This is a genomic window from Spongiactinospora sp. TRM90649 (assembly GCF_029382225.1).
Taxonomy (GTDB): Bacteria; Actinomycetota; Actinomycetes; order Streptosporangiales; family Streptosporangiaceae; genus Spongiactinospora.
In genome coordinates this window covers 1-57051 of the sequence record NZ_JARLTC010000048.1, presented here as the reverse complement: position 1 = coordinate 57051, position 57051 = coordinate 1, and the positions used below count along the sequence as shown (strand labels likewise).

Annotated in this window: 51 protein-coding genes, 2 tRNA genes, 1 pseudogene and 1 riboswitch (1 of these 55 only partly in view); of the genes and pseudogenes, 28 read left to right on the top strand and 26 right to left on the bottom strand. The window is 70.6% G+C overall.

Annotated elements, in window-relative coordinates:
- Positions 1-758: the 5' portion of a mechanosensitive ion channel family protein gene (locus P3X83_RS39750; RefSeq protein WP_277310572.1), read on the bottom strand. Its footprint begins 259 nt before the window's first position; only the first 758 of its 1017 coding nucleotides appear in the window; the start codon lies at positions 756-758; its stop codon lies beyond the left edge, outside the window.
- Between the two features lie 384 nt (positions 759-1142).
- Positions 1143-1427 carry a hypothetical protein gene (locus P3X83_RS39745; protein ID WP_277310571.1) on the bottom strand — a complete coding sequence of 95 codons (285 nt, stop codon included), beginning with the start codon at positions 1425-1427 and terminating at the stop codon, positions 1143-1145.
- A gap of 352 nt (positions 1428-1779) precedes the next feature.
- Here P3X83_RS39745 and P3X83_RS39740 point away from each other — a divergent pair, with 352 nt between their 5' ends.
- The 3 genes from P3X83_RS39740 (at position 1780) to P3X83_RS39730 (ending at position 6165) form a co-directional block, all read left to right on the top strand.
- Positions 1780-3399 carry an XRE family transcriptional regulator gene (locus P3X83_RS39740; RefSeq protein WP_277310570.1) on the top strand — a complete coding sequence of 540 codons (1620 nt, stop codon included), beginning with the start codon at positions 1780-1782 and terminating at the stop codon, positions 3397-3399.
- 48 nt (positions 3400-3447) lie between these two features.
- Complete coding sequence (locus P3X83_RS39735; protein ID WP_277310569.1) at positions 3448-3978, top strand: GNAT family N-acetyltransferase; 531 nt, start codon at positions 3448-3450, stop codon at positions 3976-3978.
- Between the two features lie 159 nt (positions 3979-4137).
- On the top strand, positions 4138-6165 hold the full coding sequence (locus P3X83_RS39730) for a tetratricopeptide repeat protein (RefSeq protein ID WP_277310568.1): 2028 nt from the start codon (positions 4138-4140) through the stop codon (positions 6163-6165).
- A gap of 12 nt (positions 6166-6177) precedes the next feature.
- Here the strand turns inward: P3X83_RS39730 and P3X83_RS39725 are convergent, their stop codons facing one another.
- Together P3X83_RS39725 and P3X83_RS39720 are read right to left on the bottom strand one after the other, a co-directional pair.
- The gene (locus P3X83_RS39725; RefSeq protein WP_277310567.1) at positions 6178-6810 is read right to left on the bottom strand and encodes a DUF47 family protein; all 633 of its coding nucleotides are present in this window, start codon (positions 6808-6810) and stop codon (positions 6178-6180) included.
- A gap of 25 nt (positions 6811-6835) precedes the next feature.
- Positions 6836-7771, bottom strand: a complete 936-nt coding sequence (locus P3X83_RS39720) for an inorganic phosphate transporter (protein ID WP_277310566.1) — start codon at positions 7769-7771, stop codon at positions 6836-6838.
- Positions 7772-7909: 138 nt separating this feature from the next.
- Here P3X83_RS39720 and purU point away from each other — a divergent pair, with 138 nt between their 5' ends.
- Positions 7910-8758 carry a formyltetrahydrofolate deformylase gene (gene purU / locus P3X83_RS39715; protein ID WP_277310565.1) on the top strand — a complete coding sequence of 283 codons (849 nt, stop codon included), beginning with the start codon at positions 7910-7912 and terminating at the stop codon, positions 8756-8758.
- Between the two features lie 166 nt (positions 8759-8924).
- Complete coding sequence (locus P3X83_RS39710) at positions 8925-9734, top strand: class I SAM-dependent methyltransferase (protein ID WP_277310564.1); 810 nt, start codon at positions 8925-8927, stop codon at positions 9732-9734.
- Between the two features lie 43 nt (positions 9735-9777).
- Here P3X83_RS39710 and P3X83_RS39705 read toward each other — a convergent pair whose 3' ends face one another.
- A complete protein-coding gene (locus P3X83_RS39705) occupies positions 9778-11847 on the bottom strand; it encodes a prolyl oligopeptidase family serine peptidase (protein WP_277310563.1) in 2070 nt (689 codons plus the stop codon).
- 342 nt (positions 11848-12189) lie between these two features.
- Here P3X83_RS39705 and P3X83_RS39700 point away from each other — a divergent pair, with 342 nt between their 5' ends.
- The 4 genes and pseudogenes from P3X83_RS39700 to P3X83_RS39685 all read left to right on the top strand — a co-directional run bounded on the left by P3X83_RS39700 (position 12190) and on the right by P3X83_RS39685 (position 13485).
- On the top strand, positions 12190-12699 hold the full coding sequence (locus P3X83_RS39700; protein ID WP_277310581.1) for an HNH endonuclease: 510 nt from the start codon (positions 12190-12192) through the stop codon (positions 12697-12699).
- A 73-nt stretch (positions 12700-12772) separates the two neighbouring features.
- A pseudogene (locus tag P3X83_RS39695) lies at positions 12773-12949 on the top strand (4-hydroxythreonine-4-phosphate dehydrogenase PdxA); the annotation flags it as partial.
- The gene (locus P3X83_RS39690) at positions 12935-13252 is read left to right on the top strand and encodes a hypothetical protein (protein WP_277310580.1); all 318 of its coding nucleotides are present in this window, start codon (positions 12935-12937) and stop codon (positions 13250-13252) included. The pseudogene P3X83_RS39695 and the gene P3X83_RS39690, both read left to right, overlap by 15 nt.
- A 20-nt stretch (positions 13253-13272) precedes the next feature.
- Positions 13273-13485, top strand: coding sequence for a zinc ribbon domain-containing protein (locus P3X83_RS39685; RefSeq protein WP_277310562.1), 213 nt, complete (start codon positions 13273-13275; stop codon positions 13483-13485).
- A 126-nt stretch (positions 13486-13611) separates the two neighbouring features.
- Here P3X83_RS39685 and P3X83_RS39680 read toward each other — a convergent pair whose 3' ends face one another.
- The 3 genes from P3X83_RS39680 to P3X83_RS39670 form a co-directional block, all read right to left on the bottom strand.
- Positions 13612-14103, bottom strand: a complete 492-nt coding sequence (locus tag P3X83_RS39680) for a WYL domain-containing protein (RefSeq protein WP_277310561.1) — start codon at positions 14101-14103, stop codon at positions 13612-13614.
- 95 nt (positions 14104-14198) lie between these two features.
- The gene (gene ilvD / locus P3X83_RS39675; RefSeq protein ID WP_277310560.1) at positions 14199-16037 is read right to left on the bottom strand and encodes a dihydroxy-acid dehydratase; all 1839 of its coding nucleotides are present in this window, start codon (positions 16035-16037) and stop codon (positions 14199-14201) included.
- A 152-nt stretch (positions 16038-16189) separates the two neighbouring features.
- Entirely contained in the window at positions 16190-16879 is a 690-nt protein-coding gene (locus P3X83_RS39670) for a nuclease-related domain-containing protein (protein WP_277310559.1), read from the bottom strand.
- A gap of 351 nt (positions 16880-17230) precedes the next feature.
- Here P3X83_RS39670 and P3X83_RS39665 point away from each other — a divergent pair, with 351 nt between their 5' ends.
- Together P3X83_RS39665 and P3X83_RS39660 are read left to right on the top strand one after the other, a co-directional pair.
- Entirely contained in the window at positions 17231-17545 is a 315-nt protein-coding gene (locus P3X83_RS39665; RefSeq protein WP_277310558.1) for a hypothetical protein, read from the top strand.
- Positions 17546-17550: 5 nt separating this feature from the next.
- Entirely contained in the window at positions 17551-17913 is a 363-nt protein-coding gene (locus P3X83_RS39660; protein WP_277310557.1) for a DUF5130 family protein, read from the top strand.
- 6 nt (positions 17914-17919) lie between these two features.
- Here P3X83_RS39660 and P3X83_RS39655 read toward each other — a convergent pair whose 3' ends face one another.
- Positions 17920-19671 (bottom strand): protein kinase, encoded by a 1752-nt coding sequence (locus tag P3X83_RS39655; protein ID WP_277310556.1) that lies wholly within the window; start codon positions 19669-19671, stop codon positions 17920-17922.
- Positions 19672-19887: 216 nt separating this feature from the next.
- On the opposite strand from P3X83_RS39655, the gene P3X83_RS39650 reads away from it, so the two are divergent.
- Positions 19888-20619 carry a winged helix-turn-helix domain-containing protein gene (locus P3X83_RS39650; protein ID WP_277310555.1) on the top strand — a complete coding sequence of 244 codons (732 nt, stop codon included), beginning with the start codon at positions 19888-19890 and terminating at the stop codon, positions 20617-20619.
- A gap of 24 nt (positions 20620-20643) precedes the next feature.
- Here P3X83_RS39650 and P3X83_RS39645 read toward each other — a convergent pair whose 3' ends face one another.
- From P3X83_RS39645 to pepN, 3 genes are all read right to left on the bottom strand, one after another.
- Positions 20644-21612, bottom strand: coding sequence for a hypothetical protein (locus P3X83_RS39645; RefSeq protein ID WP_277310554.1), 969 nt, complete (start codon positions 21610-21612; stop codon positions 20644-20646).
- A 41-nt stretch (positions 21613-21653) separates the two neighbouring features.
- The gene (locus tag P3X83_RS39640; protein ID WP_277310579.1) at positions 21654-23042 is read right to left on the bottom strand and encodes a protein kinase; all 1389 of its coding nucleotides are present in this window, start codon (positions 23040-23042) and stop codon (positions 21654-21656) included.
- 183 nt (positions 23043-23225) lie between these two features.
- Positions 23226-25802: an aminopeptidase N gene (pepN, locus tag P3X83_RS39635; RefSeq protein WP_277310553.1), complete on the bottom strand. Its 2577-nt coding sequence runs from the start codon at positions 25800-25802 to the stop codon at positions 23226-23228.
- 296 nt (positions 25803-26098) lie between these two features.
- Between pepN and P3X83_RS39630 the strand changes: the two genes are divergently transcribed.
- The 3 genes from P3X83_RS39630 to P3X83_RS39620 all read left to right on the top strand — a co-directional run bounded on the left by P3X83_RS39630 (position 26099) and on the right by P3X83_RS39620 (position 28625).
- Positions 26099-26623: a disulfide bond formation protein DsbA gene (locus P3X83_RS39630; protein WP_346742787.1), complete on the top strand. Its 525-nt coding sequence runs from the start codon at positions 26099-26101 to the stop codon at positions 26621-26623.
- Between the two features lie 69 nt (positions 26624-26692).
- The gene (locus tag P3X83_RS39625; protein WP_277310551.1) at positions 26693-28099 is read left to right on the top strand and encodes an aldehyde dehydrogenase family protein; all 1407 of its coding nucleotides are present in this window, start codon (positions 26693-26695) and stop codon (positions 28097-28099) included.
- Positions 28100-28172: 73 nt separating this feature from the next.
- Positions 28173-28625, top strand: a complete 453-nt coding sequence (locus P3X83_RS39620; RefSeq protein ID WP_277310550.1) for a hypothetical protein — start codon at positions 28173-28175, stop codon at positions 28623-28625.
- A 5-nt stretch (positions 28626-28630) separates the two neighbouring features.
- On the opposite strand, the gene def is transcribed toward P3X83_RS39620, so the two are convergent.
- A complete protein-coding gene (gene def / locus P3X83_RS39615) occupies positions 28631-29119 on the bottom strand; it encodes a peptide deformylase (RefSeq protein ID WP_277310549.1) in 489 nt (162 codons plus the stop codon).
- Positions 29120-29213: 94 nt separating this feature from the next.
- Between def and P3X83_RS39610 the strand changes: the two genes are divergently transcribed.
- Positions 29214-29684, top strand: a complete 471-nt coding sequence (locus tag P3X83_RS39610) for a ribose-5-phosphate isomerase (RefSeq protein ID WP_277310548.1) — start codon at positions 29214-29216, stop codon at positions 29682-29684.
- Positions 29685-29712: 28 nt separating this feature from the next.
- Here the strand turns inward: P3X83_RS39610 and P3X83_RS39605 are convergent, their stop codons facing one another.
- Both P3X83_RS39605 and P3X83_RS39600 read right to left on the bottom strand, forming a co-directional pair.
- A complete protein-coding gene (locus tag P3X83_RS39605) occupies positions 29713-29886 on the bottom strand; it encodes a hypothetical protein (RefSeq protein ID WP_277310547.1) in 174 nt (57 codons plus the stop codon).
- 44 nt (positions 29887-29930) lie between these two features.
- Positions 29931-31160, bottom strand: coding sequence for a GNAT family N-acetyltransferase (locus P3X83_RS39600; RefSeq protein ID WP_277310546.1), 1230 nt, complete (start codon positions 31158-31160; stop codon positions 29931-29933).
- Between the two features lie 187 nt (positions 31161-31347).
- Between P3X83_RS39600 and P3X83_RS39595 the strand changes: the two genes are divergently transcribed.
- The 3 genes from P3X83_RS39595 (at position 31348) to P3X83_RS39585 (ending at position 34426) form a co-directional block, all read left to right on the top strand.
- Positions 31348-32463 (top strand): PP2C family protein-serine/threonine phosphatase, encoded by a 1116-nt coding sequence (locus P3X83_RS39595; RefSeq protein WP_277310545.1) that lies wholly within the window; start codon positions 31348-31350, stop codon positions 32461-32463.
- A 96-nt stretch (positions 32464-32559) separates the two neighbouring features.
- On the top strand, positions 32560-33870 hold the full coding sequence (locus tag P3X83_RS39590) for a site-2 protease family protein (protein ID WP_277310544.1): 1311 nt from the start codon (positions 32560-32562) through the stop codon (positions 33868-33870).
- A gap of 43 nt (positions 33871-33913) precedes the next feature.
- Positions 33914-34426, top strand: coding sequence for a MarR family winged helix-turn-helix transcriptional regulator (locus P3X83_RS39585; protein WP_277310543.1), 513 nt, complete (start codon positions 33914-33916; stop codon positions 34424-34426).
- A 20-nt stretch (positions 34427-34446) separates the two neighbouring features.
- On the opposite strand, the gene P3X83_RS39580 is transcribed toward P3X83_RS39585, so the two are convergent.
- The 10 genes from P3X83_RS39580 to P3X83_RS39535 all read right to left on the bottom strand — a co-directional run bounded on the left by P3X83_RS39580 (position 34447) and on the right by P3X83_RS39535 (position 45923).
- Positions 34447-35427: a hypothetical protein gene (locus P3X83_RS39580; RefSeq protein ID WP_277310542.1), complete on the bottom strand. Its 981-nt coding sequence runs from the start codon at positions 35425-35427 to the stop codon at positions 34447-34449.
- A gap of 3 nt (positions 35428-35430) precedes the next feature.
- A riboswitch (cyclic di-AMP (ydaO/yuaA leader) is annotated at positions 35431-35577 on the bottom strand.
- 71 nt (positions 35578-35648) lie between these two features.
- Complete coding sequence (gene galT / locus P3X83_RS39575; protein WP_277310541.1) at positions 35649-36728, bottom strand: galactose-1-phosphate uridylyltransferase; 1080 nt, start codon at positions 36726-36728, stop codon at positions 35649-35651.
- The gene (locus P3X83_RS39570; RefSeq protein WP_277310540.1) at positions 36725-37531 is read right to left on the bottom strand and encodes a DeoR/GlpR family DNA-binding transcription regulator; all 807 of its coding nucleotides are present in this window, start codon (positions 37529-37531) and stop codon (positions 36725-36727) included. The genes galT and P3X83_RS39570 overlap by 4 nt, the downstream gene beginning before the upstream one ends.
- Positions 37532-37850: 319 nt before the next feature.
- Positions 37851-39329 (bottom strand): MFS transporter, encoded by a 1479-nt coding sequence (locus P3X83_RS39565; protein ID WP_277310539.1) that lies wholly within the window; start codon positions 39327-39329, stop codon positions 37851-37853.
- A 94-nt stretch (positions 39330-39423) separates the two neighbouring features.
- Positions 39424-40788 carry an NAD(P)/FAD-dependent oxidoreductase gene (locus P3X83_RS39560; protein WP_277310538.1) on the bottom strand — a complete coding sequence of 455 codons (1365 nt, stop codon included), beginning with the start codon at positions 40786-40788 and terminating at the stop codon, positions 39424-39426.
- Positions 40789-40824: 36 nt separating this feature from the next.
- Complete coding sequence (locus P3X83_RS39555) at positions 40825-42543, bottom strand: SpoIIE family protein phosphatase (RefSeq protein WP_277310537.1); 1719 nt, start codon at positions 42541-42543, stop codon at positions 40825-40827.
- The gene (locus tag P3X83_RS39550; protein WP_277310536.1) at positions 42540-42854 is read right to left on the bottom strand and encodes a hypothetical protein; all 315 of its coding nucleotides are present in this window, start codon (positions 42852-42854) and stop codon (positions 42540-42542) included. Before P3X83_RS39550 ends, P3X83_RS39555 begins: the two co-directional genes overlap by 4 nt.
- A gap of 473 nt (positions 42855-43327) precedes the next feature.
- Complete coding sequence (locus tag P3X83_RS39545) at positions 43328-44683, bottom strand: TrpB-like pyridoxal phosphate-dependent enzyme (protein WP_277310535.1); 1356 nt, start codon at positions 44681-44683, stop codon at positions 43328-43330.
- 124 nt (positions 44684-44807) lie between these two features.
- Positions 44808-45698 (bottom strand): LLM class flavin-dependent oxidoreductase, encoded by an 891-nt coding sequence (locus P3X83_RS39540; RefSeq protein WP_277310534.1) that lies wholly within the window; start codon positions 45696-45698, stop codon positions 44808-44810.
- A gap of 151 nt (positions 45699-45849) precedes the next feature.
- Positions 45850-45923, bottom strand: a tRNA-Gly gene (locus P3X83_RS39535).
- Positions 45924-46012: 89 nt separating this feature from the next.
- Between P3X83_RS39535 and P3X83_RS39530 the strand changes: the two genes are divergently transcribed.
- Positions 46013-46086, top strand: a tRNA-Pro gene (locus P3X83_RS39530).
- A 64-nt stretch (positions 46087-46150) separates the two neighbouring features.
- Here the strand turns inward: P3X83_RS39530 and P3X83_RS39525 are convergent.
- Positions 46151-46642 carry an ATP-binding protein gene (locus tag P3X83_RS39525; protein ID WP_277310533.1) on the bottom strand — a complete coding sequence of 164 codons (492 nt, stop codon included), beginning with the start codon at positions 46640-46642 and terminating at the stop codon, positions 46151-46153.
- A 280-nt stretch (positions 46643-46922) separates the two neighbouring features.
- On the opposite strand from P3X83_RS39525, the gene P3X83_RS39520 reads away from it, so the two are divergent.
- The 8 genes from P3X83_RS39520 to P3X83_RS39485 all read left to right on the top strand — a co-directional run bounded on the left by P3X83_RS39520 (position 46923) and on the right by P3X83_RS39485 (position 56647).
- The gene (locus tag P3X83_RS39520; protein WP_277310532.1) at positions 46923-47789 is read left to right on the top strand and encodes a helix-turn-helix transcriptional regulator; all 867 of its coding nucleotides are present in this window, start codon (positions 46923-46925) and stop codon (positions 47787-47789) included.
- Positions 47790-48084: 295 nt separating this feature from the next.
- Entirely contained in the window at positions 48085-49497 is a 1413-nt protein-coding gene (gene tig / locus P3X83_RS39515) for a trigger factor (protein ID WP_277310531.1), read from the top strand.
- 429 nt (positions 49498-49926) lie between these two features.
- Positions 49927-50520: a cation:proton antiporter gene (locus P3X83_RS39510; RefSeq protein WP_346742788.1), complete on the top strand. Its 594-nt coding sequence runs from the start codon at positions 49927-49929 to the stop codon at positions 50518-50520.
- Positions 50521-50539: 19 nt separating this feature from the next.
- Positions 50540-51049 carry a cation:proton antiporter gene (locus P3X83_RS39505; protein ID WP_277310530.1) on the top strand — a complete coding sequence of 170 codons (510 nt, stop codon included), beginning with the start codon at positions 50540-50542 and terminating at the stop codon, positions 51047-51049.
- 194 nt (positions 51050-51243) lie between these two features.
- Positions 51244-51888 (top strand): ATP-dependent Clp protease proteolytic subunit, encoded by a 645-nt coding sequence (locus P3X83_RS39500; protein WP_277310529.1) that lies wholly within the window; start codon positions 51244-51246, stop codon positions 51886-51888.
- A gap of 11 nt (positions 51889-51899) precedes the next feature.
- Positions 51900-52544: an ATP-dependent Clp protease proteolytic subunit gene (locus P3X83_RS39495; RefSeq protein ID WP_277310528.1), complete on the top strand. Its 645-nt coding sequence runs from the start codon at positions 51900-51902 to the stop codon at positions 52542-52544.
- 192 nt (positions 52545-52736) lie between these two features.
- On the top strand, positions 52737-54020 hold the full coding sequence (gene clpX, locus P3X83_RS39490; protein ID WP_277310527.1) for an ATP-dependent Clp protease ATP-binding subunit ClpX: 1284 nt from the start codon (positions 52737-52739) through the stop codon (positions 54018-54020).
- Between the two features lie 29 nt (positions 54021-54049).
- On the top strand, positions 54050-56647 hold the full coding sequence (locus P3X83_RS39485; RefSeq protein ID WP_277310526.1) for a valine--tRNA ligase: 2598 nt from the start codon (positions 54050-54052) through the stop codon (positions 56645-56647).
- Positions 56648-57051 lie beyond the last annotated feature (404 nt).

Genomic DNA, 57051 nt, shown 5'->3' with positions numbered 1-57051 from the left:
TAGGCGACGGGGACATCGAGTGAGGCGCGTGACCAGCCCTGGGACTCGTTGCCGATCCGGGTGATGGTGCCGTTGCGGACGTACCAGACGCGGCCGTCCACGTCGCGCAGCCGGGTGACCCGCAGCGTGACGGCCTCGACGGTGCCGACGGCGGGCCCGACGTCTATCACGTCGCCCACGCCGTACTGGTCTTCGAGCAGCATGAACATGCCGGCGATGAAGTCCTTCACCAGCTCCTGGGCGCCGAACCCGACGGCGACGCCGAGGATGCCGACGCTGGTCAGCAGGGGCGCGAGTTCCACGCCGAACTGGGAGAGGATCATGAGCACCGCGGTGCCGATGATCACTATGTTGGCGATGTGGCTGAGCACCGAGCCGAGGGTGTCGGCCCGTTGCCGTCGGCGCTCGTTGAGCAGCAGGGCGCCGTCGTCGAGCGCCGCGCCGCCGCGCTGGCGCAGCCGCTCGGGGATCACGCCCTCGGCGGCCCTGCGGGTCGCGCGGATGATCAGCTTGCGTACCAGGTTGCGCAGTACGATGGCCGCGATCATGGTCAAGATGATGATGACGAGCCAGGTGGCCAGTGGCGCGATGTTCTCGGGCAGGAAGCTCCGGAACAGCGGGCAGAGCACATCACCACCGGATCCGCCGGAGCACACCCTCGCGACCGTGTTGGTGAGGTCGGAGATCGAGGGCAGGTCGGGAGCGGGCGCGGGTTTGGCAGGCGCGAGCGGCAGCACGTTGAACACGAGCGGCAACACGTGTGGGATCCCCCCGGATCGGTTCGGCCGGCAATCGGGCGAGTCGAAGGACTCCCCCAATAGTGCCGACCGAACCGGCCGCCGTCACATCACGCCGGGGAAGACGGGCATACCCGGTCCGGGCCGCGGAGGGCGGGCCGGGCGCTCCGGTGGCGGACGGCTCGGCACGAACACGCACCCGGAGCGTGTTCCGTGCCGTTACCGGGAGGGGCCCCCGATGGCCCTCCGGACCTGCCGGAGGACGTTTTGTCGCGCCTTACCATCACCTGCGCTCAATCTGACAGATTTGATTCGTTGTGATTCCGGGTCGATTTCGTGATCAACGGAAAGCCGCGATGGGCGCGCGGCGGCCGTGGCCGCGCCCCGCGGCCGCCGCGCGTCCGGTCATTCCCCCACCGCGGCGAGGACTCTCGCGACCTTGGTCGCCGCTCCCGCCGGGTCGTCGGCGCGGTGCATCAGCTCGCCCCAGGACCACCAGTAGTACCAGTCGAGCTGGTCGGGCACGGTCACCTGCCTGCACGTGACGTTCTCCGCGAGACTGGTCGCGGCCGGGTTGATCACCCGGACGAACGCACGGCCCGCCGGGGTGCGCACCACCCGGGCGAGCAGTCCGTGGGCGTCGAGTTCGCTCACCAGTCGCTCAAGGCGCCCGAAGTCGTCCTCGGCCACTTCGTCCCCTCCTCGTGTGTCGCCCGCCGGCACCGGTGTGACGGGTCGTTCGCGGGCGCCGGTCGTTGCCGCCGAAGTTCTGGTCGGCCCAACATGACTCAGGACACCGATGTGGTCAACGAGGCTCTGACCACTCCGAGTAGAGGCATTGTCACAAGTGGGTTGAAAGAAACCGTCCGGCGGGAGACGATCCTTAGCCGACGCTCAATTTCCGGGCGTTTTCAAGTTCTCATTAGTGGTCCATCATTCTCCTAGGCGCGGTGTGCAACCTGTGAGCTACGCTGCGTCAGCGAGTGGGGACGGTCATGACAGAGGCCAGCCCGCCCAGCTGGCCGTCGGGAGAGGGGCCGGAATGTCCGGCAGGCAGCACAGGGAGACCGAGTTAGCTCGGCGTATCCGGGCCAAAGGCCTGGCCGTCGGCCGTATCGCGGCTCAGATCGCCGAAGAGATCCATGAAACCTGCTCAACACAGTTCGGCACCACCCGAGTCAAGAGCCACCGGCTGGCGCACGGAATCGCGCTCGCCGACGTCATAGAACAGGTACGCGCGCTGTTCGAACGCGACGGCAAGCCGCCGCCCGGCATCGGCGAGACGCTCCTGTCCGCCTACGAGAGCGGCCTGAAGCGCCCGGGCCCCGAGTACCTGCACTACCTGTGCTCCGTCTACCGGGTCGAGCCGGCGGCGCTCGGCTACGACGGGCCGTGCATCTGCGGCCACACCCACAAGGGCCCGCTTCCCGGCCGGGGCGAGCCGCACGAGGGCAGGTCCACGCACGCGGGGCCGTCCGGCGGGCGCGAGCAGTGGGCCCCGCCGACGTCCGCGGGCTCGTCCGGTCCGGGCGGCGACGAGGACGAGCACGTGCTGCGCCGTACGCTCCTGGCGCTGCTGCGCGGCAAGGACGGCATGGGCGGCCTCGACGCCCCCGTGCACGGCGCGGTGGAGAACATCCGCAGGAGGCTCGACGAGACCCTGGTGTCGGCCACGGTCTCGCCCGCGATGCTCGACCAGTGGGAGGAGGCCACCGCCGGGTTCGGCCGCCAGTACATGAACACCCCGCCGCTGCGCCTGCTGTGCGACGTCATGCTGGAGTTCAGCGCGGTGCGCAAGGCGATGGACAAGCGCCAGCCCATCGATCTGCAGGAGCGCCTGTGCCGGATGGCCGCCCAGCTCGCCGGGCTGAGCGGCATGATCATGATAAATCTCGGCGACCACCGGCTGGCCCGCTCCTTCTTCCGGACGGGCCGCACCGCCGCCGACGAGACCGGCGACCGCGCGCTGCGCGCCTGGGTCTGCGCCAGGGAGGCACTGGTCCCGCTCTACTACGGCGACCCGCGCGAGGCGCTGAACCTCGCCAAGAAGAGCCGTGACCTCGCGGGGCAGACCCCCTGCGCCGCGCAGGCCATGGCTCCGGTCGTGGAGGCCCGCGCGCTGGCGGCCCTGTCGGGCGGCGGCAAGAAAGACGTGGTCGATCAGGTCAAGCGGGCGCTGCAACGGGCCAGGGCGGCCTTCTCCCAGATGACGCCCGGTGAGCAGGACGACTCGGCGTTCGGGTACACCGAGAGGCAGCTCTACTTCCACCAGGGCGACGCCCTGGTCAAGCTCGGCCAGGCGATGGAGGCCGACATGGTGCTGGAACAGGCGCTCGCCAAGTACGGCCCCAGCGAGTGGCTCGACCCGTTGCTGATCCGTTTCGACCGGGCCAAGTGCAAGGTCCTGGAGGGTGACTGCGACGAGGCGATGAACATCGGCTTCAAGATCCTCCGAGACCTTGAGGAGAACTATCGCACCGACATCGTGATGAAGCGCGCGCATGAACTCGCCAAGATGGTGGAGGCCAAGTCGCCGCAACACCCCATGCTGACGCCGTACCTCGATCTCGTCCGCGCTCTGACCAACGACGCGCAGGCGCACAGGAGCGCGGTCGCGCAGTCCGGCCGTGGGCACGAGGAGCCGGGCAGACCGATCACGTAGCCAATCCGGGCAGGTCATCGTCCGGATTGCGGCATCCGGAGGGTGCATATGACTCTGTTGATCCGCCGGTACCGAGGGTCCGATCTCGACGCCGTGTGTTCGTTACATCGGCTCTGCCTGGCCCAGGTGGGGCTGACGTCCGGTGACGGCGTCTACTACGAGGATGATTTCCCCCATATCGAGGAGCTTTATCTGGCCGGCCGGGGCGAGTTCCTGGTCGGCGAGCTCCTCCAGGACGACAGGCGGCGCGTCGTGGCCATGGGCGCGCTGCGCCGGGTCGACGACCGGGTCGCCGAGATGTGCCGGCTGCGGGTCCATCCCGAGACGCAGCGGCGCGGGTACGGCGAGCGCGTGGTCGCCGTCCTGGAGCACCGGGCGGCCGAGCTGGGCTACGCCACGGTGCGCTGTGACACGACGCTGAACCAGCGGGCCGCGATGGCCCTGTACGCCAAGCGCGGCTGGCAGGAGATCGCCCGAACCGAGGTCGGCGCCCTGGTCGTCGTCTACTTCCAGAAACCCCTGATCAACACCCCTGACCGATATGTGGCATATATCCAGACTAGGGGTGGGAGAGTTTAATAAATAAGGACGGATGTGGTCATAACCCTTGTGAAACCACGGATCGGCCGAATAATTGGACCGGCAACCGTGCGACGCGAGGGGAAGCATGAAGAAAATCATTGTGCGCAAGCCTGCCTTGGCCAAGCTCAGCGGCAGCTCCAGCGTCATCCACAAAGGGTGATCGACCACTCCTGCCATGTCTGGCTCCAGGGGGAGCGTTCCGGTGACCGGGCGGCACTGCTCGCGTCCTGGGGACCGCTCCCTCTGGTGACAGCGGCGCTGGACGCCCACCGCCGGACCCGAGGGCCCTACACCTTCGGGGGCGCGCTGCTCGGCGCGCTGGTCCCGGGCGTCCTGCGCCGGTCACCCGGTCTGGTCGCCGCGCACGACATCGAGATCCGGGCCGCCGCGCCCGGCCTGCGCGACCTGGTGACGCCCCGCTGGGAGACCTGTGACGCCCGGCAGAGCGACGACGAGCGCATCCTGGTCCCCGCGCCCCGCCGCACGCTGCGGATCGCGAACGGGATCACCGAGTTCCTGAGCGAAGGCGTGGAACCGGGAGGCGTGCTCGTCGTCGAGAACGCCCACCACGCCGACGCCACCGACCGGGAGCTGCTCGCCGTCCTGGTGCGCAGGCTGCCTCCCGAGCGCCTCACCGTCGTGATCTGCTCGGCCGAACCGCCGCCCGCGACCTTCTCCGGCGCCCGCGCGCACGCGGAGCCTCAGCCGCTCTCTGGAGACGTGTCGGCGGCCCGGTACGTCGAGTCCGACTGCACCACCGACGATCCCCGCCTGGCCGCCGCCTACCGGGCGCTGCCGCCTGGCGCCAGGGCCGCCCTGCACGAGCGCCGCGCGGCGGAGCTGCTGGGGCTCGGCGACCCCGCGCCGCTGCTCGGCGCGATCCCGTTCCACCTGGAGCACGGCTCCGACCCGGGCGGCTCCGGAGTGGAGGCGCTGTGGGCGGCGGTGGACCACTGCGTGCGCGAGGGCTTCCTCGACGCCGTGGTGGAGACCGGCCTGCGCGGCCTCGCGCTGGCCGAGGCGGGCGGAGACCTGTGGTGGCGGTTCCTGCAGCGCACCGCGACCGCCATGGCCGGGCTGCGCCGTCACGACGAGGCCCGTGACCTGTGGAACCTGGCCAGGCGCACCAGCGTGGAGCCCGCCGTGCACGCCGCCGCGGCGTACGGCACCGCGATGCTCGACGCGCGCCATCCCGACCCCGCCGCCCGCGACCTGGGCCGCGCGATGGGCTGGATCAACCAGGCCATCGCGATCTCCACGCTGCTGCCCGACCCGGAGGAGCGCGCTTTCAAGCTCGGCTTCGACCGCAACGGGCGGGCCCTGGTGGAGCTGCGCCACGGCCGCCTGCCGCAGGCGCTCGACCTGGTCGAGTCCGCGATGGAGCTGGCCGACCGGGACCTGCCGCCCGGCAGGCACCGCACCCACCGGATGGTGCTGCTGGCCAACCGCGCGCAGTTGCTGACCGCCCTCGGGCGCGGCAAGGAGGCGCTGGACGACTACAACGCCGCGGTCACCTTGGATCCGGCCTTCCCCGACCACTATCTCGACCGGGGCAACCTGCGCTTCCGCCAGGGCATGCTGGACGGCGCGCTGGACGACTATGAGACCGCCATGCGGCTCAGCCCGCCGCTTCCCGAGGCGTACTACAACCGCGCTCAGGTGCGCCTGGCCTGCGACGAGCGGGAGGCCGCGCTGGCCGACCTGGACCACGTGCTGGAGCTCGATCCCGGCTATCTCGACGCGCACATCAACCGGGCCGGGGTGCTGGCCGTCGAGGGGCGCGAGGCCGAGGCGCGGGCCGACGTGGAGGCCGGGCTGGCCATCGACCCGCGCAACGCGCACCTGCACTGCGTGCTCGGCCAGCTCGAATGCGGCGCCGGACGGCACGCCGAGGCGCTGAGCGCGTTCGGCGAAGCGCTCGCGGCCGACCCCGAGCTGGGCGCGGCGTGGGCCAACCGGGCCATCGCCCGCTTCGAGTCCGGTGACCCGGAGGGCGCCGTCGCGGACCTGACCAGGGCGCTGGCCCTGGAAAGGAGCGCCGAGCTGCACTACAACCGGGCCCTGGCGCTGCGGGCCCTGGGCAGGGAGGACGAGGCGCTCGACGACCTGCACCTGGCGCTGGACCTCGACCCGGACGACCCCGAGATCCACGCGGCCCTGGCCGTCACCTCCGGCCGGGCGTAACCTCCCGACCGCTCACCGTTTCATGGCGCCGTCGGCGATCGCGTCGGCGGCGTCGCCGATGGCCATGCCGACGATCTCCAGCCGCCGGACCAGCTCGCGTTCCTTCATCGCCTCAGAGGTCAGCTCCTCGGAGAAGATCCGGGCGATCTCGTACTGGTACATGCGGCGGATGTTGCCGCCGATCTTCTTGGCCTCCAGGGCGTCGTGGCCGACCGCCGAGGAGCGGTCGGCGAGGTCGCGAACCGACTCCTCGAGCACCTCGATGCCGACCACCACCTGGTCCAGCATCGGCGCGAACCGGCGCTGCCCCTTGATCCGGTACAGGTACGACTCCCGGACGAAGTCGCGCAGGGAGTCGAGCACGTCGTCGATGGAGCGGGACAGCCGGAACAGGTCCTCGCGGTCGATCGGCGTGACCAGCGCCCCGGACAGCTCGCCGATCAGCGCGGCCCGGAACGTGTCGCCCCGGTGCTCGATCTCGCGCATCCGCTCGTGCGCCTCGGTCCGGCCGACCTCGCCGCCGATCATGGCCATGGCCAGCCAGGCGCCCTGCTTGGTGGCCTCAAGCTGGCCGATCAGCGCGTCGGTGAGCGCGCTGTCCATCCGGCCGCGCATCAGATCCAGCATCCGCCGCAGGCGCTTCACCCGCCCGCCTCCTCACGGTCTCCACTCACGCGATCACACCCTTGACCAGGAGCGCCGAGGCCGCGGCGAGGAGCGCGCTGGCCGGGAGGGTCAGCGCCCAGGCCATGACGATCTTCGTGGCCGGGTGCCAGCGCACCCGGTGCGTGCTCTCGGCGACGCCCGCGCCGATCAGGCCGCCGGCGATGGCCTGGGTCATGCTGACCGGCGCTCCCGCCGCCGCGCAGCCGATCACCGCGGGCCCGCTGGCCAGCTCGGCCGAGACGCCGTGCAGCGGGCGTGAGGCCAGGATCTCCCTGCTCAGCGTGCGTCCGGCGCGCGGCAGGCCGTACACCGTGCCCAGGCCGAACAGCACCGCGATCAGCGCGCAGACGCCGACCGGCGCACCCGCGAACCCGAGGGCGACGATGAACACCGCCAGCATCTTCTGGCCGTCGTTGGCCGCGTAGGCCAGGCACTGCACGGCGAACCCGGCGCGGTGCCAGCGCGGGAGGGTGGCGCCGTCGGCGAGCCGTACGAGCAGGTGGCTGACCAGTACGGCCAGCAGCCCGCCCACGAACGGCGCGGCGAGCGCGACCGCCAGCACGAACGCCACCTGGCCCGCCGCCACCGGCAGCCCCCAGCCCAGTCCGGCGCCGGTCACCCCGCCCACCACCGCCAGCGTCAGGCTGGTGGGCATCCCCCGGCCGCTGAGCACCGTCACCACGATCAGCGAGGCGAGCACCGCGACGGCCATCGCGGCCTGCCCGCCGGGGCCGCGCATCGGCGCGAGACGCGTGGTGAAGGTCTGCGCCACCTGCGAGGTCAGCAATGGCACGACGGCGACCGCGATCATCAGCATCAGGATCCCGACCACCGGGCGCACACTGGGGATCTTCAGTCCGGTTCCGAGCAGCGCGCCGCCGTCGTTGATACCGGAGACGACCGCGAACACGCAGGCGAGCGCCACCAGTGCGATGGTCATGGTCCTCCGAACCGGTCAAATCACTTATGCCGCTACCTCTACCCAAGATCCCGCAATTTCGTCCTGTGGCCCCGCAGGTCATGACGCATGGCCTGCCCCGGCCCCGTAAACTCTGCCCGTATCTGGAGGGAGCGGAAGATGACCGCGGAGTACGTGCTGACCCTGTCGTGCCCGGACCGCCCTGGCGTGGTCGCGGCCGTGTCGGGGCTGCTCGCCGGGCATGGGTGCAACATCACCGAGAGCCAGCAGTACGGCGACCGCGTCGCCGACCGGTTCTTCATGCGCGTGCAGTTCGTGTCGGACCTCGGCGACGACGCGCTGCGCACGGCCTTCGCCGCGCTCGCCCCCGAGTTCGCGATGGAACTGCGGCTGCGCGCACTCGACGTCAAACCGCGGGCGCTGGTCATGGTCAGCAGGCTTGGGCACTGCCTCAACGACCTGCTCTACCGGGTGCGGTCCGGGCTGCTCGACATCGAGATCGTCGCCGTCGTCTCCAACCACCCCGACCTGCGGCCCCTCACCCAGTCGTACGGCATCGACTACCACCACCTGCCGGTCACCGCGGAGACCAAGCCGCGCCAGGAGGCCGAGGTGCTCACGCTGGTCGAGCACTACCAGGCCGACATGGTGGTGCTGGCCAGGTACATGCAGGTGCTGTCGGAGGATCTCTGCGCCAAGCTCGCCGGGCAGGTGATCAACATCCACCACTCGTTCCTGCCGTCCTTCAAGGGCGCCAAGCCGTACCACCAGGCCTACTCGCGCGGGGTCAAGCTGATCGGCGCGACCGCGCACTACGTCACGCCCGACCTCGACGAGGGCCCGATCATCGAGCAGGAGGTGGCCAGGGTGAACCACACCCACTCCCCGGAAGACCTGGCCGCCATCGGCCGCGACCTGGAGTGCCAGGCATTGGCCAAGGCGGTGCGCTGGCACGCCGAGCAGCGCATCCTGCTGGACGGCCACAAGACGGTCATCTTCCCGCGCTGACCGCGCGCGCTCGCCCCGGCGGTGGTTCGGCCTGCGGCCGGTGGTTCGGCGTGCCCAGCGGTCATTGGGCCCCGCCATTTCTGGGTAAAGGCGATTAGAAATACTATTTCGTGGCTCCAACTCCATAGCGTGCCCTTAAAACGCGACGTTCACCACGGGAGACAATGTGCCGTGCGACGAGAGCGCGTCCCGCCAGTCGTGCTGGTGGGAGCCGGAGGGCGGTTTCTTCGGCGAGTTGTACATGGAGGCCGACGATTCCCTGCGGACCTTCTTCGAAGGCGAGACCGGGCTCGGCGACCGTACCGAGGCGGAGGCCGAAGGGGTGCTGAGCCTGTGCGGCCTGGCCGCCGGCTCGCGGGTGCTGGACTGCCCGTCCGGGTACGGACGGCACAGCGTCGCGCTGGCTGGGCGCGGCCTCGACGTCACCGGAGTCGACATCAACCCCCTCTTCCTCGCCGACGCTCGTGAGCGCGCCAAGGAGACGGGCGCGAGCGTCCGGTTCGTCGAGGGCGACATGCGCAAACTGCCGGGCCTGGACCCGATGGACGCAGTGATCAACATGTTCTACTCCTTCGGGTTCTTCACCCAGAAGGAGGACCTTGAGGTACTGCGCGGCTTCCACCGCGTGCTGCGGCCCGGCGGCCGGTTCCTGATGCACACCATGGTGACGATCCCGGCCCTGCGCGACGGCCGGGTGCCCGCCGAGGAGCGGCGCGGGCTGAGCAGCGGGCGCAACCTGATCTCCCGGCGCCGGCTGGACCCCGACTCATCGCGCGAGCACGGCGAATGGGTGGTGGTGGACCGCGACGGCACGGAGTTCCCGCTCGCGCCGTACGACATGCGGATCTACACCGACCGCGAGTTCGCCGACCTGTGCCGCGCCGCCGGGTTCGGCGCGGCCCGCTGCTACGGCGACTGGGACGGCACGCCCTACCAGGACTCCTCGCCCTACCTGATCGTGGTCGCGACCAAGTAGGCCAGGTAGACCAGGCAGGGCGAGCCGGCCCGGTGCCGGTTGGTCAGCGCACCAGGCCGGTGTGCCGGGCCATGAAGGCGAGCTGGTCGGCGGAGAGGTCGACCGACTTGCTGATCGCCCGCGCGCCGTGCCCGACCTCGGTCTCGTTGCGCAGCAGGATGGGGCGCTCGGGCGCACCCTGGGCGTGCTGCAGGGCCGCGCACATCTTCCAGGCGTGCATCGGGTGCACCCGGGTGTCGGAGGCGAACACCGAGAACAGCGTGGCCGGGTAGGCGACCCCCTCGCGCACGTGGTGGTAGGGGGAGTAGGACCATAGCCAGGCGAACTCCTCGGGGTCGTCGGCCGAGCCGTACTCGACGTTCCAGGTGGCGCCCAGGCCGAACCGCTCGTAGCGGATCATGTCCAGCAGCGGCGCGGAACAGGCCACCGCGGCGTAGAGCTCGGGCCGCTGGGTGAGGGCCGCGCCGACCAGCAGGCCGCCGTTGGAGCCCCCGGAGATGCCGAGCATCTCCGGGGTGGTGACGCCGGTGGCGATCAGGTGCTCGGCCGCCGCGTGCAGGTCGTCGAAGACGCGCTGCTTGCCGCCGAGCATGCCGGCCCGGTGCCACTCCTCGCCCTGCTCGCCGCCGCCGCGTAGCTGCGCGATGGCGTAGACGCCGCCGGCCTCGACCCAGGTGAGGATGGAGGCGGAGTAGCCGGGCGTCATGGAGATGCCGAAGCCGCCGTAGCCGTACAGGACCGTGGGACGCGGGCCGTCGCCCGCGTCGGGGCGGGAGATCACCAGCATGTGCACGGAGGTGCCGTCGGCCGAGGTGTAGACGACCTGCTCGGTGGTGACGGCCGGGACGTTCACCGCGCCGGGGGAGGACGCCCACAGGGTGGTCTCGCCGGTGCGCGCGTCATAGCGCTGGATGGTCGGCGGCGTGGTGTTGTCGGTGTAGCCGAACCACGCCTCGTGGCCGCCGTCGGGGCGCTCCACGATGCCCCCGATCGTGCCCAGCCCGGGCAGCGGCACCTCGCCGGTTCGCGCCCCGGTGGCCAGGTCGTGGACGGTGATCTCGCTGATCGCGTGGCGGGTCCATCCGGCCAGCAGGACGGGGGAGGCGAGGTCGTCGAGGATCGCGAAGTCGGACAGCACCGCCTCGGCGTCTTCGGGGATCAGGTCGTGCCAGTGCTCGTGTGTCGGCTTGGCCGGGTCGGTGACGCAGACCCGGCCCCTCGGGGCGTCGCGGTCGGTGAAGACGTAGAGCCGCCCGTCGCGGCCGAAGTGCAGCGCGGTCTGGGCGTCGACCCCCTCCTGGACGGTGTCCAGCTCGGGGCGCTCCGGCGGGGACGCCGAGAGGTCGGCCACCCACAGGTCGTTGCGCGGGGCGGTGCCCCGGGACGCCGAGATCGTCAGCCACCGGCCATCGCGCGAGACGGCGACGCCGTAGTAGTTGGTCTTCTCCAGGCCGTCACCGAAGATCAGCACGTCGTCTTCGCTGGAGGTGCCCACGCGGTGCAGGTAGACGCGCCGGTGGTACTGCTCCTCGCCGGGCGGCACCTCCGTGGAGGGAAGCCTGCGCACGTAGTAGAACGCCTCGCCGCCCGGCAGCCACGCCACCGGGGAGTAGCGGCAGCGGTCGATCGGGCCCTCGATGCGGTCGCCGAACGCGACGTCCATCACGTAGAGGGCCGACTCCTCGTCGCCGCCGACCGAGATCTGGTAGGCGAGCAGGCGGCCCTCCTTGTCCGGCTGCCAGGAGTCGAGGGTGGTGAGGCCGGAGGGGTCGAGCCGCATCGGGTCGATCAGCGCCCGCTCGGAGCCGTCGGCGTCGATCGTGTAGAGCACGGAGTGCTCCTGCTCGGGGGTGCGCCGCATGAAGAAACGCCGGTCTCCGCGCCAGACGGGCGCGCCCACCGAACCCGAGCGCAGCAACTCGGCGATCCGTTCACGGAACTCGGGCCGCCTGTCAATGCTCGCGGTGAACAGCGCGCCCTGCGCCTCCAGCCATTCCTTGGTCGCCGGATCGTCGGGATCCTCCAGCCACCGGTAGGGGTCGGGGACCGTGACTCCGTGCAGCTCATCTGCGTGGTCGTCGCGGCGGGCGGGCGGGTACGGCGTGGAGGTCATGGCTGGAACACTACATTCCCGCGCGGACAGAAGCCGTTGACGGCGGGCCTTCCCCAGAACGTCTGCTTCACCCGCTTTGTGGCCGGAGTAAAGCGGGGTCCGGGCGGGGATAAAACCGATCAGGTGTCTCTCCTGTCATTCGCGCCTGGTGTTATGGGGTGGCGGGGGAGCCTGCTGAAACGCCAGACTGGGTGGAGGACGGTGCCGTGGTGACCATCCGCTGGGCCGTCCGGCGGAGGTCCATGTGACGGAAGTAACCGGGCCCCAAGAGAGCGGGCCACAACGCGGGTCGTGCTTGCGCGCGGCCCTCGACATGCCGCGCACGGCGAGAAGGGCCCGCTGATGCGCCAGGTCCTGCTGTTGAACGCCACCTTCGAGCCCCTGACCACCCTCTCGCTGCACCGCGCCGTGGTGCTGGTGTTGCGCGAGAAGGCGGACGTCGTCCACCGTGACGGGCGCGGCGCGGTGCTGCGCTCGGCGAGCCGTACGGTCGACGTCCCTTCGGTGATCAGGCTCAAGAGATATGTCCGTATCCCCTACCGGTCACGCATCCCCCTGACGCGCGCGGCGCTGATGCGCCGCGACGATTTCCGCTGCGCGTACTGCGGGCAGCGGGCCGAGACCATTGACCACGTCATCCCCCGCTCACGGGGCGGCACGCACACCTGGGAGAACTGCGTGGCGTCCTGTATGACGTGCAACCACCGCAAGGCCGACAAGATGCTGGAGGAACTGGGGTGGAACCTGCGGGTCGCCCCGGTGGTGCCACGCGGCGCCCACTGGCGGCTGATCGGCGCCAAGCTGATCGGAGACCCGCAGTGGGCGCCCTACCTGACCGAGAACGCCGCCTGACACGCGGCCACCGAGGTCCCGGGTAAGAGCCGGTAAGAGCGGTACCCGAACACCGGCCCCTTCGAAGGGGCCGGTGTTCGTGCTTTCCGGGTGCCCGTCCCACGTGACCGATCTGCGCGAGTCGCGCGACCAGTGGAACTTGACGGTCAAGGCGCTCGGGTGCGTCGGCGGAGTGAACATCAGAGTGGGACTTCCGGTCATCCGCACTTCGGTAGATCATGGGACTGCTTTCGACATCGCGGGAACGGGCGAGGCGGAGCGGCTGCTCCAGCACGTGTCCATCGACACGGCGTTCATCAGCGCCGACGCCGTCCATCCGGTCCGGGGGCTGCTGGAGGTGGACACCGACCAGATAGCGCTGAAGGAGGCGGTGGTGCGGTCGTCCAGGCGGGTGGTGGTGCTGGCCGACTCCTCCAAGATCGTCGAACACGTGCCCGCCGGATACTGGCTGCCGTGGCCCACCGACTGCGAGCTGGTCGTCGAGGACACCGGCGACGGCGGGCGGCTGGGGCCTTTGCGGCATAACGTCCGGACTGTGGTGTCCGCTCCCTGAGCTGCGGTAGCATCCAGGTCATGCCGCGTTATGACTATCGGTGCCGTGCCTGCGGGAGCACCTTCGAGCTGTCCCGGCCGATGGCTCAGGCGAGTGACCCCGCCCAGTGCCCTGACGGCCACGACGACACGGTGAAGCTGCTGTCCACCGTCGCCATGACGGGTGGCAGCGCCGCCCCGGCCGCCCCGCGCGCCTCCGGCGGGGGTTGCTGTGGGGGCGGCTGCTGCGGCTGACGCCGCGCGGCACCCCTGAGATCTCCTCCACGGCGGTCACCTTGCGTGGCGACCGCCGCATTTCGGGCATTCCATAGCCCGCTTCGGGCGCGGCGGATGTTCACCGGCCGCGCCCGGCTCGTCGGGTCAGGCGGCCTTGCGGGCGCGGCGCTGGAAGGGCAGGAAGCGCTCTGCCAGATGCGGTCGCGCGGGGGCGTTGGTGGGTTCGACGGCGATGATCCGGTCGAAGCGGAAGGCGCGGATGGCCCGCTTGAGCCGGCACATGCCGACCAGGTACCAGTAGTCGCGGTGGACCAGGCACGTCACCGGATCCACCTCGCGGACGCTGAGGCGGTCGCCCGCGTCGCGGTAGTGCAGCCGGATGACGCGGCGGCCGGTGATCGCCTCGGCGATGAGCTTGGCTCTGGCAGCGGTGTCGGCGGACAGCGGGGTCGTCAGGGTGGCGAGGGTGGCGGCGACGACGTCGTCGTCGAGGTCGAGATGGTCGAACGCGTGGCGCAGGCCACGCCGTGCGGTCACCGACTGCGGCCCGGCACCCAGGTGCGCGAGCGAGAGGGCGAGCGCGGCTATCTCGGCGGCGTTGAGCGTGCGAGAAGGGGCCTCCATGACGTTAGTCATACCCCGATTTTACCTGCGGCTACCGACATTTCTCGAACACATCGTCGCGTCGGACCGCCCTCGGCCCGCCCCCGAAAGGACGGGCCGGCCGGGGCTCACTTGGAGAGCTGCGAGAGGTCGCGGGAGGCCCCGGTGGAGGCGGAGGTGGTGAGCGCGGCGTACGCCTGCAGGGCGGCGCTGACCGTCCGCTGGCGGTTCGCCGGGCGGTAGCCCTGCCGCTCGGTCAGCAGGCGCTCACGGCGCGCGGCGAGGACGCCCTCGGCGACCTTCAGCTCCATCGAGCGCCCGGGGATGTCGATGTCGATGATGTCGCCGTCTTCGACCAGCGCGATCACGCCGCCCTCGGCCGCCTCCGGGGAGGCGTGGCCGATCGAGAGGCCGGAGGTGCCGCCGGAGAAGCGCCCGTCGGTCACCAGCGCGCACGCCTTGCCCAGGCCCTTGCCCTTCAGGAAGGAGGTCGGGTAGAGCATCTCCTGCATGCCGGGGCCGCCCTTGGGGCCCTCGTAGCGGATGACCACGACGTCGCCAGGCTTGACGCGGTCGTTGAGGATGCCCTCGACGGCGTCCTCCTGCGACTCGAACACCACGGCCGGGCCGGAGAACCGCCAGATGGACTCGTCGACCCCGGCGGTCTTCACCACCGCGCCGTCGAGCGACAGGTTGCCGTACAGGACGGCCAGGCCGCCGTCACGCGAGTAGGCGTGCCCGAGCTCGCGCACGCACCCCTGCTCGCGGTCGAGGTCGAGGGAGTCCCAGCGGGCGCTCTGCGAGTACGGCTTGACCGTGCGGACGTTGCCGGGCCCCGCGTGCCACAGCTCGACGGCCTCGGGGCGCACCGTGGGGGACACCGGGTCCCATTCGGCGATGTAGTCGGCCAGAGTCGCGCTGTGGATGGTCGGCACGTCGCGGTGCAGCAGGCCCGCGCGGTCGAGTTCGCCCAGGATCGCGGGGATGCCGCCCGCCCGGTGGACGTCTTCCACGTGGTACTTCGCCGTGGCCGGGGCGACCTTGCACAGGCAGGGCACCCGCAGCGACAGCTCGTTGATCTCCTTCAGGCCGAAGTCGACCCCGGCCTCCCTGGCCGCCGCCAGCAGGTGCAGGATCGTGTTGGTGGAGCCGCCCATGGCCACGTCGAGGGCCATCGCGTTCTCGAACGCGTCGCGCGTGGCGATGGACAGAGGGAGCACGGACTCGTCGTCCTGCTCGTAGTAGCGGCGGGTGATGTCGACCACCGTACGGCCGGCCTGCTCGAACAGCGCCCGCCGGGCGGTGTGGGTGGCCAGCGTGGTGCCGTTGCCGGGCAGCGCCAGCCCGATCGCCTCGGCCAGGCAGTTCATCGAGTTGGCGGTGAACATGCCGCTGCACGAGCCGCACGTCGGGCAGGCGCTCTCCTCCATCTGGAGCAGCTCTTCGTCGGACACCGAGTCGTCGGCGGCGGCGATCATCGGGTCGATCAGGTCGAGCTTGCGGCCGGGCGTCTTGCCCGCCTCCATCGGCCCGCCGGAGACGAACACGGTCGGGATGTTGAGCCGCAGCGCGGCCAGCAGCATGCCCGGCGTGATCTTGTCGCAGTTGGACACGCAGACCAGGGCGTCGGCGCAGTGCGCGTTGACCATGTACTCGACCGCGTCGGCGATCAGCTCGCGGCTGGGCAGCGAGTAGAGCATGCCGCCGTGGCCCATGGCGATGCCGTCGTCGACCGCGATGGTGTTGAACTCGCGAGGGATGGCGCCCGCCTCCCGGACGGCCCCGGCCACCACGTCGCCGACCTCGCGCAGGTGGACATGGCCGGGGACGAACTGCGTGAAGCTGTTGGCGACGGCGACGATGGGCTTGCCGAAGTCGCTCCCCGCTACGCCGGTCGCCCGGAGTAGGGCCCGGGCACCGGCCATGTTCCTGCCGTGTGTGACCGTTCGCGACCTGAGCGGAGGCATGACGCATCTCCCATCGAAGACGAACCTGAAGACAGGCGAGTCTTCAAATGGTACGGCGTACGCCCGGTAAATGAGACGTCAAGTCCACACACCGGACACTGACCCGACGTGCCCACGTGGCGGGCGCGCGGGTATGTGGAACCGCTCTCGCGTCAGCTCTCGGCGTAGCGCGCGGGCAGTACCTGCTCGGCCGCCTCGTAGATCCTGTTGATCTCTTCGTCGGTGAGGGAGTGCTCCCGCTTGGTGATCCACCTGCGGACCCGGCTGCCCTCGAACACGTCGACGTCGCGGATCGTCAGGATCTTCCATGGGATGGCCGGGCCGTAGATCGCCAGCGAGGGCACGACGACCAGCTCGCGTTCGAGCTTCTCGCCGATCAGCTGGCTGGCCTGGGCCGCCTCCCACGCCGCCTCGACGAGGCGCGGCTTCTGGGTGAAGGGACCGTGGAACAGCCGCTTGCCGGACTGGACCCGAACCGGCAGGCGCTTGTCCCACTTCTCGGAGTCGACCGCGTACACCCCGGTAGGGCCGATCACCAGGTGATCGATCTGCGCTTCGCTGTCCGGGATGGCGCGGGCGTGCAGTGTGCGGTAGCCGCTCCGCTCCAGCTTCTTGAGCTGGGCCTCCGTACGGCGCTCGGCGACGGAGGGACGTCGCCAGGCGGGCACGGAAGAGGCGGACCGCGCGCGGTAGACGGTGTCGGCGATCGCCGCGACCACCGCACCGGTGACTCCCGCGCGCCAGTCCGACAACAGGATGCCGAAGAGGATGCCGCCGAGCAGGGCGATCAGCACCCGCCGGCGCAGCGGCCGGTACTTCGGATCCTGGAGCAGGCTCCGCAAGGACGCACGTTCGAGTGGAGCGAACGTCGAGGGAGGCGCGGTGGGGCGAGCCGACGATTGAGCCGGCCGGTCACTCACCCAAATTGGTGACTGAGTGTGACCGTCTTCTGGAACTTGGCCGAGATCCACGTAACTCACCGTAGCCGAGTCGCTGAGAGGTTGCCTAGTCTTCCCTGGTTCACACTTTTGTGGCTGCCTTCACCCGCTTCGCTAGGCCGGAAACCGGGTATCTATCCCTTTCCTCTCTAGACAACTCCGGAACCGGCGCATGCTCCGCCCAGGTGCCGACGGCCCACAGATTCGTGATCCTAACGCGTGGACGCGCCTTCTTCAGAGGGATACGTTCAACCTGTGGACAGCGCGATCGAGGTGCTTGGCACACTCATCGGTATTTCAGCAGGTCTGTTCATTCTGATCACCATCGTGGTGCTGATGCCGGGAAGAGCGGCGGCCGCCAGGTCGAGCCCCCCGGCGCATCCCGGCGTGGTGTGGTTCGGCGGGCCCGGACACGGCAGGCCCGGCCACGGCGAGCACGGCGTGACCGATTCCGGCCTGGTGCTCCTGGATCACCGCCCCGGCTGGATCGGCGCCCCCGAGTCGGACTGGCCCGCGCTGGCCGAGACCTCCGAGCCCGGCCGCAACGGCGGCGCCTCGGCGGGGTGGTGAGGGCCGTGCGCGCGCTCTCCACTCTCCAGGCGGACGACATCCGCGTGGCCGTACAGCAGGCCGAACGCCGCTCCGGGCTCAGGTTCGCCGTCTACCTCGGCCCCGCGCCCGCCGGGGGCCGCCACTACGCCGAGCGCCTGCACGCCGCCCTGGGCGACGACGCCCCCCGCGCCGTGCTGGTCTTCGTCGATCCCGGCGCCCACGCGCTGGAGATCGTGACCGGCGAGCGCGTCCGGCGCAGGCTGACCGACGCCCGGTGCCGCATGGTCGCGATGTCCATGGCCACCGCGTTCAGCGGCGGCGACCTCGTGGGCGGGGTGGTCTACGGCATCGCCGCGCTGGCCCAGCAGGCCGCGTCGCCGGGGTGAGGGCGATCAGCGCGGCGCGTAGTCGCGCATGTACCGGCCGACCTTGTCGACGTAGTCGCGCCACCGCTTGGGCACGCCCCCGTCACGGTGCATGGGGTCCACGCCGCTGCGGTAGAGGGCCGCGAGGTTGAGCGCGGGATCGCCCGGGATGTCGACGATCCGCGGGCCGAGCCCGCACAGGAAGCGGCCCATGGCCGTGATCGACAGCTCCGGGGTGATCGGCGGGGTCGGCTGCGGGCTCTTCAGGCCGCCGGGCTGCCAGTGCCACAGGACGCTGGGGGTCCAGCGGGCGATGCCGTACTCGTCGACGGAGGGGTCGGACAGGGCGGCGTCGAAGTCGGACTCCGCCTTCAGCATGGCCGCGATCAGCGTCGGGCTCAGGCCGCGCAGCTCGCAGCGCGTGCCCGCCCCGACGATCAGGGCGCGGTACTCCTTGGGGATGTCGGAGTCGAGACGCAGCAGGCGGCCGGTCGGGTCGCCGAACGGCGGTACGGCGCCGGTCTCGACCTCGGTCGCGGTGTCGGTGCCGGCCGAGCGCGTCGCCGGGCCGTTCCTGAGGGCGCCGTCGCGCGCGCCGTCGAACACGGCCAGCGTGATCGCGATCATCGCCATCGTTCCCAGGGCCGCCCCTGCCCAGGCCAGCCGCCGCCGTACGATCGCTGAACGCCGGGTGCCGTCGGGGAGCGGCGTGGCTTCGCCGTCCGGCTCCGGGCCGTCTCCGGTCTCCCGCTCGCCGTCAGGTAAGCGCCCGGCGCCCTCCGGAGCCGCCGGAGCGACGTCGCCGGGCCGTAGCACGGCGAGGACCTCCTGGTCGCTCCCGGTGCCATGAGCCGGATCCCGCGTGCCGTCGTCCTCCGGGACCTCGCCTCGGGGCTCCGGCCCGCCGTCGCTCGCGTCGCCGCTCGGGCGCGGAGGGGCCGGGGGAGCGACATCGCCGGGCTCGACGGCGAGGGCGGCCTCCGGGATCGCCGCACGGGTCGCGGTGAGCAGGGCGGCGGCGTAGGCGGCCGCGTCGGGCCAGCGGCCCTCGCGGTCGGGTTCCAGCGCCCGCATCACCACTTCGTCGATCTCGGGCGGCACCTCGGGCCGCAGCCCGCTCGGCGGCACCCGGCGCTCTGGCCGGTCGGGGACCGTGCCGGTGAGCATGTGGTAGGTCAGCGCGCCCAGGCCATGCACGTCGGCGCGGGCGTCTGGTGCCCCGTCGAAGTGGAGTTGCTCGGGGGCCTGGTAGCCGGGCGAGCCCGCCGGGAGCGTGAGCCCGGACAGGTGGTCGGTGGAGCGCGCGATGCCGAGGTCGGCCACCATGACCCGTTCGCCGCCCTCGGGGCGCGTGCAGAACAGCACGTTGGACGGCTTCAGGTCGCGGTGGACCACCCCGATGCTGTGCAGCACCGCCACGCCCTGCGAGATCCGCTGGATCGTCCGGAGGGTCTCGGCCACGGCGGGCCGCCGATCGGCCAGGCGGTCGCCCAGGGTGCCCCGGTCGGCGTAGGTCATCACGAAGTACGGCCTGCCGTCGGCCAGCTCGCCGATGTCGAAGACCTGGACCAGCCAGTGCGAGTCGGCCCTGCGCAGCAGCCTGGCCTCCTGCAGGAACCGCTCGCGCACGTCGGAGCGGCGCGCCCAGTTGTCGGCGAGGATCTTGACGGCCACCGGAGAGCGGAGTTCGTCGTCGTAGGCGAGATAGACGGAGGCGAACCCGCCGACCCCGATGATCTGCTCGATCCGGTAGCGACCCGCATGGGAGGGTGCCGTCATTCGGCTCATCATCGCCGATGATCGAGGTTTCTTCCACCCGACCTGGGATCTACCAGGTTACGGAATCGCCGCAGGACACGCAGGATCGGAGGAAGGCGGTCGCATATACGGCGAGATGTCATGACTTGACGCACTCGGTGGCCCCGCCGCTCGCCGGAGCGACCGCACCGCGCGCGTCTCGACCACCAACGCCACGACGAGTAGGGTCCCGCACCGATGCACAGCACGATCCTGATCCAGATGGCCGCCTCGCCGACGGCCGACCGGCCGTACTCGCTGGAGCTCGGCCCCGGCGAGCGCGCCCACTTCGGGCGCGGGACGCCCGGCTCCCCGGTGGACATCCCGCTCGACGACCCGGCGGTGTCGCGCCGGGCGGGGGAGATCACCGCCGTCGGCGACTACTGGCTGCTGTCCAACCTCAACACCGCGAAGACCTACGTGGTGGACAACCCGGAGGGCGGCGGCGAGTTCGTCAAGGTGCCCCCCGGGCGGATGGGCGCGCCGATCCCGTTCGAGTTCTCCAGGGTGAGCCTGCCCGCGGTGGACGGCACCGTCTCGTTCCTGGTGTTCGCGCCCCAGCACCGGCACGCCTTGCCGGGAAGCGCCGACCGGAGCGGCGCGGCCACGCAGGTCGCCTACCCGCTCGACCAGAACGCCAAGTACTTCCGGATCCTGGTGGCGCTGTGCGAGCCCAGGCTGCGCGACCCGGCGTCCTCGCGCATCCCGACCATCCCCGAGATCATGGACCGGCTGCCCGGCCTGGGGCTGAGCCGTACCGCGATCGGGTTCCACATCGGCTACCTGGCGGAGAAGAAGCTCCACGTCAAAAGGCCGCAGGACGGCGACGGCAAGGCCGACTGGCAGCGGCACGCGCTGGTGTCCCTGGCGCTCAGGTTCGACCTGGTGACCAGCGAGCACCTGGCGCTGCTGCCCGTGCCCGGCCGCTGAGGCCACCGGACCGAACCGCCGGGCTCAGCCGCCGATCCTCTCGACCAGGTGGCCGCCGATGTCGCGGAGCAGCCGCGAGGACTCCACGGGGGCCTCGGCGACGGCGGAGAAGAGCGCGGGCAGCCCGGGCAGGATGAACCCGTCGTCGCGGGTGGCGGCGTGCCCGATCGGGTTCTTGTCCAGTACGGCCCGGCTGCGCTCCCACGCGTCGAGGACCTCCTCGGGGGAGGGAACGCCGAAACCGTGCCCGACCGGGGCCGCGTGGCGCAGCCGGACCAGCGGGGTGTCGGCGAACGCCAGCGCGACCTTGGCACGCAGCGTCAGCCCGGCGCGGGCGGGCTCGGACACCCAGTCCATCGCGGTGCACGGGTTGCGGCACCTGGCCACACAGGTGGCCAGCGCCCCCGCCACCTGGCTGTGCTGGCGGTCGAAGTAGGCCCGCCAGCCCTCGCCGGGTTCCTCCGCGACCCGGAGGGTCCGGTTGGCCGCCGACTGCTCGGATCTGGTGTGGTCGCACTCGCGGTCGCCGATCGCGCCGAACCTGCTGCCCCGCGCGGTCAGGCCCTCCGGCCACATGGCCGGGTCGCCCGCGTGGCCGAGCACCGGCTCGCACGCCAGCAGCGGCAGGTATTCGGCGGCGATGTGGAGCGCCGCCGTCATCGGGCTCAGCTCGCGCCGGTGCCAGCGCACCTCGATCACCTCAAGGAGCAGGCCGTAGGCGGGCCGCAGCGAGGCCAGCGCCCCACGCGGCTGCTCGCGCGGGGTCTGCGGCATGTGGCAGGCCCGCGCCTGCCGGCGCAGCTCGGCGGGCACGGCACGCGCCCGCGAGGCGAAGTCCTCCGCGTCGAGCGACAGCAGCCGCTGCCCGAACTCACACACCTCGGCGACCTCCTCGCCATCCTCACCCCCCAGGACCAGGGGGGCGAGCGCCCCCAGATCGGCGAAGGCATGGCGTCCGGCCAGTTCGACCAGCAGATCACGTGCGGAGTACACAGGAAAACGATCTCATGTGCGCGGAGCGCGGACGCACGGCGCTACGGCTGCTGCCGGTCGGGCGGCGGGTTCTCCTGGGTGGGCAGGGTGCTCGGCTGCGGGTCGGGCCCCTCGCCGGGGTCGGGGACATCGGTCGGGCTGGGCGCCGGATCGGTGGGCTCGCCCGTCGGCTCGCCGGTGGGCTCACCGGTCGGCGGCGGCTCGCTGGGCGAGGGCGTGGCGGACGGCTCGTACGGCATCGACGGGGTGGGGTCGAACCTGGGCCGGGGCTCCCTGATCACCCTGGAGCGCCGCTCGGTGGGCTCGCGCGGCACGTAACTGGGCGCGGTGCTCTGGGGCGTGGCCGGGGCGACCGGTTCGACCGTGCGCTCGACGGGGACGACCGGCTCGGCGACGGGCCGCTGGATCCACACCATCGCGCCCAGCGACAGGGTGGCGAGCACCGCGGCGCCGGCGCTGGCGAACATGGTCACCGCCCGCTTGCGGCGGCGTGCGCCCACGTCCGAGCGCCCCGAGAGGTCGGCGGAGGCGAGGGTCGCGGGCTCCGTGCCGGTCGCCCGCGGCGCGATCGCCGGGGCGGGCGCGGGCAGCGGGGTCGCCGACGGGTCGCCCCCGGCACGGCGGGCGGCGGCGGCCATCGCCGAGGCGGACGGCCAGCGCGCCGCCGGATCTTTGCTCATCGCGCGCATCACGACCTGCCCCTGCGCGGCGGGGATCTCGGCGGGCAGCGGCGCCGGCTCGGCGTTCATGTGCTTCAGCAGGATTTGGACGGCCGTTTCACCCTCGAACGGCAGCCGCCCGGTCAGGCACTGGTAGCCGACCACGCCGAGCGCGTAGACGTCGGCGGCCGGGGTGATCTCGCCGCCCGACGCCTGCTCAGGCGCGCAGTAGCCGACCGACCCCAGGACCATTCCCCGGGTGGTGAGCTGGTGTCCCGACGCGGAGCGGGCGATGCCGAAGTCGGTCAGCGCCAGCCGGCCGTCGGGGCGCACCATCAGGTTGCCCGGCTTGACGTCGCGGTGCACGATGCCCTGCTCGTGGGCGGCGGCGAGTGCCTCGCCCGCCTCGGCCACCATCCGCATCGCGGTCTCGGCCGGGACCGCTCCACGCCGCAGCAGCCGGTCGAGGGACTCGCCCTCGACGTACTCCATGACCAGGTAGCTGACGTCGCTGCCGTCGGGCAGCGGGCAGGAGCCGTAGTCGTAGACGTCGACCACGCCGGGGTGGTGGAGGGTGGCCATGGCCCTGGCCTCGGCCAGGAAACGGGCCTCGAAACCGGGGTCCTCCATCAGCGCGGGCAGCAGGACCTTGACGGCCACCGTACGGCCGAGCACCACGTCCCGCGCCCGCCAGACCTCGCCCATGCCGCCGCCGCCGATGCGGCTTTCGAGCTGGTACCGGTCGTCGAGTCGAGTCTCCGGTCCGAGCACGGCCAAACCCCCGGATGTTAGTGCCCCCAAAGGATCCTGTCAGCGAGGAACCCCGACAAATGTCAAGTCACGAGGCTATCAGGAGTTGGATGATCACGAACGGTTAACCTTTTCGGTCCTTCCGCTGACCGGAAACCCCGGGTGACCGGCCCGCCGGGACGGGCCGGTCACCGGAATCCGTGCCTACTCGCCCGAGGCCGCGGCCAGGTCGCGCGCGCGGGCGCGCAGCGCGCGGCTGATGCCGTCGGCCCCCTCGAGCAGCAGGCGGCGCAGCGCGTGCGGGGGGTTCTCCGCGGCGATGTACTCGTTGACGCGCTCCACCGTGCTCTGCTCGATCAGCAGCGCGGGGAAGCAGCCGACGACGAAGTTCTGCGCCGTGTCGGAGGTCCAGGACTTCCAGATCCGGCCCGCCTCGGCCAGGTGACGCTCGGCGTAGGGGACCAGCAGGGCGACGTGGTGCGGGTCCATGAAGCCGACGATCGTGGAACGCAGCAGCGCGCCGCTCAGCTCGCCGCCGACGAGCCGCTCCCAGCAGGCCGCCTTGGCCTCGGCCGTCGGGATCGAGGCGCGGCACAGCGCCGCCGAGCGCTCGCCGGTGGCGGTGGCGTCGCGCCGCAGCTCGGCCTCGATGTCGGCCTCGCCGAGGACGCCGCCGGAGACCAGCGCGTGGATGAGGGTCCAGCGCAGGTCGGCGTCCACGGTCAGGCCGTCGGGCACGGACCGGCCGTCGAGGATGTCGCGCAGGTATTCCAGCTCGCCGTCGGAGGTGGCCACCGCGCTGAACGCGTTGACGTAGGCGAGCTGGTGGTCGGAGCGCGGCTCGGCCGTGGCGATCAGCTCGCGCAGCCGGGAGGCCAGCTCGTCGAGCCCGGCCACCCGCCACGCCGGGTCGGCGTACTGCTGGACGGCCAGCCGCGCCTGCCGCAGCACCGTCTGCGCGACCGTGATGTCCTTGATCGAGGTCACCCCGGAGCACACCAGCTTGACGTAGTCGCGGGCCGCCATCTCGGCGTCTCGCGTCATGTCCCACGCCGCCGACCAGCACAAGGCCCTGGGCAGGGAGTCGGCGATGCAGGAGATGCCGCCCTCTACCAGCGTGCGAAGCGACCCCTCGTCAAGACGGATCTTGGCGTAGGTCAGGTCGTCGTCGTTCAGCAGGACCAGGTCGGGCCGGCGCACGCCGACCAGCTCGGGCACCTGCGTGCGCGCGCCGACGACGTCGAGCTCGACCCGCTTGGTGCGGCGCAGCACGCCGTTGGTGAGGGAGTACAGGCCGATCGCCACACGGTGCGAGCGGAGCGTCGGGTGCGCCGAGGGCGCCTCCTGCATCACCGCGAACTCGGTGAAGCGGTCCTCGGCGTCGGTCTGGAAGTCGGGGCGCAGCGTGTTGACCCAGGTGGTCTCCAGCCATTCCTTGGACCACGAGGTGAGGTCGCGGCCGGAGGTGCGCTCCAGCGCCGACAGCAGGTCGGCCAGGGTGGTGTTGCCCCAGGCGTGCTCGTTGAAGTAGTCGCGTACCCCGGCGAGGAAGTTGTCCAGGCCGACGTAGGCGACGAGCTGCTTGAGGACCGACGCGCCCTTGGCGTAGGTGATGCCGTCGAAGTTGACCTCCACCGCCTGCATGTCCACGATGTCGGCGGCGATGGGGTGCGTGGAGGGAAGCTGGTCCTGCCGGTAGGCCCACGACTTCTCCACGTTGGCGAAGGTGGTCCACGCGCCCTGCCCCCACCGGGTGGCCTCGGCCTGGCACAGCACCGACATGTAGGTGGCGAACGACTCGTTCAGCCACAGGTCGTCCCACCAGCGCATGGTGACCAGGTCGCCGAACCACATGTGCGCCATCTCGTGCAGGATCGTCTCGGCGCGGCGCTCCACCATGGCGTCGGTGACGCGCGAGCGGAAGACGTAGTCCTCCAGGAAGGTCACGCAGCCGGCGTTCTCCATCGCGCCCGCGTTGAACTCGGGCACGAAGAGCTGGTCGTACTTGCCGAAGGGGTAGCGCAGGCCGAAGACCCGGTGGAAGAAGTCGAAGCCCTGCTTGGTGACCTCGAAGATGTTCTCCGGGTCGAGGTGCTCGGCGATCGAGGAACGGCAGTAGATGCCGAGCGGGATGCCGTCGTGCTCGTCGGTCACCTTGTAGTACGGCCCGGCGACCAGCGCGGTGATGTAGGTGGACATCACCGGGGTGGGCGGGAAGTGCCAGCGCTTGGCGGCCTGGAGCGTGCCGTGGCGCCCCTGGTGCTCGGGGAGTTCCTCGGCGGCGTCGGCGGCGGCGTTGGACACGACCTCCCAGTCGCCGGGGGCGAGCACGGTCAGCTCGAAGGTCGCCTTGAGATCGGGCTGGTCGAAACAGGCGTACATCCGGTGGGCGTCCGCCGTCTCGAACTGCGTGTGCAGGTAGACCTTGTGGTCGACCGGGTCTACGAATCGGTGCAGGCCCTCGCCGGTGCGCATGTAGGCGCAGTCGGCGTCGATGATCAGCTCATTCTCGTCGGCCAGAGCGTCGAGCGGGAACCTGCCGGTCTCGGCGTCGTAGGCCGAGACGTCGAGGTCACGGCCGTTCAGCGAGACCCGGCGGACGTGCGCACCTGCGAGGTCGACGAAGGTGGCGGCGCCGGGCCGCACTGCCGTGAACCTGACCGTGGTGACGCTTTCGAACTGCTCCTCGCCCTCCGTGAGGTCCAGCGCGACCGTGTAGGAATGGACCTTCAGCAGCCGGGCACGCTCCCGGGCCTCTTCGCGGGTGAGATTGCCTGCCACATGTACTCCTCTTGACACACCTTGACGCAGCGTCATCACACGGTATTCGCCCGCTCCTGACGGACGGATGCTCTGAATCCTGCCACGCCGGGTGGGGGAATGTCGCACCTGGAAGATCGGGTTATGTCAGGTTGACATGGCCCATCGCGATCAGGGAGCCGACCATGACAGAGCGTAGTTCTGGACGAGTCCCGGTAAGTCTGTGGTTCGACCCGCTTTGTCCCTGGGCATGGCTCACTTCCAGGTGGTTGCTGGAGGTCGAGCGGGTCCGCCCGGTCGAGCCGCGGTTCCACCTCATGAGCCTCTCCGTGCTCAACGAGAACAAGAACGAGAACCTCACCGCGGAACGCCGGGCGCGTCTCGCCGGCGGGATGGCCCCGGTCCGCGTGCTCGCCGCCGCGGCCGCCCGGTACGGCGAAGCGGTGCTCGCCCCGCTCTACACCGAGATCGGCACCCGCTTGCACAACCAGGGCGGCCTGAAGGACCGTTCCCAGGTCCCCGCCATCCTGCGCGACTCGCTCACCGCGGCGGGCTTCGATCCCGTCCTCACCGAGGCGGCCGGGTCCACCGAGTTCGACGCGGAGATCCGCCGTTCCCACGGCGAGGGCATCGGACTGGTCGGCGAGGAGGTCGGCACCCCGGTCATCGCCGTCGGCACGGGCGGCGACGGCGACCGGATCGCCTTCTTCGGGCCGGTCGTCACCCCCGCGCCCAAGGGCGAGGCGGCCGGGCGGCTGTGGGACGGCCTGCTCCTGGTGGCCGGCACCGACGGCTTCTTCGAGGTCAAACGCACACGTACCCGGCGCCCCACCTTCGACTGACGCGCCCACCACCGACCCTCTAGCGGCATTCGCTCGCCAACCACCGGCGGGCACGCAAGGATGGGGGGCATGCGTCACCAGTATGTGAACGGAGTGTGGTCGCCGTCCGCCTCCGGCGAGTGGATCGACGTCGTGAACCCCGCCACGGAGGAACCCTTCGAGAGGGTCCCCGCGGGTTCGCCTGACGACGTGGAATCCGCGGTGGCGGCGGCCCGTGCCGCGTTCACCGGCTGGGCGGACACCGCGCCCGGTGAGCGGGGCAAGATCCTCGCCACCGCGGCCGAGCTGATCCGGGCGCGCTCCGACCGCATCGCGCGCACGATCACCACCGACATGGGCGCGCCCTACGCCATGGCGCTGAAGGTCCAGACGCTGATGCCGGCCGGGGTGCTGGCCTCCTACGCCCAGCTCGCCGAGACCTACGACTTCGACGGCGAGCCGGTCGGCAACTCGCGGGTCGTGCGCGAGCCCGCGGGCGTCGTCGGCGCGATCACACCGTGGAACTACCCGCTGCACCAGATCGTGTGCAAGGTCGCGCCCGCCCTGGCGGCCGGGTGCACCGTCGTGCTCAAGCCCAGCGAGATCGCGCCCATGGCGGCCTACGCGTTCGCCGAGATCCTGCACGAGGCGGGGCTGCCGCCCGGCGTCTTCAACATGGTCTGCGGCAGGGGCCCGGTGGTCGGCGAGGCGGTCGCCGCCCATCCCGGCGTCGACATGGTGTCCTTCACCGGTTCTACCCGCGCCGGGCGCAGGGTGGCCGCGCTGGCCGCCGAGACGGTCAAACGGGTCGCCCTGGAGCTGGGCGGCAAGTCGGCGACGCTGATCCTCCCCGACGCCGACCTCGCCGCGGCGGTCAAGGTCGGCGTGGCCGGGGCGTTCATCAACTCCGGGCAGACGTGCTCCGCGCTCACCCGCATGATCGTCCACCGCGACAGCTACGACGAGGTCGTGGGCATGGCCGTCGAGGCGGCGGCCAGGCAGACCGTGGGCGACCCGCTCGACGAGGGCACCCGGCTCGGGCCGCTGGTCTCGGCCACCCAGCGGGAGCGGGTGATCCGCTACATCAACCGGGGCGAGGAGGAGGGCGCGCGGCTGGTCGCCGGGGGCACCGAGCGGCCCTTCGACGTCGGCTACCACGTGCTGCCCACGGTCTTCGCGGGCGTCGCGCCCGGCATGACGATCGAGCAGGAGGAGATCTTCGGGCCGGTCCTGTCGATCATTCCGTACACGCGGGTGGACGAGGCGGTCGAGATCGCCAACGGCACGCCGTACGGGCTGTCCGGCGCGGTCTGGGCGGGCTCGCGTGAGCGCGCGGTCGAGGTCGCGCGGCGGCTGCGCACCGGCCAGGTGGCGATCAACGGCGGCCGGTTCAACCCGATGGCGCCGTTCGGCGGCTACAAGCACTCCGGGATCGGCCGCGAGCTGGGCACCTACGGCCTTGAGGAATACCTGGAGCTCAAGGCGCTGCACCTGTAGCTGGAACCCCCGGCATTGCCGAAGGGCCCGGCTTGGGGGAGTCTGAGGTCAGGGCGGCGAAAGGCGGTGCGGGGTGCGTCGGATCAGCGCCTTCGATGTGGTGGTCGCGGTGGGCGGGCTGGTGCTGGTCCTGCTGGCCGCGCAGAACGTCGGTCCGGCGGTGGCCGCGGCGCGCGGCGACGGCGTCTACGGCGGCTTCACCGCCCTCCGCCTGGAGTGCGTCAACCACGCGGGGCACGAGCAGTGCACCTGGCTCGGCGACTTCCGATCCGACGACGGCACGGTGCGCCGTGACGGCATCGCCTTCTACGGCTCCGACCGCACCATGTTCGAGCGGGGCGAGCCGACGCGCGCCTTCGACACCGGCCGCCCCGGCCACGTCTACGGGCCGGGCGGGTCGAACGAGTGGGCCGTGGTCGCGCTGCTGCTGCTCGCCGGGGCCGGGCTGACGGCCTGGCCGCTGTTCCGCCACCGCCGCCGTGCCCGCCGAGATGCCCGCCCCGTGCCCGAGCCGCAGGACGCCTGAGCGGCTCAGGGGGTCTTGAGCAGCACCGCGCGGGCGGCGTCCTTGGGCAGGCGGTCCACGTAGAGCATGCCGTCGAGGTGGTCGGTCTCGTGCTGGAAGCAGCGGGCGAGCGAGCCCCTGGCCTTGATCCGCACCGGACGGCCGAGCCGGTCGAGGCCGGTCACCGTGACGCCGGAGGTGCGCGGGGTCTTGGCGTAGAGCGGCGTCCGCGTCTCGCGGTCGGGCACCGACAGGCAGCCCTCGTCGTCTACCATCGGCTCCGGATCGTCCACGGTGAGGCTGGGATTGATCACATGCCCCTTCCGCCGGGCGATGTCGTAGACGAACACGCGGCGTGACACGCCGATCTGCGGCCCGGCCAGCCCGACGCCGTCCACCGCGTACATCGCGGCGAACATCTCGTCGATGAGGCGGCGCAGGTCGCGGTCGAAGTCGGTGACCGGCTCGGCGGGAGTGCGCAGGACCGGGTCGCCGATCGTCCGGATGTCACGCATCGAGGCTCTCCTGTAAGGGACGAAGGGGGTTTGTGTCTCTTACTCTAGCTGTGCCGGGGTCCGTTCCGGCGGCCGAACCTGCGACACTGGGTCGGTGCGTGTCTACATCGCTGCCGACCATGCCGGCTATGAACTGAAGAACCACCTGGCCTCCTGGCTGAAGGAGCACGGCGACGAGGTGACCGACTGCGGCCCGTTCGTCTACGACGCCGAGGACGACTACCCCGCGTTCGTGCTGCGCGCGGCCGAGGGGGTGGCCGGAGACCCCGGCAGCCTGGGCATCGTCATCGGCGGTTCGGGCAACGGCGAGCAGATCGCGGCCAACAAGGTGCGCGGCATCCGGGCGGCGCTGGCCTGGAGCGAGCAGACCGCCGAGCTGGCCCGCGAGCACAACGACGCCAACGTGATCAGCCTGGGCGCGCGGATGCACACCCAGGAGGAGGCGACCCGGTTCGTCGAGGTCTTCCTCGGCACCGCCTACTCCGGCGCCACGCGGCACAGCAGGCGCATCGCCCAGCTCGACGCCTACGAGACCATCGGGCAGCTTCCCTCGCTGCCCTCCTGATCCCGGCCGCCGCGCTCGTGACCGCGGCCTAGCGCGCGCCGGGCGCCTCCCGGGGCGCCTGGCCGCGGCGCGGCTCGCGCCGCGGCATCTCATCGCGCAGCGGGCGCCGGTCGGCGTGCTCCTGCTGCTCCTTGGTCGGGCGGGACACATCGCGCGCCCGCATCGCGGTCACGGCGGTGATCTGCAAGCTCTGCAGGGCCATCCTCGAACTCTAGAACACCGCCCCGCGCGTGTCAGCGCACCGGATCAGAAGACCAGCCCGCACCAGGGACGCGGTTCCCAGGACATCGCCGTCGACAGCCGTGCCAGCGCCCCCCGAGTCAGCTCGGCGGCCCCTCCCGCCGCCGCGAGCGGGGTCAGCGGACGCCCGCCCAGGTAGGCCGCCGCCAGCGAATCGGCGGGCAGCGCCACGTCGGCCGGGTCGGTGGTGCGCTCGCACACCGATCCTGAAGGATCGGCCGACAGCCGCCAGCGGCCCTCGTTCCACGGGCACACCGGATCGGTCAGCTCGATCACCGTGTCCACCTCGGTGGCGTATCGCCGTGACGCCAGCGCCTGCCCGGCGTCCACCAGCCGTAGCCACAGGTCGTCGGAGTAGATCGCGCCCAACTGGCGGGGATCGGCGACGAGGTGGAGCAGCGGGTCGTCCACTGGACGGTTGCCCGCCACGACGGTGGCCACCAGGTCGCGGTCCAGCACCTGCCGCCAGATCAGCGCGTAGGCGGCCGGGTCGAGGGCGGCCAGGTCTTCCAGCCGCAGCACGCCGTCCGGCACGTCGTGCTCGGTCGCGCCCCGGCGAATGCGGAACATGGCGTAGCCGCGCGGCCCCGCGTCGTCCTCCACCAGGACGCAGCGCAGCGAGCCGTAGCCGCCGGCGGACCGGTCGTCATGGAACAGCAGGTCCCAGCGGAACGTGTCGCGGCGGTACATGCCGGGCCGGGCGGGCCACGCCGCGTCGTGGACCTTCTCCATGTCGGCCCTGGCCGCGGCGGGCGTGGCGATGCGCACCCGCAGGGCGGGGTCGCGCGGGGCCGAGTCGCGGAAGGCGGATCGGTTCGTGGGGATGCGGAGGGCGAGGCGGTCGGCCGCCCGGCCGTAACCGTAGCGCCCGTAGATGGGGGCCTCGGACGCGTACAGCGCGGCGATCGGCTCGCCGCGTTCGCGCACGCCGGCGAGCTGGGCGCGCATCAGCCCGCGCAGCACGCCCCGTCGGCGGTGACTCGGCAGGACGGCCACGCCGGTGACACCGGCGGCGGAGAGCGTCGCGCCGGGCACCGCCATGCTGAAGGCCAGGGAGATCGCGCCGCCGATCAGGACGTCGTCGTCGTAGGCGCCCAGCGACCTGTCGAAGTCGACCGAGGCCCGCAACCGCTGGAGGTGTTCCTCCGGCATGTCGCTGACGAACGCCTCCTGCGCGATCATGGCCCATTCCTGCCACTCCGCCGCGCCGATGGGGCGGATGGTGAAAGCGTTCATGTTCGACCTTGTATCACAGGGGTCCGTCACCGTCGCGTGCCGGGGATCCCCGCCCACGCCGGGGATCCCGCGCTCGCGCACCACTTCCTACCTGGGGGAACGTCTCGGTCGAAAAAGGTTCAATGATCAAGGTCTTGGTCAAGTGGGCTGCCCAAGAGGGGCCGCGCCCGATACAGTCGAGCGCATCATGAGTTCCCGTCCGGCGCCGCTGATCCCTCCCCGGCTCCGCGCGATCCTGGTCCGCGTGCCGTTTCTGGTACGCATCGTACGTTTCGTACGCCGCGGGCCCCTGGCCCGTGACCGCAACCTGCTCATCAGCCTGAGCGTGCTCGCGCTGGTGATCGGCGGCTTGGCCGCGCGCGTGTCCGCGGAGTGGTTCTCTCCCGCACTGCTCATCCTGATCACCCTGGTCGGGGGCCTGCAGTTACGGCTGCGCAGCCTCGCCGTCCTCATCGGCGCCGTCGTGGTCGCGCTCGGCTACGTCGCGTTGGTCCGCGGGCAGGGGCACGTCGGCTTCGGCCTGCTGGTCACGATGGTGTGCACCACGGCGCTGGCCGCGATGATGTCCCGCACCCGGGGCAAGCTCGGCGTGCAGGGGCTGCGCGGCGACGCGATGCTGCTCGAACTGCGCGACCGGCTGAAGAGCCAGAGCGAGCTGCCCGCGCTGCCGCGCGACTGGGGCGCCAAGGTGGTGCTCAAGCAGGCCGGCGGGTCGTCCTTCGGCGGCGACTTCGTGGTGTCCATGCGCGAGGCCGACCGGCTGGAGCTGTCCCTGGTGGACGTCTCCGGCAAGGGGGTCGACGCGGGCACCCGGGCGCTGCTGCTGTCGGGGGCGTTCGGCGGGCTGCTCGGCTCGGTGCCGGAGTTCCTGCCCGCGTGCAACACCTATCTGCACCGTCAGCGCGAGGGTGAGGGTTTCGTCACCGCCGTGCACCTGCGGCTCGACCTCTCCACGGGCGCGTACGTGATCACCTCCGCCGGGCACCCGCCGGTGGTCAAGTTCGAGGCCGGCACCGGGGCCTGGAAGGTCGCGGGCGCCAAGGGCGTGGTCCTCGGCGTGGTGCCCGACCTGCACTGCGAGGCCGACAGCGGGGTGCTGCGCAAGGGCGACGCCCTGCTCCTCTACACCGATGGTCTCATCGAGCAGCCGGGCCGCGACATCGACGCCGGGCTCGACCGGCTGCTGGGCGAGGCCGAGCGGCTGCTGGCCACGGGATACCGGGAGGGGGCGCGCGCCTTGGTCAACGCGATGTCCTCAGGTCACAACGACGACTGCGCGCTGGTCCTCATCTGGCGGCCGTGACGCTTGGTACGAACCGGGCTGGTCCGCTCAGGATTGGGCTAGCCTGTGGAGGGCACTCGTCTCATACCGAATATCGCTCGCGGCACCGGGGGTTTCATGGAGCTCTGGCTGAACATCGCCGGAATCCTCATCTTCCTCGTCGGACTGATGGTCTCCATCGCCCTGCACGAGATCGGGCACCTGGTGCCCGCGAAGCGCTTCGGCGTGCGGGTGCCGCAGTACATGGTGGGCTTCGGCGCCACCATGTGGTCGCGGCGCAAGGGTGAGACCGAGTACGGCATCAAGTGGATCCCGATGGGCGGCTACGTCCGCATGATCGGCATGCTCCCGCCGCGCCCGAACGACGACCCGAACACCCTGCGCGGCACCACCACGGGCATGTTCCAGGGGCTCGTGGACAGCGCGCGGGAGGCGTCGCTGGAGGAGATCCGTCCCGGCGACGAGAAGCGGGTCTTCTACCGCAAGGCGTGGTGGCAGAAGGCGATCATCATGACCGGCGGGCCGGCGATGAACTTCGTGCTGGCCTTCCTGCTGTACGCGGTGCTGCTGATGGGCTTCGGCGTGGCGACCTACCACACGGTGGTGAACACCGTTCCCGCGTGTGTGAAGACGGCCGCGGAGTTCCAGCGGAACAGCGCCTGCGGTCCCGGCGACCAGGCCAGCCCGGCGGCCAAGGCCGGGCTGCGGCCCGGCGACAAGATCCTCTCGGTGGACGGCAAGCAGGTCGCCGACTGGGACGCCGCGTCGCGGGCCATCCGCGCGGCGGGGGGCGGGCAGGTGGCCATCGGCATCGAGCGCGACGGCCGTCCGCTCGCGCTGAACGCCGAGCTGATCCCGCAGGACCGGCAGAGCCTCGACGACCCCAACAAGATCGACAAGGGCGTCGGCTATCTGGGCGTGACCCCGGTGGTCACCATGGAGCCGCAGGGCATCGGCGCGGTCGGCGCGCATATGGTCGACGTCACCCGGGCCACCGCGGCCTCGCTGGTCCGGCTGCCGGAGAAGATGGTGGGCGTCTGGGACGCCGCGTTCTCCGGCGAGAAGCGCGACCCGAACGGCCCGATCGGCATCGTGGGCGCGGGCAGGATCGGCGGTGAGATCGTCGCCTCCGACGCGCCGGTGCGCGACAAGATCGTGTTCTTCGTGAACCTGCTGGCCGGTTTCAACCTGGCGATCGGCATGTTCAACCTGTTGCCGCTGCTCCCACTGGACGGCGGGCACATCGTCGGCGCCCTCTGGGAGGGCGTCAAGCGCGGTTTCGCCAGGCTGTTCCGGCGACCCACCCCCGGCTACGTGGACATCGCCAAGCTGCTGCCGCTAACGTACGGCGTGGCGATGGTGATGATCGTGATGGCCGGGCTGCTGGCGTACGCCGACCTGGTGAATCCGATCCGCCTGTCGGGATGACGTTATATGTAGTCTACATATAACTCAGTGGTAATCTGGGACTGTGGAAGTGCAGCAGGCAACGACCGGAACCGCGATCGACGTCGCCCTCTTCCGGCTGCGCCGGATGTGGGCCAGGCCGCTGCGCCCGCGCAAGGTCGGTGATCCGGCGCGGCCCATCCAGATGTCCAACGTCATGGTCGTCGGCGCGGTCTCCCGGCTCGAACGGGAGTGCTCCGAGGTGACCGTCGGGGGGGTCGCCGAGCACATGGACGTCGATCCCTCGACCGCGAGCAGGCTCGTCAACGACGCGATCGCGGCCGGCTTCGTCGAGCGGGCCGCCTCCAACGTCGACGCCCGCAGGGTCCGCCTGGTGCCGAGCGAGGCGGGCAGGCGCGTGCTCGACGCCGTCACCCGCCATCGCCGGGGCTACCTCGACAGCCTCATGGCCGACTGGAGCCAGGACGACCGTGAGACGTTCGCCCGGCTGATCACCCGCCTGGCCGAGGCGTCGGTGGCCAGCCCCGCCGACCTCGCCCGGCTCGACGAGGTCATCGCCGAGGCCCTGGAGGGCTGACCCCGCCACCTCACGCCGTCCTAGTGCATTGAGATGTGCACGTGGTCGTAGTGGTTCTGGGTGACGCTTCCCCGGTCCGACATCGAGCGCCAGCCGGAGCCGCCGATCGTGTAGATCCGCTGCCGCCAGATGACGTACTTGACGCCGAGCTTGCCGCCGTTGTTGATCGCCCACAGCGCCATCGCGTCGCCGAGTGCCTTCTGCGGGGCCGACGGCATGGAGCCGCCCGAACTGAGCATGAAGTCGCACGCCCGGCCGAGAGGGTGCTCTCCGCCCCCTCCCGAGCGATAGCAGCCCACGGGGAAGGTCAGGGTGAACCGTTCCTTGAGCTCCGCGCGCATCTGGCGGGTGCGTGGGGTGATGTTGTCGCTGCCGGCGGGCAACTGGGGGGCCCAGGTGCCGTCCGCCCGCTTGCCCGAGCCGGCCTCGATGAGCTTGTCGAGCCGCTTCTCGATCTCCTTGATCAGCTCGCCGGCCTCCTCGCGGCGGCGTTCGACGTCCTCGGCCTGATCCCGGATGCGGGTGGTGAGCTCCGCCGCCTCGTCCGCGGCCTTCTTCTTGGTGTCGCGCGCGACGGCGTAGCCCTGCAGATAGGCGGTCTCCTCGGCGGCCATCTGCTCCAGCAGGGCCGCCCCGCCGATGCTCTTGCCGAACATCAGCGTCGGGAGGCTCACGTCGCTGCCCTGATATCGCATCCCGGCGATCTCGCCGATGCGGTCCTCGGCCTGGCGGTAGGCGCCCTCGGCCGTGCTCAGCTTCTCCTTGGCCTTCGCCTCGGCCTTCTTGGCGTCGGCCAGTTCCACGCGCTTGGCGTTGTACTGCTCGATCAGCCCGTCGACCTGCTTGTTCAGCTTGGCCAGTTGGGACTTCAGTTCTGACTTGCTCGGTTTCGGCGCCGCGGCGGCGATGCCTGCGGGAAACAGGACGACCGCTCCGGCGGTGGCCAGCGCACAGGCGGCTGCGATGGCATGGCGACGAAACGTGGGGGACGAAGCCACCACGCGCACTCCTCTCCTGACGCCTACCGGGTTAGCTGACGGGTTCGGGCTGGAGGTGCCCTACCGAGGCGGGGGGCCGCCGCGGATTCACCCCAGGTGCTCGGGTCCCCGGTTTCCGGGCGGGGGCTGCCCGGAATTAGGCGGTTCGACTATGACAACCGATGCGAGTGGATAGTAGTGGTAAACGGGGGGTAATGCGACATCAAGTTGGTACCAATTAGTGATCAGGTCGTGACCACTCTGCGCAAGAGATCGGCGGCGTCCTCGGGACGGACGTCGTTGACGAACGCGCCCATCGCCGACTCGGACCCAGCCAGGTGCTTTAGCCTGTTCGACGCTCGCCGGACACCGAACAGTTCCATGTGGGCGTACGAAAGTTTCCGGTCCGTCGAAATGGGCGCTTGGTGCCAGGCCGCGACGTACGGCATCGCCACCCCGAACAGCCCGTCCAGCCTGCGCAGAACGCCTGTGTAGAGGGGGCCGAAGGACGCCCGCTCGGCGGCGTCGAGCCCGCACAGGTCGGGCACCCGCCGGTGCGGGTAGATGTGCACCTCGAACGGCCAGCGCGCCGCCGCGGGCACGAACGCGGTCCAGTGGTCGTTCGCCGCCACCACCCGCACCCCGGCCTCCCGCTCGGCCGCCAGCACGTCGGCGAACAGATCCCGCCCGGTGCGCTCGGCGTGGCTCGCGGCCATCGCGAGCGTCCGGAGGGTACGCGGCGTCACGTAGGGATAGGCGTAGATCTGCCCGTGCGGATGCCCGAGCGTGATGCCGATCTCCCGGCCCCGGTTCTCGAAGCAGAAGACCTGCTCCACGCCGGGCAGCGCGGACAGCTCGGCCGTACGGTCGGCCCATGCCTCCATGACCAGCGCGGCCCGGCCGGGGGAGAGGTCGGCGAAGGACGCCTCGTGGTCGGAGGTGAAGCAGACCACCTCACACCGCCCGATCCCCGGACGCACCTCGCTGAGCCCGCCCGCCTGCGCGAGGTCGCCGGGCGTGGCGGAGAAGGACGGGAAGCGGTTCTCGAAGACCACCACGTCGTAGTCGGCGGACGGGATCTCGGTGGGCCTGCCGGGGGTGGACGGGCACAGCGGGCACGCGTCGGCCGCCGGATGGAAGGTGCGGTTCTGCCGGTGGCCCGCGATGGCGACCCAGTCGCCGGTGAGCGGGTCGCGGCGCAGCTCGGAGGCGGGCGGGCGGGGCGGCAGGTCGCGCAGGTCGGGCGCGGACCGGTCGGCGTCGTCGCGGCGGTCGAAGTAGATCAGCTCGCGGCCGTCGGCCAGCCGCGTGACCGTGCGTTTCACGGGCCGTCTCCGGAGCCGGCCGCCCGGCCGTCGCTCCCGGCGACGATCAGCTCGCCCGCGGCGGCGGCCAGCTCGTCTCTGGCCTGACGGCACAGGCCGTCGTCGGTGACCACCACGTGCGCCTCGGACAGCTCCGCGATGGTGCTGATGCCCACCAGCCCCCACTTGGTGTGGTCGGCGGGCACGACCAGCCGGCGCGCGCAGGCGATCAGCTCACGGTCGGTCTCGGCCTCCAGCAGGTTGGGCGTGGTGAACCCGGCCCGCACGCTCATCCCGTGGACGCCCAGGAACAGCGTGTCCACGTGCAGCCGGCGGATCGCCGCCACCGCCACCGGGCCGACCAGCGCGTCGGAGGGGGTGCGCACCCCGCCGGTCAGCACCACCGTGCGGTCGGCGCGCGGCGCGCGGTGGAACACATCGGCGACCCGGATCGAGTTGGTGATGACCGTCAGGTCGGCGATCTCGACCAGGTGGCGGGCGAGGGTCCAGATGGTGGTGCCCGCCGACAGCGCGACGGCGGTGCCCGGCCGTACCAGGCGGGCGGCCTCGCGTGCGATCGCGTCCTTCTCCAATTGCTGGCGGACCGACTTGGCGGCGAACCCCGGCTCCTCGGTGGACCCGGGACCGGTCGCGGTGGCTCCGCCGTGCACCTTGGCCACGAGCCCGCGCTCGGCCAGGACCTCAAGGTCGCGGCGGATCGTCATGTCGGAGACGCCGAGCTCGCGCACCAGGTCGGCGACGCGGACGCCGCCGCTCGCGCGCACCCGCTCAAGGATCGCCTGACGACGCTGCTGGGCGAGCATCACCACTCCTTCAAACAGATTCCACCAAATTATGACACGGAAACCGACACGTGCTGTTGGAATCTGATGGTGGCCGGGGAAACATGCCGGATCTGGGTCTTGAACGGAAGGCGAACCGGGGAGAGTCTGGACCACGTACCGGAACCGGAGGAAGGGCGGTGTCGCACATGGCACGACGCGCGCGCAAGAGCCGGGCACGGAAGAAGAAGAAGGCCAATCACGGTAAGCGGCCCACGGCTCGCTGACGCGGCGACGGCCCGCCGCCGCGATGCCGCGGTCGCGCGGCGGGGCCGTGCCGTCCGGACTGCCTAGCGGATCCTCACCGGGCCTTGGGGTCGCCGATCGGCGCGTCCACGGGCGCCGGAGCCACGGGAGCGGGCACCGGCACAGGCAAGGGCTCGTCCCTCTCGAACCTTCTCTCGCGCGTCCCGCGCGGAATGAACACCGCGATGAGCACGCCCACGAAGGCGGCCCCCGCGGCGAGCAGCAGCGCGGTGCGCAGCCCGGCGAACGACGGCAGCGGCCCCGCCGCCGTGGTGATGGTCATCTGCGAGAGCAGCACACTGATCACCGCGCTGGAGGACGCCGTGCCGATCGCCCGCATCAGCGCGTTCAGCCCGTTGGCCGCGGCGGTCTCGGTCGGCGGCACGGACGACATGATCAGCGCGGGCATGGCGGAGTAGGCCAGCCCGAGCCCAGAGGAGACGATCGTGGTGGTGACGACCACCTGCCAGGGCGCCGCCATCAGCCCCACTCCGACGACGTACCCCACGCCGAGCACGGCCGCGCCGGAGATCAGCGCGGTCTTCGGGCCCCAGCGCGCGGCCACGCGCGCCGACACGGGGGAGAGCAGCATCATGACCAGCCCGCTGGGGGCCATGCACAGTCCGGTCATCAGCAGGGACAGGCCCAGGCCGTACCCGGTGGAGGTCGGCGCCTGCAGCAGTTGCGGCAGGACCAGCGACATCGCGAACATCGCGAAGCCCACCAGCAGGGAGGCCAGGTTGGTGAGCAGCACCGGCCGCCTGGCCGAGGTGCGCAGGTCCACCAGCGGCGCGCGGACCCGCAGCTCCAGCCACGCCCACAGCGGCAGGATCACCACGGCGCCGCCGAACAGCCCGAGCGTGAGCGGGCTGCCCCAGCCCCAGTCGGCGCCCTTGGAGACGGCCAGCAGCAGGCAGAGGAGCCCGGCGATGAGGCCCACCGCGCCGGGGAAGTCGAACCGGCCGGGGGCGCGCACCGGCGACTCGCGCACCACCGTGAGCACCAGGATCAGGCTGAGCACGCCCGTCCCGGCGGCCATCCAGAACAGGGTGTGCCAGTCGGCGCGCTCGGCGACGAACGCGGAGAGCGGCAGCCCGACGCCCGCCCCCGCGCCCAGGGTGGCGCTCATCAGGGCCATCGAGGGGCCGAGCCGGGCGGGCGGCAGCACGTCGCGCATGATGCTGATGCCCAGCGGGATCACGCCGATCGAACAGCCCTGGAGGGCGCGGCCGGCCACGACCACGGGCAGCGAACTGCTCAACGCGCAGATCAGCGACCCGGCGATCATCATGACCAGGCTGATGATCATCATCCGGCGCTTGCCGTACATGTCGCCCAGGCGCCCGCTCACCGGATTGCACACCGCCGCGGTCAGCAGGGTCGCGGTGATCACCCAGGACGCGCTCGCGGGCGTGGTGTCGAGCAGGCGGGGGAGTTCGGGGATGAGGGGGACGACCAGCGTTTGCATGAGCGCGACGGCGATTCCGCAGAACGAGAGCACGCCGACGACGCTCTTCGGTGATGACGTTGGCAAACCCAGCCTTTCCCGACGCACGACAACATATGCACCGTACATGTGATGTCGGGAAAGGCGACCGGCGGGGGCCTCCTGATGGAGGCCGCCCAGGTCAGGACGTCAGCTTGGCCAGCGCCGGATAGATGCCACGGTGGAAGGTGGGGAACGCGAAGATCATCTCGTTCAGCCGGGCGACCGGGAGCCGCGAGTGGACGGCCACCGTCAGCATGCCCAGCAGCTCACCGCCGTACGGGCCCGCCGAGGTGGCTCCCACCAGCACGCCGTCGGCCGCGACGAGCTTGAAGAAGCCCCGCGCCCGGTGGATCCAGCCCCGGCTGCCGAGGTCGCTGACCGCGGTGCGCACGTCGAGCCCCTGCCTGCGGGCCTGCGCCTCGGTCAGCCCGACCGCGCCGATCTCGGGATCGGTGAACGTGACCCGGGGGACCGCGTGGTACTCGGCGTCGTGCACCGGCTCGCCGAGGATGTCCTTCACCACGATGTCGGCCTGGTACATCGACATGTGCGTGAACGCGCCGCGCCCGGTGACGTCGCCCAGCGCCCACACCCGGTCGGCGGCGCGCATCCGGGCGTCGGTGGCGATCGTGCGGGCCGACTCGTCGATGCCGGCCGCGCCGACGCCGAGCGCGGGGAGGTCGCTGTGCCGTCCGGTGGCGACCAGCATCCGCTCGCCCTCCACCGACGTGCCGTCGTTGAGGTGGACGGTGAACCGCTCGCCGTCGTGCCCGGCCCGGACGGCCCGCACCCCGGTGCGCAGGTCGATGCCGTCGGCCCGGAACGCCTCCGCCAGCAGCTCACCGGCCTCCGGCTCCTCGGCGGCGAGGATGCGCGGCGAGGACTCCACCACCGTCACCGCCGCCCCGAACCTGGCGAACACCTGCGCCAGCTCCGACCCGATCGCCCCGCCCCCGAGCACCACCAGCGACTCCGGCACCCGCTCGGTCTCGATCGCCCCCCGGTTGGTCCAGTACGGCGTGCCCGCCAGCCCCTCGATCGGCGGGATGGTCGGCTGCGAGCCGGTGGCCAGCACGATGCCCCGGCGCGCGCGCAGCACCCGCACGCCGTCGCCGGTCGCGCGCACGGTGATCTCGTCAGGACCGGTGACATGGCCCCACCCGCGGATGAAGTGCCCGCCCTTGCCGAGCAGGCGATCCACCGCCGCCTGGTCGTTCCAGTCGGCGGTGGCCTCCGCGCGGACCCGCTTGGCCACCGGCGACCAGTCGGGCGACACCGTGGCATCGCCCGCCATGCCCGGTACGCGCCGCGCCTCGGTGATCAACTCCGCCGCGCGGACCATCATCTTCGACGGGATGCACCCCCAGTAGGGGCATTCGCCGCCGAACAGCTTGCCCTCCACCACGGCCACCCGCAGGCCCGCCTCGGCCAGTCGTCCGGCGACGTCCTCACCGCCGGGACCGCCGCCCATCACGACGACGTCGAACTCTTCGCGATCCGCCATGAACCCGAGCTTAATCGCAGCCCCGCGCACCCCCGGTCAGGGCAGGCGCACCTCACACCACACGATCTTGCCGGTGGCGGTCGGGCGGCTGCCCCAGCGGTAGGAGAACCTGTTGATCAGGTTGAGCCCGCGTCCCGCCTCGTCATCGAGGTCGGGACGCCACAGCGACGGCGGCTGCGGAGAGCGGTCGGCGACCTCGCACAGCAGGGTGGACCCCCGCAGCAGGCGCAGCTCGATCGGCCCGGAGCCGTGGTTGACCGCGTTCGCCACCAGCTCGCTGACCACCAGCTCGGTCGTGTCCAGCACCGCCGTCTGCCCCCACGAGCGCAGCGTCGCGCGCACCAGCCGCCGCGCCTCGCTCGCCGACCTGGCCTCGAACGGCAGCTCCCAGCGCGCGAACTCGGCGGGGGACAGGTCGCGCACCCGGGCCAGCAGCAGGGCGATGTCGTCGCGCTCGTGCGGCGGGCGCTGCGTGGCGATCGTCGCGTCGCACAGGTCCTCCAGGTCCTGGTAGCTGCATTCGAGCACCCGCCGCAGGTCGCGGATGCCGGAGTCGAGGTCGCGGTCGCGGCTCTCCACCAGGCCGTCGGTGTAGAAGACGAGCACGCTGTCGGTCGGCAGGGTCAGCTCGCGCATGTCGAACGCCTGGCCGCCGATGCCCAGCGGCAGGCCCGGGGGCAGCTCGATCAGGCGGGTCTTGCCGTCCGGGCCGAGCAGGATCGGCGGCACGTGCCCGGCCCGGCCGATCGCGCAGGTGTGCGTGATCGGGTCGTAGGTGGCGTAGACGCAGGTCGCGATCTGCGTGGCGTCCAGGTCCTGGGTCATCCGGCTGAGCCGGAACAGCACCTCCTTGGGCGTGAGGTCCAGGCTCGCCAGGGTGCGCGCGGCGGTGCGGAGCTGCCCCATGGTGGCGGCGGCGCGGGTGCCGTGCCCCATGACGTCGCCGACCACGAGCGCCACCCGGTGGCCGGGCAGCGGGATCACGTCGTACCAGTCGCCGCCGACGCCGGTCAGGTCACTGGCCGGCAGGTAGCGCGAGGCGATCTCCAGGCCCGGCGGCGCGGGCAGGTCGGCGGGCAGCAGGCTGCTCTGCAGGGTCAGCGCGGTGCGCCGCTCCCGGTCGTACAGCCGGGCGTTGTCCAGGCACAGCGCGGTACGGCCGGTCAGCTCCTCGGCCAGCGCCACGTCCTTCTCGTGGAACGGCGGGCTCGCCGCGGTTCTGGTGAACACCACGAACCCCAGCACCCGCCCCCTGGCGCGCAGCGGCACCACGAGGAACGAGCAGTCCTGCAACAGGGAGATGACCACGTCGCGCTTCCAGGACAGGGCGATCTCCCTGGCCGTCCCGGCGTCCATCCGGGGATAGAGGATCGTGCGCGCGGTGGTCATGCTGCGCGCGTACGGCGACCAGGCCGGGTAGGCGGCGACCTCGTCGAGCGGGAAGGCGGCCAGGTAGTCGGAGGCGCGGCCGGTGGTGCCCGTGGCGATCCGGCGCAGGATCGCGGTGCCGTCCGCCGTGCGGCCGGGGAACTCGCCGTCGGCCACCAGGCGGTCGTGAACCAGCACCCCGGCGGCGTCGGCGAAGCGGGGCACCGACACCTCCATCAGCTCCCGGCCGGTCTGGCGCAGGTCGAGGGTGCTGCCGATGCGCCGGCTCGCCTCGTTCAGCAGGGACAACTGCTCCTCGACGGTCGCCGGGCTGCTCAGCCGCCGGCGTTCGGGGGATCCGGGGTCGACCACGAAACCGGCGGTCATTCGACATCGTCCCAGTCCGGCGCGGGCACCGGGGTCCACCAGGGCGCGGAGCGGCGGGCGTTCCGTGCCGCTGGGCCAGAGCGCGTGGCGGTGCCGTCGGGGGGCACGCCGGGAGTGACGGTGGAGGCGGCACGGGTGGAGCGGTGGCCGTACGGCATGGCGTCGCGGGTGGAGCGGTGGCCGTACGGCATGGCGTCGCGGGTGTTGCGCCTGGGAAGTAGCGCGGCCGACGGCCCGCTGCCGACGAGGTATGACGCCCGGGTCGGCCCGTTGTGCCCGCCGGCTACGAAGATGCCGTCGAATTCGGTCACAATTTTCTCCTGACTCGCAAGCCTGACCATTCGTGTGATCATCTGACCGGAAAGTCGGCAGACAGGAGGCGGGCGGGGATACCTGACTCCTCACCCTAGAAGTCTAGTAAAGAAGGATCTTCTTAAAGAGAGAAAATCTTGGCTATTTCAAGAAAATGCCAGATTGTCGGAAGAGTGTAAGGAGTGTGGCGCCCACGGGTGGATGATCCGGTGGGCGGGCGGGGGCGCGTGCCGTACCGGTCCAAGGGTCTTCCGCGCGGATGGCCTGGTCCGGTCGGCGTCCGCGCCGTATGGGCGCGGACGCCGGACGGACGTCATGACCGCTATCGACGCGGCATCCGAATGTGCACGATGCGGTCGGGCCGGAATATCGGAAGGGCCGCGGCGTCGAGTTCGCCGACGATGCCGACGCAAATATTTCGAGGATTGCCAGCATTTAGTGCGATATAGCGCGCAACCCTATGGCGAGTTGACTAGGGAAGTCCGGCCAGAGACGCTTCGATACGTTCCTGAGGCAGGGTGTAGTCTTCCATCTCGCCCGCCAGATGGCGGTCATAGGCCGCCAGGTCGAAATGACCGTGGCCGCACAGCGCGGTGAGAATCACCTTCTCCTCACCCGTCTCGCGGCACCGCTCCGCCTCGGCGATCGTCTCGGCCAGCGCGTGCGTCGGCTCCGGAGCCGGGACGATCCCCTCCGTCCGGGCGAACCGCACCCCGGCCTCGAAGCACTCCGACTGGCTCCGCGTCACCGCCTGGAACATCCCCAGCACGTACATGTGCGACAGCAGCGGCGCCATGCCGTGATAACGCAGCCCACCCGCGTGGATCGGATCGGGCACGAAGTCGTGGCCCAGCGTGTGCATCTTCAGCAGCGGCGTCAGCCCGGCGGTGTCGCCGAAGTCGTAGGCGTACCGGCCGCGCGTGAACGACGGGCACGCGGCCGGCTCCACCGCCCGGACCTCCGGACCGGTGCCCCCGGCCAGCTTCCCCCGCAGGAACGGGAAGGCCAGCCCGGCGAAGTTCGACCCGCCGCCCGTGCAGCCCACGATCAGGTCGGGCGTCTCACCGAACTCGGCGAGCTGCTCGATCGCCTCCTCGCCGATCACCGTCTGGTGCATCAGCACGTGGTTCAGCACCGAGCCCAGCGCGTAACGGGTGTCCTCGGCCCCGGCCGCGGCCTCGACCGCCTCACTGATCGCGATGCCCAGGCTCCCCGGGCTCGCCGGATCCGCCGCCAGTATCCGCGCGCCCGCTTCCGTCACCGGGGACGGGCTGGCGTGCAGGGTCGCGCCGTACACCCGCATCAGCGACCGCCGATGCGGCTTCTGGTCATAGGAGGCGCGCACCATCCACACCTCGCAGTCCAGGCCGTACTGGGCGCAGGCGAACGCCAGCGCCGACCCCCACTGGCCCGCGCCGGTCTCGGTGGTCAGTCGCCTGACCCCCTCGCGCGCGTTGTAGTACGCCTGCGGGACGGCCGTGTTGGGCTTGTGCGAGCCCGCCGGCGAACCGCCCTCGTACTTGTAGTAGATCCGCGCGGGAGTGCCCAGCGCGCGCTCCAGCCGCCTGGCCCGGATCAGCGGCGTCGGCCGCCACAGCCGGTAGACGTCGCGGACGCTCTGCGGGATCTCGATGAAACGCTCCCCGCTCACCTCCTGCGCGATCAGCTCCGCCGGGAACAGCGGCGCCAGGTCGGCCGGGCCGATCGGCTCACGGGTGCCCGGATGCAGCGGCGGCGGAGGTGGGGCGGGAAGGTCGGGAACGATGTTGTACCAGGCGTTCGGGATCCGGGACTCGTCGAGCAGGACTCGGGTGGCTTCGTGCGCCATTCCGCCTCCACGGCAGTGCGGGACATGTGCGCGACCAGTCTCCGGCAACCGCGTGCGCCCCGGAAGGCCATCGGCCGGGCGCCCGCGTGAGGCGGCCTGTCCCTTGATCCCCTGCCATCCCTGGCTATCCCTTGCGCTCGCGCGCCACCCGCTCACGCACCTCCGGCACGACCTCCTCGGCGAACCGCCGAATCTGCGTGTCCTGGTCGCCCTCCGCCCACAGGACGAAGGTGTCCATGCCGTAGCCGACGGCCAGATCGGTCAGCTCCTCGGCCCACTGGGCCGCCGGGCCTCTCAGGAAGCCCTCGGACGCGCCGTCGGTGATCGTGCCGTTGACGTTGTAGAGACGCCGGATCGCGTCCGGCTCCCGTCCGGCCGCCGCCGCGCCCTCGTCCACGCGGGCGTTCATCTCCGGCAGCCGGTCCGGGGTCGCCCACGCGGAGGACGGCAGCCAGCCGTCGGCCCGCGCGCCGGTCAGCGCCAGCGCCTTCGGGCCCGACACGCCCAGCCAGATCTCGATCGGATGCGCGGGGACCGGCCCCGACTGGGCTCCGGCCAGGCGGTAGTGCTCGCCCTCGAAACGCAGGTTGCGCTCGCCGGACCAGATCTTGCGGATCACCGTGACGGCCTCGTCGAGCGCGGCCCTGGACTGGCCGGGCGTACGGCGTCGCCCGCCGTACGCCTCGATCGCGCCCCAGAAGCCGCCGCCTCCCAGGCCCAGCTCGGCACGCCCGCCGCTGAGCACGTCCAGGCTCGCCGCCGCCTTGGCCAGGACGGCGGGCGGGCGCAACGCCAGGTTGGCCACGTCGGGGAACACCCTGACTCGCTCGGTGACCGCCGCGATCATGCTGAGGAGGGTCCAGGTCTCCACGTATCGCCGCTGGTAAGGGTGATCCTGCACGCCGATCAGGTCGAGACCGAGCCGATCGACCTGCCGCGCCCGGTCGAGCAGGGGCTCGTCCACCCCCGGGATGAGGAAGTAGCCGAACTCCAGCGAACGCCCGTAGTCGCCCATCACAGCCTCCTCGCGTCCGTCGCCACATCCGCGAGAACCCGGGGCTCTCGGGCATTGTTCCCCCGGCCGCACGTTTCATCGGCCGGGTTTCGCGGCCCGTGACAGCGGAAAGGCCAGGCACCGGAATCCCGGTGACCTGGCCTTTCTGTTTTGGAGCGGACGACGGGAATCGAACCCGCGTAGCCAGTTTGGAAGACTGGGGCTCTACCATTGAGCTACGTCCGCGCGAGCCGGTCGTGGTCTGGTCTAGACTTCATCCGGTCGTCAGGGCGTAAGCGTACCGGAGTTCCGGAAGGCTTGCGCACCGGGCGTCGCGGGGCGTGGCGCAGCTTGGCAGCGCGTCTGGTTTGGGACCAGAAGGTCGTGGGTTCAAATCCCGCCGCCCCGACAGGTAAGACGTGAGGTGTTCGCTTCGGCCTTCGGCTTTCCGGCCGGGGGCCTGGCCGCGAACTTCAGCGAGCGGCCTCTTCGGGGGTGAAAAGCGCCCAGACCGCCTTGCCGCCGCTTTCCAGGTGGTCCCAGCCCCAATCGCGGCTGTAGGTCTCCACGATGTAGAGGCCCCGGCCGTTCTCGGAGATGAAGTCGGGCTCCTTCGGCACCGGAACCTGGTCGCTCGGGTCGGCGACGGCCAGCACCACGTGGCGGCTGACGCGGACGAGCATCAGTGTTATCTGCCCCGCCGAGGCCTGCGGGGGACGCAGCGCGTATCGCACGGCGTTGGTGACGAGTTCGGAGACGACCAGCGCCGCGTCGTCGCCGAGCGCGTCGTATCCCCAGTCGTTCAGGGTGGCCCTGGTCACGTCCCGGGCGGTCTTCACCGAGTCGGCCTGGGGGGAGAGCGGCGTGGTGGTGGTCTCACAGCAGGACGATCGCAGCAGGTCCGGGAACTTGATCCAGTGGTGTTGGCGGGGACAGTCGGCAGTGGACGTCGGCTGCTCCACCATGCTGCCGCTACCTCCTGGTGTCGCTTCGACGATTCGCCGCCACTGCTGCCGATTTATCAGCTAGTGCGCCTTAAGCGCACTATGCACTAGGCCATCATGGGACACCTGATCGTCACCTGCAAGACCCAAATGCACGTGCACCTGCAATGTGCAAGCGCATGGGCGGTTACGTGCGCGTACCTACTCCGGCTTGCGAACCGGACACGGGGTTGAGACCTTGCCATAGCGGCTGGAAGTAGTGACACTGTGTGCGCTGGGGCAAGGCGACAGGGAGGAAGCTGTGACGCACACACAGCCGGGAGCGGGTCCCACGGCGTTGCGTATCCTCCTAGGTTCACAACTCCGTCGGCTCCGTGAGGCCAAGGGCATCTCCCGCGAGGAGGCCGGGCATCTGATCCGGGGCTCCGAGTCCAAGATAAGCCGGATGGAACTGGGGCGCGTCGGGTTCAAGGAACGTGATGTCGCCGATCTTCTGACCTTCTACGGGGTGGAGGACGAGGGCGCCCGCCGTCCGGTCATGGACCTGGTGCTCCGGGCCAACGAGCCCGGCTGGTGGCACCGCTACAACGACCTGCTTCCTTCGTGGTTCCAGGCGTACGTCGGCCTGGAGGAGGCCGCCTCCCGCATCCGTACCTACGAGGTGCAGTTCGTCCCCGGCCTGCTGCAGACCAAGGAGTACACCAGGGCCGTCATCACCGCGGGCGCGGCCGGCATCGGCGCGCACGAGATCGCCCGGCGTGTCGATCTGCGGATGGAGCGCCAGCGGGTCCTGGAGGCCGGCGACGGGCCGTTCTTCTGGGCGGTGATCGACGAGGCCGCGCTGCGGCGTCCGATCGGCGGGGCCGACGTGATGCGCGCGCAGCTCGAACACCTGCTGGAGCTCATGCGCCAGCCCAACATCACGGTCCAGATCATGCCGTTCAGCTTCGGCGGCCACAGCGCGGAGGGCGGCGCGTTCAGCGTGTTGCGCTTCGAGGACGCCGAGCTCCCCGACGTCGTCTACGTCGAGCAACTCGCCAGCGCGCTGTACCTCGACAAGCGCGAGGACGTCGATCGTTACAGCGAGGTCATGGAGCGCCTGTGCGCGGTGAGCACCACTCCTGACGAGACCGTGGAGATCCTCGTCAAGATCATGAAGGAGATCTGACGGCCGCGCCGTCGCTCATCGCCGCATATCTGCCCTAGACTGGCCTGCGGCGCTGGACACCCGCCAGGGTGGAGTATGTCCGCAAGCGACACATCCACACGAGTCCGGGTACGGTGCCGGTCATGTGGGCGCGGCGCGCGAGCTCGCCGCGGCAGCCGCAGCGGGAGGGGGAGCCGAGCCGGAGGCGGCGGGTCGTCCGCGGCCCGGTCGTACAGACGGCGAAGGCCGACCCGACCGACAAAGCACGACTTGACGCGCCCGCGATCACTCGAAGCTTGACCAAGGAGACCACCCCGTGAAGACCGCTGTCGAGGAGCTCAGCCCCACCAGGGTGAGGCTCACCGTCGAGGTGCCGTTCGAGGAGCTCGGCGAAAGCATGCAGGCGGCGTACAAGAAGGTCGCGCAGCAGGTGCGCGTGCCCGGCTTCCGCCCCGGCAAGGTCCCTGCCCGCATCATCGAGCAGCGCTTCGGCCGCGCTGTGGTGCTGGAGGAGACCCTCAACGACGCGGTTCCCAAGCTGTACGGCCAGGCCGTCGACGAGAGCGACATCTTCCCGGTCAGCCAGCCGGAGATCGAGGTCACCAAGATCGAGGACGGCGAGCAGGTCGAGTTCACCGCCGAGGTCGACGTCCGCCCGCAGTTCGAGATCCCCGAGTACGCCGACATCGAGGTGACCGTCCCCTCCTCTGAGGTGACCGACGCCGACATCGATGAGCAGCTCGACGGCCTGCGTCAGCGCTTCGCCACCCTGACCGGCGTCGAGCGCGCCGCCGCCGGCGGCGACTACGTCGTGATGGACCTCGCCGCCTCCATCGACGGCGCCAACATCGAGGAGCAGCAGGCCAGCGAGGTTTCCTACGAGGTGGGAGCCGGCTCGGTGCTGGAGGGCCTCGACGCCTCCCTCGAAGGCATGTCCGCGGGCGAGGAGAAGGTCTTCACCTCCACCCTGGTCGGCGGCCAGAACGCCGGCGACGAGGCCGAGATCACGGTCTCGGTGAAGACGGTCAAGGAGAAGGTCCTGCCCGAGCTGGACGACGAGTTCGCCCAGCTCGCCAGCGAGTTCGACACGCTGGACGAGCTGCGTGAGAGCCTGCGCGGCCAGATCCGGCACAACAAGCTGATCGACCAGATCGCCCAGGCCCGTCAGAAGGCGCTCGACGCCCTCCTCGACCGGATCGAGATCCCGCTCCCGGAGAGCGCGGTCAAGACCGAGATCGACACGCGCAAGCACAACCTGGAGCACCAGATCTCCGACAGTGGCCTGAGCAAGGAGGCGTTCTACCGTCTCTACCAGACCAGCGAGGAAGAGCGCTTCAAGGAGTTCGAGGACGCCGCCGCCAAGGCCCTCCGCACCGGTTTCGTGCTCGACAAGATCGCCCGTGCCGAGGAGCTCGGGGTCTCCGAGCAGGAGCTCACCAACTTCGTCATCCGCCGTGCGGGCGAGATCGGCGTGGCCCCCAACACCCTGGCCCAGCACCTGGCCGAGAACGACCAGCTCACCCTGGCCATGGTGGAGATCGTCCGCGACAAGGCCCGCGCCGTCGTCGGCGACGCCGCCACGGTGAAGGACGAGGACGGCAACGACGTCGACCTCAAGGCCATCTACCGCGAGATCGGCGGCCCCACCGAGGAGCCCGAGGACACCGACGAGCCCACCGCCGAGTCCTCCTCCGACGAGCCCACCGACGACACCGAGACCACCAAGTAACCCCACCGGCCTCCCCACCTCACCGCCCGATGCCTGCCCGCCCGCATCGGCGGTGAGCCGTCCGCCATGGCCGTGCTCTGCACCACCCCAGAGCACGGCCATTCGCCGTCCATACCCCACCGCCACCACCGCCGCCGGAAGCGCAATCGCTCTCAGCGTGTCGGAATCCGCTCCGACGCGCCGTCCAGCGGCGTCGCCGCGGTGCCTTCCGCCCGCAGCAGCCGCCTGGCTGATGGCCGGTGTGACCGCACCTCCGCCACCCGTGCCGTACGTCGCTTCGGCTTTCGCCTCCCCGCCCCGCTGAGCGCTGGCGCGCTGTCCAGCGGTTTCGCCAGGCTGCCCGCCGCGCGAAGCGGCTGCCTGACCGTGGTCGCTTCTCCGACGCTCTGACCGTGTCGGTGTCGTCCAGGGGGCCGCTGGACTCGGGCGCTGTGCCGCCCCCGCCGCGCCGTACGCCGAGCGGACGCCGCCCCCATCGGGGTCATGGCGTTCGGCCTGACGCTGGTAACCGCGCTCGCCGTGATGGGGACGGCGCTGCTGGCCGTCCCTGGGCTGCCGTGGCCCGAGGCGCTGGCGCTCGGGGCGGCGGTGGCCCCGACGGATCCCGTGGCCGCCACCTCCATGCTGAAGCGGCTGGGCGCGCCGCGCAGGCAGGTGACGATCCTGGAGGAGGAGAGCCTGGTCATCGACGGCGCGGCGCTCACTCTCTTCGGCCTGGCGCTGGCCGCGATGTCCCACCCGGTCACGGCGGGAGAGACCGGGATCCTCCTGCTCAAGGTGGTGTTCGGCGGCGTCCTGTACGGCCTGGCACTGGCCTGGGTGATCGGACGGCAGCGCTCGCTGATCAAGGACGGCGGCGGCCAGACCGTGCTGTCCCTCGTCACCCCCTTCCTCGCCTACTTCCCCGCCGAGCACTTCGGCTTCTCCGGCGTGCTGGCCACGATCGTGACCGGCTTCATGCTCGGCATCCGGGGGCCCGGCAGGCTCCAGCCCGCCTCCCGCCTGACCGGGCAGGTGTTCTAGGGCGTGCTGGTGTTCCTCCTTGAGTCCACCCTGTTCGTGCTGCTCGGCCTGCAGATCCACGAGGTCTTCGAGGGCGTGTCCGGCGGGTCGGCCGAACGGCTGGCGGTGGCCGCCGTGCTGGTCATCGCCGTGGTGGTGCTGCTACGGCTCGCATGGACCTGGCTGGTGTTCCCACCTCGGCCCGCGCGAACGCCTGCTGATGGGCTGGTCGGGGATGCGCGGCGCGATCACGCTCGCCATCGCGCTGTCGATCCCGCTCGCCGCCGCCGATCGGGGGCTGCTGCTGTTCCTGGCGGCGTCGGTGGTGCTGGTGACCCTCGTAGTGCAGGCGTCCACGCTGGGCCCGCTGCTGCGGCTGCTTGGCCTGGGGGAGGGCCGCGCGGCGGTGGTGGAGGAGGCGACGGCCCGGGAGGCGCTGCTGGAGGTGGCGATGTCCAGGCAGGACCGGCTGGACGAGCACACAGCCGATTGTTTTCCGGCAACTTTTCGAATCGCGGCTGGACAGGGTGCGTGCCGTCCTCGACGATGACGACAACGGAACAGAGGGCACAGAGGGCACAGGCTCGACAGACGCCGCAAAGGCTTCCCGGGCCCTGACGCCACGGCGCGTGTCTACCTGCGCCGACAGCGAACAGCGTGTTGGAGGCGGCATGTCCGGTGCGCGACGCGCGTTAGGGTCACAAGCAAAGCCAATCGATTTACGACGCATCGGAAGGTGACGCTGTGACCAGCCCGCCGACCCTCTATCAGCCGGCCGGTTTCGAGCCCGAGTCCAGGAGCCAGCCCAACGGATCCTTCCGTCTCGAAGACCAGCTCTACCAGCGTCTGCTGCGCGAGCGCATCATCGTGCTGGGCTCCCAGGTCAACGATGAGATCGCCAACCGGATCTGCGCGGAGTTGCTGCTTTTGGCCGCGGACGACCCTGACCGCGACATCTATCTCTACATCAACTCCCCGGGCGGCTCGGTGACCGCCGGGATGGCGATTTACGACATGATGGAGTACGTGCCGAACGACGTGTGCACGGTGGCCATGGGCCTGGCGGCCTCCATGGGCCAGTTCCTGCTGTGCGCCGGGGCACACGGCAAGCGTTACGCTCTGCCGCACGCGCGCATCATGATGCACCAGCCGTCCGGCGGCATCGGCGGTACCGCGGCCGACATCGCCATTCAGGCAGAGCAGATGCTCTACGTGAAAAAGACGCTGGCCGAGCGCATCGCCTCGCACACCGGTCAGCCGCTGGAGCAGATCGAGAGGGACTCCGACCGTGACCGCTGGTTCACCGCGGACGAGGCCAAGGACTACGGCTTCATCGACCAGGTCGTGCGCAGCGCGCGACAGGTGCCTTCGTCGGGTGCCGTCTCCTGAAAGGGCAAAAGGTGAGTGAGTTGATCCGGCCGGGAGACATCAACGGCCGCTACATCATCCCCTCGTTCGTCGAACGTACGACGTACGGCGTCAAGGAGATGAACCCGTACAACAAGCTCTTCGAGGACCGCATCATCTTCCTCGGGGTGCAGATCGACGACGCGTCCGCCAACGACGTCATGGCGCAGTTGCTGACGCTGGAGTCGCTCGATCCCGACCGGGACATCAGCATCTACATCAACTCGCCCGGCGGGTCGTTCACCGCCATGACGGCGATCTACGACACGATGCAGTTCGTCCGGCCGGAGATCCAGACCGTGTGTCTGGGCCAGGCGGCCTCGGCGGCGGCGGTGCTGCTCGCGGGCGGCACGCCCGGCAAGCGCTTCGCGTTGCCGAACGCCCGGGTGCTGATCCACCAGCCGTCCACCGAGGGCGGCGGCCAGGGGAGCGACATCGAGATCCAGGCCCGGGAGATCCTGCGGATGCGGGGCCTCCTGGAGGAGATCGTGGCACGTCACTCGGGCAAGTCGACCGACGAGGTGCGTCGCGACATCGAGCGCGACAAGATCCTCAGCGCCGACGAGGCCAAGGCCTACGGCTTGGTGGACGACATCATTCCGTCGCGGAAGAAGCGCGCACAAGCGGTGGCTTCCTGACGGTACGTGAGCACCGGAACGGTGCCCAATTGGGCACGTTCCGGTGCGACTCGCCGCCAGGGGGCTCACTGAGGGCCAGGGAGACGGTAACGTCGAAACCTGAGCGGGATGACTTTTCGCACCCGGTATCCTCCCGGGGCGAAAGAAACGGACCAGGTTGGCAGGGCGGTCCCACGCAAAGGAGTATCTGGGGTGGCACGCATCGGCGACGGGGGAGACCTGCTGAAGTGCTCGTTCTGCGGAAAGAGCCAGAAGCAAGTCAAGAAGCTCATCGCCGGACCCGGCGTCTACATCTGCGATGAGTGCATCGATCTCTGCAACGAGATCATCGAGGAGGAGCTCTCCGAGTCCTCCGAGCTCAAGTGGGACAACCTGCCCAAGCCTCGGGAGATCTACGAGTTCCTCGACGCCTACGTCATCGGTCAGGACAAGGCGAAGAAGGCCCTCTCGGTGGCGGTGTACAACCACTACAAGCGGGTGCAGTCCGGCGAACGCGGCCGTGACGATGGCGTGGAGCTGTCGAAGTCCAACATCCTGCTCCTCGGCCCCACCGGTTCCGGCAAGACACTGCTGGCGCAGACGCTGGCCAAGATGCTCAACGTGCCGTTCGCCATCGCCGACGCCACGGCGCTGACCGAGGCGGGCTACGTGGGAGAGGATGTCGAGAACATCCTGCTCAAGCTCATCCAGGCGGCCGACTACGACGTCAAGAAGGCCGAGACCGGCATCATCTACATCGACGAGGTCGACAAGATCGCCCGCAAGAGCGAGAACCCGTCGATCACGCGCGACGTCTCGGGTGAGGGCGTGCAGCAGGCGCTGCTGAAGATACTGGAGGGCACCACGGCCTCGGTGCCTCCGCAGGGCGGGCGCAAGCACCCCCACCAGGAGTTCATCCAGATCGACACCACCAACGTGCTGTTCATCTGCGGTGGGGCCTTCGCCGGCCTGGAGAAGATCATCGAGTCGCGGGTCGGCAAGAAGGGCATCGGCTTCAACGCGATCCTGCACTCCAAGGACGAGGTCGACTCCTCCGACATCTTCGGCGACGTCATGCCCGAAGACCTGCTGAAGTTCGGCATGATCCCCGAGTTCGTGGGCCGTCTGCCGATCATCACCAGCGTGCACAACCTCGACCGCGACGCGCTGATCCAGATCCTCACCGAGCCGCGAAACGCGCTGGTCAAGCAGTACCGCCGGTTGTTCGAGCTGGACAACGTCGAGCTTGAGTTCGGCGACGACGCCCTGGAGGCCATCGCCGACCAGGCCATCCTGCGCGGCACCGGCGCCCGCGGCCTGCGGGCCATCCTGGAGGAGGTCCTCCTCTCGGTGATGTACGAAGTCCCGTCCCGGCAGGATGTCGCCCGAGTGATCATCGACCGGTCGTCCGTGCTGGAGCACGTCAATCCCACGCTCGTGCCGCGCGACCAGCTTCAGGCCAAGCAGCAGCGCACGCCGCGGGAGAAGTCCGCCTGACCCCGGCAAGGTCCCTAGAATGTGACACCGTGACGACGCCGACAGCAGAGCCGACACCAGAGCTGCCCAGCCACTACACCCCGGCCCAGGTCGAGACCCGGAGCTACGAGCGCTGGGTGGCGCGCGGCTACTTCACCGCCGACCCGGGGAGTGGCAGGGAGCCGTTCAGCATCGTGCTGCCGCCGCCCAACGTCACGGGTTCGCTGCACATCGGGCACGCCCTGGACCACTCGATCCAGGACGCCCTGGCCCGCAAGGCCCGGATGAGCGGGGCGGAGACGCTCTGGCTCCCGGGCATGGACCACGCGGGCATCGCCACCCAGAACGTGGTGGAACGCGAGATCGCCAAGGAGGGCGTGTCCCGGCACGACCTCGGCCGCGAGGCGTTCGTCGAGCGGGTCTGGCAGTGGAAGGAGGAGTCCGGCGGGCGGATCCTCGGCCAGATGACCAAGCTGGGCGACAGCGTGGACTGGTCCCGTGAGCGGTTCACGATGGACGAGAACCTCTCGCGCGCCGTTCAGACGATCTTCAAGAGCCTCTTCGACGACGGGCTCATCTACCGCGCCGAGCGCATCATCAACTGGTGCCCGCGCTGCCTGACCGCGCTGTCCGACATCGAAGTGGAGCACACCGACGACGATGGCGAGCTGGTCTCGATCCGGTACGGCTCGGGCGACGACTCGATCGTGGTTGCCACCACGCGGGCCGAGACGATGCTCGGCGACACCGCCGTGGCCGTCCATCCGTCGGACGAGCGCTATACCCACCTGGTGGGGCGCGAGATCGAGCTCCCGCTGACCGGGCGAATGATCCCGATCGTCGCCGACGAGCACGTCGATCCCGCCTTCGGCACCGGCGCGGTCAAGGTGACCCCGGCGCACGACCCCAACGACTTCGAGATCGGCCGGCGGCACTCGCTGCCCGCCCACGTGATCATGGATGAGCGCGGTGTGATCACCGCGCACGGTCCTTTCGAAGGGCTCGACCGCTTCGAGGCCAGGCCCGCCGTGGTCGCCGCGCTGCGCGCCGAAGGGCGCATCGTCGCCGAGAAGCGGCCCTACGTCCACGCGGTCGGTCACTGCTCACGGTGCAAGACCGTGGTCGAGCCGAGGATGTCCCTGCAGTGGTTCGTCAACGTCGGCCCGCTCGCCAAGGCGGCCGGCGACGCGGTCCGCGACGGCCGCACGCGCATCCACCCGCCGGAGATGGCCAAACGCTACTTCGACTGGGTCGACGACATGCACGACTGGTGCATCTCCCGGCAACTGTGGTGGGGGCATCGCATCCCGGTCTGGTACGGGCCGGACGGCGAGGTCGTGTGCGTCGGCCCCGACGAGGAGCCGCCCGCCGGTTACGTCCAGGACCCCGATGTCCTCGACACCTGGTTCTCCTCGGGCCTGTGGCCGTTCTCGACCCTGGGCTGGCCGTCCCAGACGCCCGAGCTGGCCAAGTTCTACCCGACCTCCGTCCTGGTCACCGGCTACGACATCCTGTTCTTCTGGGTCGCGCGGATGATGATGCTCGGCCTGTACGCGATGGACGGGCAGCCGCCGTTCCGCGTCGTGGCCCTGCACGGCATGGTCCGCGACCAGTTCGGCAAGAAGATGTCGAAGTCGTTCGGCAACGTCGTCGATCCGCTCGACTGGGTCGAACGCTACGGGGCCGACGCCACCCGCTTCACGCTGCTGCGCGGCGCCAACCCCGGCGCCGACGTGGCGATCAGCGAGGAGTGGGCCGGCGGTTCCCGTAACTTCTGCAACAAGATCTGGAACGCCGCGCGGTTCGCGCTGATGAACGGCGCGGCCGTCGGCGAGCTCCCGGCCGACCTCACGGCCTCCGACCGGTGGATTCTGTCCCGCCTGCAGAGCGTGATCTCGTCGGTGGACGCCGCGCTGGCCGACTTCGAGTTCGCCAAGGCGTGCGACCTGCTCTACCACTTCGCGTGGGACGAGGTCTGCGACTGGTACGTCGAACTGGCAAAGATCCAGCTTTCCGCCGGCCTGACGGGCACCCGCTATGTGCTGGGTCACGTCTTCGACGCGTTGCTGAGGTTGTTGCATCCGCTGGTGCCGTTCGTCACCGAGGAGCTGTGGCGGGCGCTGACCGGGCGTGAGTCGCTCGTGATCGCCCCCTGGCCGGTGGCCGATCCTGGGCTGGCGGATCCGGGGGCCGAGGCCGAGATCGTGCAGATGCAGGACCTCGTCACCGAGGTTCGCCGCTTCCGTTCCGATCAGGGTCTCAAGCCAGGGCAGCGGGTCGCCGCCCGGCTCACCCTGACCGGTACCGGCCTGACGGCCCATGAGCCGGCGATCCGCACCCTGCTGCGGCTCGACGAGCCCGCCGAATCGTTCACGCCCACCGCCCGCCTCGCGGTCGGCACGGTGACCGTCGAACTCGACACGGCCGGGGCCATCGACGTCGCGGCCGAGCGCAAGCGGCTGGAGAAGGATCTGGCGGCGGCCAGGAAGGAAGCCGCGCAGACCACGGGCAAGCTCGGCAACGAGCAGTTCATGTCCAAGGCCCCCGACGACGTCGTGGCCAAGGTCCGCGCCCGCGCGGCCAAGGCCGAGGAGGAGATCGCCCGCCTTGAGGCCCAGCTCGCCGCGCTTCCGGAGGCGTCCGCCTGACCGTCGTGCCATCGTGCCCGTGCGGTGTCCCCGCACGGGCACGACGCGTTGACGGGTCGGAGATCTTCGGGAATTCCTGGTTTTCGCTTCGCGTTGGAAGCGTCACTGAGTTGATGGTCATTCCGCAGGTCAGCGGTGGTGTGACACGCGCCATGGCCACCGGGGTTTAGCCCCAGCCAGCCTCGGGTAGACCAGAGTGTTACCGGAAGATGCACGGGAGCACCCGACAGGGGTGCTAATGTTCTTCCTGCGGTGCTCATCGCGCCGAACCTCCCTCGCAAGTCACGACAGAAGATGTCAGCACGAATTTGGTGCACATCAGAAGGTCTGGTAAGTTAGAGGGGTTGCCCTGGAGACGGGGCCACAGAGACGAACTTCAAGCCCCGGCGGGCTAGAGCGACCGA

What these genes read in the sequence shown, in the direction of transcription:
- P3X83_RS39590 (WP_277310544.1), top strand. Translation starts at nt 32,560, where the DNA reads ATGGAGCTCTGGCTGAACATCGCCGGAATCCTCATCTTCCTCGTCGGA.
- def (WP_277310549.1), bottom strand. Translation starts at nt 29,119, where the DNA reads ATGCGTGACATCCGGACGATCGGCGACCCGGTCCTGCGCACTCCCGCC.
- ilvD (WP_277310560.1), bottom strand. Translation starts at nt 16,037, where the DNA reads ATGCCTCCGCTCAGGTCGCGAACGGTCACACACGGCAGGAACATGGCC.
- P3X83_RS39655 (WP_277310556.1), bottom strand. Translation starts at nt 19,671, where the DNA reads ATGACGGCACCCTCCCATGCGGGTCGCTACCGGATCGAGCAGATCATC.
- P3X83_RS39625 (WP_277310551.1), top strand. Translation starts at nt 26,693, where the DNA reads ATGCGTCACCAGTATGTGAACGGAGTGTGGTCGCCGTCCGCCTCCGGC.
- P3X83_RS39680 (WP_277310561.1), bottom strand. Translation starts at nt 14,103, where the DNA reads ATGACTAACGTCATGGAGGCCCCTTCTCGCACGCTCAACGCCGCCGAG.
- P3X83_RS39705 (WP_277310563.1), bottom strand. Translation starts at nt 11,847, where the DNA reads ATGACCTCCACGCCGTACCCGCCCGCCCGCCGCGACGACCACGCAGAT.
- P3X83_RS39600 (WP_277310546.1), bottom strand. Translation starts at nt 31,160, where the DNA reads ATGAACGCTTTCACCATCCGCCCCATCGGCGCGGCGGAGTGGCAGGAA.
- P3X83_RS39685 (WP_277310562.1), top strand. Translation starts at nt 13,273, where the DNA reads ATGCCGCGTTATGACTATCGGTGCCGTGCCTGCGGGAGCACCTTCGAG.
- P3X83_RS39700 (WP_277310581.1), top strand. Translation starts at nt 12,190, where the DNA reads ATGCGCCAGGTCCTGCTGTTGAACGCCACCTTCGAGCCCCTGACCACC.
- P3X83_RS39650 (WP_277310555.1), top strand. Translation starts at nt 19,888, where the DNA reads ATGCACAGCACGATCCTGATCCAGATGGCCGCCTCGCCGACGGCCGAC.
- P3X83_RS39525 (WP_277310533.1), bottom strand. Translation starts at nt 46,642, where the DNA reads ATGGTGGAGCAGCCGACGTCCACTGCCGACTGTCCCCGCCAACACCAC.
- P3X83_RS39555 (WP_277310537.1), bottom strand. Translation starts at nt 42,543, where the DNA reads ATGACCGCCGGTTTCGTGGTCGACCCCGGATCCCCCGAACGCCGGCGG.
- P3X83_RS39560 (WP_277310538.1), bottom strand. Translation starts at nt 40,788, where the DNA reads ATGGCGGATCGCGAAGAGTTCGACGTCGTCGTGATGGGCGGCGGTCCC.
- P3X83_RS39720 (WP_277310566.1), bottom strand. Translation starts at nt 7,771, where the DNA reads ATGACCATCGCACTGGTGGCGCTCGCCTGCGTGTTCGCGGTCGTCTCC.
- P3X83_RS39595 (WP_277310545.1), top strand. Translation starts at nt 31,348, where the DNA reads ATGAGTTCCCGTCCGGCGCCGCTGATCCCTCCCCGGCTCCGCGCGATC.
- P3X83_RS39570 (WP_277310540.1), bottom strand. Translation starts at nt 37,531, where the DNA reads ATGCTCGCCCAGCAGCGTCGTCAGGCGATCCTTGAGCGGGTGCGCGCG.
- P3X83_RS39605 (WP_277310547.1), bottom strand. Translation starts at nt 29,886, where the DNA reads ATGGCCCTGCAGAGCTTGCAGATCACCGCCGTGACCGCGATGCGGGCG.
- P3X83_RS39540 (WP_277310534.1), bottom strand. Translation starts at nt 45,698, where the DNA reads ATGGGCGACTACGGGCGTTCGCTGGAGTTCGGCTACTTCCTCATCCCG.
- purU (WP_277310565.1), top strand. Translation starts at nt 7,910, where the DNA reads ATGACCGCGGAGTACGTGCTGACCCTGTCGTGCCCGGACCGCCCTGGC.
- P3X83_RS39735 (WP_277310569.1), top strand. Translation starts at nt 3,448, where the DNA reads ATGACTCTGTTGATCCGCCGGTACCGAGGGTCCGATCTCGACGCCGTG.
- P3X83_RS39740 (WP_277310570.1), top strand. Translation starts at nt 1,780, where the DNA reads ATGTCCGGCAGGCAGCACAGGGAGACCGAGTTAGCTCGGCGTATCCGG.
- P3X83_RS39630 (WP_346742787.1), top strand. Translation starts at nt 26,099, where the DNA reads ATGAGCCTCTCCGTGCTCAACGAGAACAAGAACGAGAACCTCACCGCG.
- P3X83_RS39545 (WP_277310535.1), bottom strand. Translation starts at nt 44,683, where the DNA reads ATGGCGCACGAAGCCACCCGAGTCCTGCTCGACGAGTCCCGGATCCCG.